This window comes from Pararobbsia silviterrae (assembly GCF_003628125.1).
GTDB classification, from domain to species: Bacteria; Pseudomonadota; Gammaproteobacteria; order Burkholderiales; family Burkholderiaceae; genus Pararobbsia; species Pararobbsia silviterrae.
Map to the genome: position 1 here is coordinate 166,599 of NZ_RBZU01000003.1, position 57,671 is coordinate 224,269.

Here is a 57,671-nt window from a genome sequence, read left to right on the forward strand (position 1 = left end):
CAACGCGGCCGCGCGTCTCGCGCCATGCCTCGCGGCGCTGTCGTTCGCCGACGATATCGTCGTCATCGACGGCGGCAGTCACGACGCCACGCAACAGATCGCACGCGAACACGGCGCCCGCGTGATCGTCGAGCCGGTCTGGCCCGGGTTCGGCGCGCAGAAGAACCGCGCGATCGATGCGCTCGGCACGGACTGGGTCCTGTCGATCGACACCGACGAAATCGTCACGCCAGCGCTCGCGCAGGCGATCGCCGCGGCCATCCGCCAGCCGTCGGCCGACGTCTACGCACTCGATCGCTTGTCGAGCTTTTGCGGCCGCTGGATCCATCACAGCGGCTGGTATCCCGATTGGGTGCCGCGTCTGTTCCGGCGCGGCGCGGCGCGTTTTTCCGACGACCTCGTGCACGAACGGCTCGTGTTCGATGCGCGATGCGAGCGTCTGGCCGGCAAGCTCATGCACTACTCGTACGAGGACTTCGACACGGTCCTGCGCAAGCTCGATGCCTATTCGAGCGCGGGCGCCCGGCAGCGCTTCGCGGCAGGCAAGCGCGGCGGGTTCGGCAAGGCGCTCGGGCGCGGGTTCTGGGCGTTCGTGCGCACGTGGATCCTGCGGCGCGGCTTTCTCGACGGCCGCGCGGGCTTCATGATCGCGGTCTTCAACGCGGAAACCGTCTACTACCGGTTTCTGAAACTCGGCGCCCATCACGACGACCGCGTAGCGTAAACGGATGGCGGGCCCCGCAAGCACACGGCGCCCGGCGTCGATCGACGTGCCCATCGGCGCCCCTACGTGTCCATGCGCGCCCGTACGCACCCGTACAATGCGGCCTGCCCCCGGCGCGTTTGCGGTAGCATCGAACGGTTTTGAACGAGCGCCCCACACGCCACTCCCCGCCACCGCCGCAGCGACGCGGCGACCCGCGCGCGCAACGAGTATTCGAAAGTCATGAAAGAAGTCTCACGTCCCCTCGCATCGAGCCCCGCGCGCAAGCCCCGGGTCTTGGTCATTCGCGCCGGCATGCTCGGGGACACGATCTGGGGCACGACGCCGATCGAGAGCATCCGCTCCGTCTACGGCCCCGATACGGAAGTCGATCTGATCGTCAAGCAAGGCATGGGCGGCCTGTTCCGCCATGATCCGCGCATCGGACGCGTCTTCGAGATCAAGCGTCGCAAGCTGCCGCTGCTGCTGAGCCCGACCAAGCTCAAGGTCTGGTGGCGTTCGCTGCGCCAGCCCTACGACCTCATGCTGGATCTCGAAACGAGCACGCATTTCCGCAGCCTGTTCGGCGCCGCCCGCGCGCGCAAGAAGGTCCGCGGCTATTCGATCCGCGATCAGGTCGGCGCCCAGACCGAGCATGCGGTCGTCTCGCTGCGCAAGATCATCGCGCTCGCGTTGCCGCGCGCGATTGCCGAGCGCGCCGCACCGTCGCTCGTGGCGCCCGAGCATCTCGACGTGCGCGCGACGTTCTCGCTCGAAGGCCCCTATATCTGCGTCCATTGCAGCAATAGCTGGCTCGCCGCCGGGCGAACCGCGCTGCGCTCATGGCCCGTCGAGAACTGGCGCGATTTGCTGAGCCAATGGCACACGCTGTTTCCGCGGCATACGCCCGTGCTGATCGGCACGTCGGCCGAAGCCGGCATGATCGGGCAGATCGCGCAGGATCAGCCTCACTGCATCAATCTGGCCGGCAAGACGAATCTGCCCCAGCTCATGGCCGTGATCGCGCAAAGCGACGCGATGATCAGCACGGACACGGGGCCGAGCCATATGGCGGCGGCGCTCGGCGTGCCCGTCGTATCGTTGTTCGGCCCGACCCAGCCGCTGCAGACGGGGCCGTTCTCGGACGGCCGCAACGCGGTCAAGGTGCTCTCGGTGGGGTTGTCGTGCAGTCCGTGCGTCAAGACCCCGGCGTTCGATACCTGCGAGCGCAACCGCTGCATGGAATCGATCACGCCGCCGATGGTCGCGACGGCCGTGCATCAGGTGCTGTTCCCGGTCCCGGTCGCCGCCGCGCGCTGATCGCGCACGAGGGTTACGCGGGGGGTGCAGAGATTGCGCGCGCCGACCTAGCGCGCGCGCCGCATATTGAACTGCGGGAGCGCATCGACCTTCGCGATGTCCTCCGCGCTCCACTTGTCTTCCTTCGTGATCAGATTCGCGGCGTCGGCGAACGTCGGCGGCGTCTTCTTCGCCTTCATCGTGAGCCGGATGTAGTGATGCACGTACGTGTCGAGACAGATATGCAGCGGCTTGATGTCGCCGACTGAGTCCGCGCGCGTGCGCGTGCGCAGATAGAGGTCGAAATCGGCCGCCTGCATGCGCTCGTCCCAGAGGCCGATGATCGGCAGCGCATCGCGATGCAGCATCACGGTATTGCCGACGAAGCCTTCCTTGACCTGGCCCGCGAATCGTTCATTGCGGTCGCGGCAGAAGCCGACCCAGTCCGGATACATGAACCGGTGCATCGCGCGCAGGATCGGCTTGCTCGTGCCGAACAGGCTCAGCGAGTACTTGATCCGGTGCCAGCGCCGCTTCAGATAGCGCGTTGCCGCTTCGGACTCGACCTGCTCGACGCCGCAGACCGTCGCCGCGAGCAGGCCGTTCTTCTGCATCGACGCGACCATCGTCCGGTCCCAGTCGGGCGAGACGATGATGTCGTTGTTGAGGAACGCGAGCCAATCGTACTGCGCGACCGCGATGCCCTGGTTCTGGCTCTTCGGGTACGAGTAGTTGACGCCGTTGCGGATGACCTTCGCGCCCGCCGCCTCGAACATCTCCGCGCTCCCGTCGGTCGACCCGTTGTCGATGATGATGAGCTCGTACTTGTGATGCGTGTACCGCTGCACGGATTCGAGAAACAGCTCGTTGACCGCGCGCTGGTTATAAATCGCTGTAATGATGCTGATCATGACTGTCGTAGGCCGCGAGTGGCGTCGGAACGAGGTTCGAACCAGCGGCCCGCGAACATGGCGGCCGCCAGCAGGATGAAGCCCGTCCCCGTGATGTTGTCGGTGAAATACGAATTGAGCAGCGCCGTCAGCGCGAACGTCACGACCAGCAGCGTCGCGGCCCAGCGCTCGGGCGACGCGAGCCGGCTCGCCTGAACGAGGCCGCAGATCAGCATCGCGAGCGTCGCGAGTACGCCGACGACGCCGGTCTCGACCGCGATCCAGAGATAGTCGCAATGCGGATTGCGTCCGCCTTGCGCGCCCTGGTCCTCGAAGATGACCGCCTGATAGCTGCCCGTACCGTGACCGAGCACGGGCTTCTGCTCGACGACGGCCATCGCGTTGCGCCAGAAGAACAGACGCAGGCCGAGCGAATTCTCGTAGTTGCCCGAACGCAGCACGCCCTTTTGCGCTTGCTGCAAATCATACTGCGCGCGCGTGACTTCCGACTTGAGCATGTTCGAGCTCGAGAAGAACACCGCGCCGAGCACGACGAGCACGAGCATGCCGACGATGCCCTTGCGGACGTCCCAGAGCAGCAGCAGGCAGCACAGCGCCGCGAGCAGCGCGCCTTGCGCCGTACGGCCCGCGACGAACAAGAAGACGTCGACCACGCAGGCGGCGAGCACGAGCGCGGTCAGCTTGCGATAGCGCGGCGCGATGGCGCCCTTGAGCCAGAACGCGGCGATCGACAGGATCAGGATGCTCGCGAACGAGTCGTGATACGTATGCGTGCGAAACACCTGGTAATCGCCGGGCATGCCGTACAGCACGGGATGGTGAAGCAGCGCGGTGATGATCGACACGACCACGCTCAGCAGCGTGCCCACGCCGAACCCGAGCAACACGCCTTGCCGCACGGGCAACAGCATGCATCCCGCGAAAATCACGGGCACGAGCAGATACGGACGCAGCTTGACGAGCATGCCGATCGCCGCGTGCGTCGACGGCGCCCAGAGCACGCCGAGCACGAACACCGCGTAAAACACGAGACATCCGATCGAAAACGGCTGCCGCAGCGCGGTGCCGATCTGGCGTCGCGCGGCGGGGATCAACAGGATCGCCACGACGAGCAGCGCCGAGCTGATGTTCTGCAACGCCGTCGATACGGGGATCGAGAAGCCCGCCAAAACGGCGATCGTCGCCAGAACCCGGATGGACGCGTCAGTCGATCGAGCCGAAGTCATGTGAATCGGAATCAAAGAGTGGATGAACAAGCCCCTGCCGGGCGGACGCAGATCATAGCATCACCGTTGCGCGGCCCCGCCGGGGCGCTTGTTACCGCCGCTAATACGCGATTTCGGCGCGGCTGTCGGCCAATTCGCTATGCAGCGCGCTCAACAGCTCGTCGGTCGGCTTGACGCGCCACGCCTCGCCCAACTGGACTTCGCAGAGCGCGTCGTCGGCGCGGTAGGCGATCTGGACCGTCAGTCCGTTGGGCGTCGGCACGGGCGCGCGTTGGCGTCCGCCGTTCGGCCCGCGCGAAGGCGGCGGAGGCGGCGGCGGAACGTCGTTCGGATCGGCCCAGTGCGCCTCGAGCACGCGCTTGAGCGCGGCGGGGTCCATCTGGCCGTTCATCTCGACCTTGACCGAGCGCGCGAACCGGCTGCGCGCGCGTCCGAGATCCATGACCGACTCGGCCGTGAACCGGATTCCGCCCGTAAACGCGTCATTGCGCGCCTGCCCTTGCACGACGAGCAACTCGTCTTCCTTGAACAACGCCTTGTTCGCTTCGAAGACTTCGTTGAACACGGTGATCTCGCACTGCCCCGTGCCGTCGTCGAGCAGCACGACGACCATCTTGCCGCGCTGGGTCATCTGCGTGCGCAAGCTCGTCGTGACGCCCGCCACAAGCTTGTCGCGCCCTTCGGTCAGGTCGGACAGCTTCGTGCGGACGAACTGGCGCATCTCCGCGCGATACGCGTCGAACAGATGGCCCGACACGAAAAAGCCGAGCGCCGTCTTCTCTTCCTGCAACCGGCGCTTCTCGGGCCAGGCGGGTTCATCGACGAGCGTGTGAGCCGCCATGCCGCCGTCGCCCGCGTCGTCCATCTCGAACAGGCCGCCCTGCATCTTGTTCGCATCGGTCTGTTCGGCGGCTTCCATCGCGAGCGCGACCGACGCGAGCAATTGCGCGCGGTTCGCGTTGATCGTGTCGAACGCGCCCGCGCGGATCATCGCCTCGATCGTGCGGCGATTGACGACGCGACGGTCGATGCGTGAGCAGAAGTCATAGAGGTCCTTGAACGGTCCGTCTTCGCGCGCGCGCAGGATCTCCTCGATCGCGCTCTGGCCGCTGCCCTTGATCGCGCCCAGGCCGTAGCGGATCGTCTTCGCGCGGCTGCCGTCGGCTTCGCCGACGGGCTCGAACCGGTACGCCGACTGATTGACGTCGGGCGGCAACACCTGCATACCGTTCGCGATGCAATCCTCGTAGAGGATCTTGACCTTGTCGGTGTCGTCCATCGCGAGGCTCATATTGGCCGCCATGAATTCGGCCGGATGATGCGCCTTGAGCCACGCCGTGTAGTACGCGAGCAGCGCATACGCGGCCGCGTGCGACTTGTTGAAGCCGTAGCCCGCGAACTTCTCCATGAGGTCGAACGTCTCGTCGGCCTTCTCGGCCGACAGGCCGTTCTTGGCCGCGCCCTCGCGGAACATGTCGCGATGCTTGGCCATTTCCTCGGCCTTCTTCTTGCCCATCGCGCGACGCAGCAAGTCGGCGCCGCCCAGCGAATAGCCGCCGATGATCTGCGCCATCTGCATGACCTGCTCCTGGTAGACCATGATTCCATAGGTCTCCTTGAGCACGGGTTCGACGCGCGGATCCGGATATTCGACGGCTTCGCGGCCGTGCTTGCGCGCGCAGAAGCTCGGAATCAGGTCCATCGGACCCGGCCGGTACAGCGCGACGAGCGCGATGATGTCCTCGAAGCGGTCGGGCTGCGCGTCCTTGAGCATGCCCTGCATGCCGCGGCTTTCGAGCTGGAACACGGCGACCGTATTCGCTTTCTTGAGAATCGAGAACGACGCGGGATCGTCGAGCGGCACCTGCGACAGATTCCAGTCCTGCTTCGACGCGTCGAGCCGGCGGATATAACGCTCGGCCCAGTCGAGAATCGTCAGCGTCGTCAGGCCCAGAAAGTCGAACTTGACGAGGCCGACCGCTTCGACGTCGTCCTTGTCGTACTGGCTCACGGTGCCGCCGTCGTCGCCCTGCGTGTAGAGCGGACAGAAGTCGGTCAGCTTGCCGGGCGCGATCAGCACGCCGCCCGCGTGCATGCCGACGTTACGCGTGAGCCCTTCGACGCGTTGCGCGAGCTCGAGCAACTGGCGGACTTCATCCTCGTTGTCGCGGCGCTCGGCGAGCGCGGGCTCTTCCTTGAGCGCGTCGTCGATCGTGACGAGCTTGCCCGGCTTGAACGGAATCAGCTTTGCGACGCCGTCCGTGAAGTTGTAGCCGAGATCGAGCACGCGGCCGATATCGCGAACCGCAGCCTTCGCGGCCATCGTACCGAACGTCGCGATCTGCGAGACCGCGTCGGCGCCGTATTTCTGCTTGACGTACTGGATCACGCGATCGCGGCCGTGCTGGCAGAAGTCGATGTCGAAGTCGGGCATCGACACGCGTTCGGGGTTCAGGAACCGTTCGAACAGCAGGTTGTACTTGAGCGGATCGAGGTCGGTGATGCCGAGCGCGTACGCGACGAGCGAACCGGCCCCCGAGCCCCGGCCCGGGCCGACGGGCACGCCGTTGTTCTTCGCCCAGTTGATGAAGTCGGCAACGATCAGGAAGTAGCCCGGGAAGCCCATCTTGATGATCGTGGCCGCTTCGAATTCGAGCCGCGCGTAGTACTGCTCGCGCTTCGTCTCGCGTTGCTCGACGTTCGGGAACAGCTGTTCGAGGCGCTTTTCGAGCCCGTCCTTCGACAATTGGACGAGATAGTCGTCGAGCGACAGGCCGTCGGGCGTCGGGAACAGCGGCAGCTTGGGCTTGCCGAGTTCGAGCGTGACGTTGCACCGCTTCGCGATCTCGATCGTGTTCGCGACGGCCGACGGCAGATCCGCGAACAGCGCGGTCATCTCGTCCTGGGTGCGGAAATACTGATCGGTCGTGAAGCGCTTCTGACGGCGCGGATTCGCGAGGATGTCGCCCTCGGAAATACAGACGCGCGCTTCGTGCGCCGTGAAATCGTCGGCGCTCATGAACTGCGTCGGGTGGGTCGCGACGACGGGCAGCTTCAGGTCGGCCGCGAGCCGCACGGCGTCGGCCAGATACGCGTCGCCGCCGGGCAGACCCGCGCGTTGAAGCTCGATATAGAAGCCGCCCTCGAACAAGCGCGCCCAGCGCTGCGCATGACGGCGCGCGGCGTCCGCGTTGCCCGCGGCGAGCGCGAGGCCGATATCGCCCTGCTGCGCGCCCGACAGCGCGAGCAAGCCTTGCGCGAAGCCGTCTTCGAGCCAGCTGACGTCGATCTCGGCACGGCCCCGATGCTGATTCGTGAGCCACGCGCGCGACAGCAGCTCGCACAGATTCAGATAACCGGTCGTGTCCTTGCAGAGCAGCAGCAGGCGACCCGGCTTGTCGCGGTCGTCGGGATTCGTGATCCAGACGTCGCAGCCGACAATCGGCTTGACGCCCTTGCCGCGCGCTTCCTTGTAGAAGCGGACCAGGCCGAACGCATTGGCGAGGTCGGTCAGCGCGAGCGCGCCCTGACCGTCCTTCGCGGCAGCCGCGACCGCGTCGTCGATGCGCACGACACCGTCGGCGATCGAGAACTCGGAGTGCAGGCGAAGATGGACGAAACGTGGGAGAGACATGCGGCGATTGTACCGTTTCGAAAGCGCGGACCGGAACGGCGAACGATGCGCCGCGACGGTCGGATACGCGATCGGCGATAATACGCGTTTCGCGGGGTCCGCGCCGCTGCCGATACGATCGACGCGCCACACGGGTCATCCCGCCCCATTTACCGTTTCTGTCCCTGCATCATGAGCATCGTCAACCTCGCCGCCTACAAATTCGTCTCGATCGCCTCGACCGCCGACTGGCGCGCCCCGCTGCGCGAACGGTGCGAAGCGTTGGGGCTGCGCGGCACGATCCTGCTCGCGCCCGAAGGCATCAATCTGTTTCTCGCGGGCCCGGCCGAGGCGACCGACGCGTTTCTCGCCTACCTGCGTGGCGACGCGCTGTTCGAGGGCAAGTTCGCCGATCTCGAGGTCAAGGTCAGCCACTCCGACAAACAGCCGTTCCGTCGCATGCTCGTCAAGCTCAAGAACGAAATCATCACGATGCACTCGCCGTCGATCCGGCCCGAAGCCGGCCGCGCGCCCGCGGTCGACGCGCGCACGCTCAAGCGCTGGCTCGACGACGGCGTCGACGATGCGGGCCGGCCGGTCGTCATGCTCGATACGCGCAACGCGTTCGAAGTCGACGTCGGCACGTTCGATCGCGCGCTCGACTACCGGATCGGCAAATTCAGCGAGTTTCCGCAAGTCGTCGCCGACAACCGCGCGGACTTCGAGGGCAAGACCGTCGTGTCGTTCTGCACGGGCGGCATCCGCTGCGAGAAGGCCGCGATCCATATGGAAAACGTCGGCATCGATCACGTCTACCAGCTCGAAGGCGGCATTCTCAAGTACTTCGAGGAAGTCGGCGGCGCGCATTACACGGGCGACTGTTTCGTCTTCGACTACCGGACCGCGCTGACGCCGACGCTCGAACCCGCGGCCACGGTCCAGTGCTTCGCGTGCCGCGCGGTCGTCGACGTCGCGGCGCAGCAGACGTCCGAATACAAGGCCGGCGAATATTGCCCCGCGTGCTACTCGGCGCAGCGCGAAGCGATCGATACGCGCAACGCGCGCTCCAGCCGATCGGGCGCGATCCGCGCGGCGGGCGAGACGGCGCACTCGTGACCGCGCCGGCCGGCACGGCGCCGCCAACTCGTCCACGCTCGCCCCCCCGGCCACGCCAGCATCGATGGCTGAACCCACCCGCCACGGCACCCGCCGGCATGACATCGGCTACCGCACCCTACTGCGGCCGTTTCGCGCCCTCGCCGACGGGCCCTCTGCACGCGGGCTCGCTCGCAAGCGCCTTGGCGAGTTATCTCGATGCGCGCGCCCATGACGGCCGCTGGCTGATCCGGATCGAAGACATCGACGGCCCGCGGACCGTGCCCGGCGCCGCGCAGAGCCAGCTCCGCACGCTCGAACGCGTCGGCATGCACGCGGACGCACCGCCCGTCTGGCAGACCCGACGAACCGACGCCTATGCGGCCGCGCTCGACGCGCTGACCGCGAACGGACACGTCTACCCATGCGGCTGCACACGCAAGGAAATCGCCGATTCGCTCACCCATCTCCGTGAACGCCATCGGACGCTGACGTATCCGGGCACCTGCCGCGACGGCCTGCACGGCAAACCCGCGCGCGCCTGGCGCTTGCGGGTGCCCGACGGCGAGGCCGCGCGCATGCGCTTCGAAGACCGCTGGCAAGGTCCGCAGCACCAGGATCTCGCGACCGAGGTCGGCGATTTCGTGCTCAAGCGCGCCGATGGACAATGGGCGTACCAGCTCGCTGTCGTCGTCGACGATGCGGCGTCGGCTGTCACCGATATCGTGCGCGGCGCCGATCTGCTCGATTCGACCGCGCGCCAGATCTATCTCCAGCAGTGCCTCGGACTGCCGGTCCCGCGGTATCTGCACGTCCCGGTCGTGATCGACGCGCACGGCGAGAAGCTCAGCAAGCAGACGCTCGCGCAGGCCGTCGACGACGAACGCCCGCTCGAAGCGCTCGCGCGCGCGGCGCGGCATCTCGGCCTGCAAGAGGCCGCGACGGCGCACTCATTGACACGGTTTTATGAAGTCGCGATCGCGCAATGGAAAGCGCGTTGGGTCGAGCGCGCGCAAGGCGGCGCATCGACATAGCGCGGTGATGGGTAACGAGCGGACGAAGGGGCGATGCGCGCGGCAATCGGCGGCATCTGAACGAAGTCCGATCCCGCTCGACCGCGCGCCGGGCTGCGATCAGTTACCGCTCGTCTTGCGCGGCAGTCCGCCGAGCAACGCGGCGACCTGCCGCTTGGGGCCCTTGCGCTCGGGTTCGGGCGCGGCCGCCTCGGGCGCCGTCGTGCTCGCCGATGGCTCATAGGGCTTGTAGAAGATATCGTCGTGCACGATCGGCGCGGGCTGGAAGCGCGTGCGATCGGGACCGCGCCGGCGGCCATTGTCATCGTCGAAGCGCGTGCGCTCGCGACGCGCGCCGTGTTGTTCGCCCTCCTCACGGCGGCGCGGCGGGCGGTCGCGCTCTTCGCGCGGCGGCGCCGATTCGACGACGAGCGTGCCGCGTTCGAGCGGCCGCTTGATCAGCTTTTCGATGTCCGCGAGTTGCTTGCGCTCGTTCGGGCTGCACAGCGACAACGCATCGCCCGACGCGCCCGCGCGGCCCGTACGGCCGATCCGGTGCACATAGTCTTCGGCGTTGAACGGCAGATCGAAGTTGATGACCGCCGGGAGTTCGGCGATATCGAGGCCGCGCGCGGCGACATCGGTCGCAACGAGCGCTTCGATCTCGTTGCGCTTGAATGCGTCGAGCGCCTGCATGCGCTCGGACTGCGTGCGGTCGCCGTGAATCGCGGCCGCGACGATGCCCGCCTTCTCGATCTGACGCGCCAGACGGCTCGCGCCGATCTTGCTGTTGCAGAACACGATGACCTGCTTGAGGCCGCGCTCGCGGATCAATTGAACGACCGCACCCGTCTTGTCGCCTTCGTTGACCTCGTAGACGACTTGCGTCACGTTGGTCGCCGTCGAATTCCGAACCGCCGTTTCGATGGTTTGCGGATCGCGCAGATAACTGCCCGCGAGCCGCTTGATCTCGTTCGAGAACGTCGCCGAGAACAGCAGCGTCTGGCGCGAGTCGGGCAGCAGGTTCAGGATGCGCTGAAGGTCCGGCAGGAAGCCCATGTCGAGCATGCGGTCGGCTTCGTCGAGCACGAGCATCTGGACCTGGCCGAGGTTTGCCGTCTTCTGCTGGACGTGATCGAGCAGGCGGCCCGGCGTCGCGATCAGGATTTCAACGCCGCGGCGCAATGCTTCGGACTGCGGATTCATGTCGACGCCGCCGAACACGACCGCGCTGCGCAGCGCCGTGTACTTGCCGTACGCGAACACGTTCGCGGCGACCTGGTCGGCGAGTTCGCGCGTCGGCGTGAGGATCAGCGCGCGGATCGGATGGCGCGCGGGCGACGTGCTCGTGCTCGCGAGCGGCAGCAGACGCTGAAGAATCGGCAGCGAGAAGCTCGCCGTCTTGCCCGTGCCCGTCTGGGCCGCGCCCATCACGTCGCGCCCCGACAGGACGACGGGAATCGCCTGAGCCTGGATCGGCGTCGGCGTCGTATAGCCTTGCTCGGCGATCGCCTTGCGGATTTCAGGCGCGAGGCCGAACGCGTCGAACGACACGGCGGGGGCCGCGGCGGCGGCCGGTGCCGGCTGGCCGGACACATCGGAGGTGTCGGCCTGAGGGGCGGAATGATCGGACATAGGTATCTTCGAAGGCCGGGCGCGCTGAGGCACGCATATCGCTGGGGCACGCATAACGCACCGCGCACAACTTGGCAACCCGTGATTGTAACACTCGCGTGCGATTCGTCCCGATTGCGGGCCGGATCGCTCTGCGCGCGCCTGACCGCGCCGCTTTCGATCTCAGGTATAGAAGGTTTTCGTGACGCAAAAAAGTAGGCGGCCCGTCACGGCCGAGCACGCCGCCATGCGCCGCCGTGCGTCAAGCGCCTCGACATGTGACAGCGGTCCGCCGGCCGCTCGGATCGCCGGCCGCTCGAATCGCGCGCGCTTTGCCCACGCCGACGTGCGCACGCGACATGCCCGCTCCTAACGCGTGATCGCCTTGCAATCCTTCGCCACGGCGGGACCGTTTTCGCCCTGCGTGAGATCGTAGAGATTGCCGTCGTTGCCCTTGGTCCACCAGATGTACTTGTCGGCCGCATAGCGCGCGCCCGAGCCCGAGAGGACGTTGACGAACACGAGGTGCCGCCCGTCGAGACGGATGATCGCGAAACTCTGCTGATTGTCGGTGTTCAAGTACGCGACGCCGAGTTCGCGGCCGCCTTCGCATTGATACGTGACGACGCTGCGCGAGACGACCTTGAGCTGCGGAAACGTCAGCGACACCCGCTTGCCGCCGGGCGGCGGCGCGACCGGCACGTCAGCCACGGGCACCGGCACGACCGCGGACGGCTCGGCAGATGCATCCGTCGCGGCGAGCCGCATCGGCGCGACGACGCGCGTCGGCGCATCGTTTGAATCGATCCGCGCGGCGGTTGGGGTCGTGTCGGGCACGGCCGTCTCGAGCGTCGGCGCGGCGAGAACGGGCGCGAGCGCTGTCGCGAACGCCGGGCTCACGACACCGACCGATGCCGCGCTCGCCACGATTCGCAACCCGCGCGCATACGTCTTCAAAACAGCTCGAAACGGCATAGCCTTGCTCCTTGAACGATGAGGCGGACGCGAACGTCGGTGCTGGCGGGTCCGCGTCGAGCCGGCAAGCACGGCAACCCCGTCATGGCGATCTGCCTCGTCAGGCCTCATCTGGCCTCGTCAGGTTGATCCTGGCCGGCGGCGGCCCAAGCGGACCGAGCCCAGCCGAGCCCAACCGGTCCGAGCCCAGTCGAGCCATCAGGCCTCGCCCGGCACCGGACGCACACGCGAGGCCGCCGTGCGCGCATTCTCGCGCGCGGCGTCGATCGTTGTCGCGGCGGCGACGGCGACGCCCATGCGTCGCTTGACGAAACTCTCGGGCTTGCCGAACAGCCGCAGATCCGAACGCGGCACCGCGAGCGCCTCGGCCACGCCTTCGAACGCGATGCCCCGCGCTTCGAGCCCGCCGTAGATGACCGCCGATGCGCCCGTGTCGCGCAGCGTGGTGTCGACGGGCAGGCCGAGGATCGCGCGCGCATGCAGTTCGAACTCGGACTGGCCTTGCGTGATCAGCGTCACGAGACCCGTATCGTGCGGACGCGGGCTCACTTCCGAGAACCAGACCGCGTCGCCCTTGACGAACAGCTCGACGCCGAAAATGCCGCGTCCGCCGAGCGCCGCCGTGACCTTGCCCGCGACATCGCGCGCGCGTTCGAGCGCCAGCGCGCTCATCGGCTGAGGCTGCCACGACTCGACGTAGTCGCCCGCCTTCTGAAGATGGCCGATCGGTTCGCAATAGCGTGTCTCGATCTCGCCGCTCGCGCCGCGAGCGCGGACCGTCAGCAGCGTGATCTCGTAGTCGAAGTCGATAAAGCCCTCGACGATCACGCGACCGCCCTTCACGCGGCCGCCCGACATCGCGTAGTCCCATGCGGGACCGACGTCGGCCTCGCCGCGCAGCACCGACTGCCCCTTGCCCGACGACGACATGACGGGCTTCACGACGCACGGGAATCCGATGCCGCCCGCGATCGCCGCGCGCAGCGATTCGAGCGAATCGGCAAACGCGTACGGCGACGTCGGCAAACCGAGTTCTTCGGCCGCGAGCCGGCGGATGCCTTCGCGATTCATCGTGAGCTGCGTCGCGCGCGCGGTCGGGATCACTTCGGCGATGCCCTCGCGCTCGATCTCGGCAAGCGTATCGGTCGCGATCGCCTCGATCTCGGGCACGACCAGATGCGGCCGTTCGCGTTCGATGATCTCGCGCAGCGCCTTGGGGTCCGTCATATCGATCACGAACGCGCGATGCGCGACTTGATGCCCGGGCGCGTCGGCATAGCGATCGACGGCGATCGTCTCGACGCCCAGGCGCTGCAGCGCGATCAGCACTTCCTTGCCGAGTTCGCCGGCGCCGAGCAGCATCACGCGTGTGGCCGATGCGCTACCCGGCGTTCCGATTCTTGCCCCGATGGTCATTGCACGCTCCGCGAAAAAAGTGCGCCGATGCTATCACGCGCGCCGCCGACCGCGCGGACCTAGAGGCAGTGCCCAACATCGCCGCCTAAGGCGGTTTCGGTTCATGCGGGACAGGGCATAGGGCGCCGCGGTCGGTCGGATCGGTTGAAAGGCGGGGTCCGGGCGCAGGAAATGCTGTATCGGGCGGGTGACGTCGAGCTTGTGGACGGCGCGGGCGATGCAGGCGGGGTTGAGCCCGGACTTTATCTCGGTCTCGGACTTGCACTTGGCTTTGGTCTCGGACTTGGACTTGGACTTGGACTTGGAGTCGGAGTCGGAGTCGGAGTCGGGCTTGGGCTTGGGCTTGGGCTTGAGCTTGAGCTTGAGCTTGAGCTTGAGCTTGGGCTTGGGCTTGGGCTTGGGCTTGGGACACTCAACCATGCAATCGGGTCGCGTTGTCGTCGGCGCGGTGGTCATCAACGGCAACCACAGCAAATCGAACGGTCCCGCCCCCTGCCGTTCGGCCGACTTTCACGCGACACGCCGACTCGCTACACTCATCGCCAACGCTGATCGCCCATTCGCCCGTCCGGGCCTGCCCGATGCACGACGACGCCCCGCCTTACAAACCACCCGTGCGCGTGATCTATCCGACGCTGATGCTCGTGATGTTTCTCGCGGCGCTCGATCAGACGATCGTCTCGACCGCGTTGCCGACGATCGTCGGCGAGCTCGGCGGACTGTCGCAGCTTTCATGGGTCGTGACCGCCTACCTGCTGACCTCGACGATCGTCGTGCCGCTCTACGGCAAGTTCGGCGACCTGTTCGGCCGGCGCATCGTGCTCCAGGTCGCGATCGTGCTGTTTCTGGCCGGCTCCGCGCTGTGCGGCATGGTGCAGGACATGACGTGGCTCATCATCATGCGCGCGCTGCAGGGGCTCGGCGGCGGCGGGCTCATGGTCTCGTCGATCGCCGCGATCGGCGACGTCGTGCCGCCGGCCGAGCGTGGGCGTTATCAAGGGTTGTTCGGCGCGGTGTTCGGGCTCTCGACAGTTATCGGACCGCTGCTCGGCGGCTATATCGTCGAGCATTTTTCGTGGCGCTGGATCTTCTATCTGAACCTGCCGCTCGGCGTGCTCGCGATGCTCGTGCTCGGCATCGTGTTCAAGCCGCACACGCGGCATATCGATCACAAGATCGACTACCCGGGCGCGATCTTCATGGCTGCCGGGCTTACGTGCGTGATCCTGTTCACGAGCGAAGGCGGCACGACGTTGCCGTGGCGCTCGATCGAACTCTGGATGCTGCTGATCCTCGGTGTCGTGCTGCTGTTCGGTTTCGTCTTCGAGGAACGTACCGCCGCCGAGCCGATCATGCCGCTGGAGCTGTTCGCGTCGCGTGTGTTCTCGATCGCGTGCGCGGTCGGATTCATCGTCGGGATCGCGATGTTCGGCTCGATCACGTTCCTGCCGCTCTATCTGCAGGTCGCCAAGGGCGCATCGCCGACGGGCGCGGGACTCCAGTTGCTGCCGATGATGGGCGGCATCATCTTCGCGTCGATCGTGTCGGGACGCATCATCAGCAAGATCGGCCGATACCGGATGTTCCCGATCGTCGGCACGGCGGTCATGTCCGTCGCGCTCGGGCTGATGTCGACGATCCGGCTCGATACGCCGCTTCGTGTGCTCGACGGGTACATGCTGATCCTCGGACTCGGGCTCGGGATGGTCATGCAGGTGCTGATCCTCGCGGTGCAGAACGCGGTCGATTTCCGGCATATGGGCGTGGCGACGTCGGGCGCGACCTTGTTCCGCTCGATCGGCGGCTCGATCGGCGTGGCGTTGTTCGGCGCGATCTTCTCGAACGGTCTTGCGAGCCGGCTCGAAGCGCTGCTGCCGGCCGACACGGTATTGCCGCGCAATCTCGGACCGGCGACTGTCGCGCAGTTGCCCGATGCGATTCGGCACGACTATCTGAGCGCCTTCTCGTCTTCGTTGCATATCGTGTTTCTCGTGGCCGCCTGCGTCGCGATCGTCGGCTTCGTGCTCGCGCTGTTCATGATCGACGTGCCGATGCGCACGCACGATGCGCGCGACGCGCCGCCGCCCGCGATCGAATAAGACGCCGCGACGAGGGCTGAGCGCGCCGCGCATGCAGCGTCGGCAAGCCGCGACGATCGGCCATGGGTGGGTCGTGAATCGTTGGTCGTGAGTGGTCGGTCGTTGGTGATCGATCGCTCGGCGCTCGGCGCTCGGCGCTCGGCGCTCGGCGCTCGGCGCTCGGCGCTCGGCGCTCGGCGCTCGGCGCTCGGCGGGCAGCGGGCAGCGGGCAGCGGGCAGCGGGCAGCGGGCAGCGGGCCTATCGTGCGGCGTTTTCTATAATCCGGGCGAACGTCTCTCTTGCGAAGTCATATGGCCTCTCATCCATCCCGCATTCCTGACTCGACGACGCTGCCCGAACTCACGGTGCGCGGCATGGTGCTCGGCGCGCTGATCACGATCGTGTTCACTGCGTCGAACGTCTATCTGGGCCTCAAGGTCGGCCTGACCTTTTCGTCGTCGATCCCCGCCGCCGTGATCTCGATGGCCGTGCTGCGCGCGATGAACGCCGGCAATATTCTCGAAAACAATATGGTCCAGACGCAGGCCTCGGCGGCCGGCACGCTGTCGTCGATCATCTTCGTGATGCCGGGCCTGCTCATGATCGGCCACTGGCACGGCTTTCCATTCTGGCTCACGCTCGGCATCTGCGGCGCGGGCGGCATGCTCGGCGTGATGTTCACGATCCCGCTGCGCCGCGCGATGGTCGTCGACAGCACACTCCCCTATCCCGAGGGCGTCGCCGCCGCCGAAATCCTGCGGATCGGCAGCGCGCCGTCCGAAGCGCTTGAGGCGGTCGAGCCCGCGGATCCGCGCGCGTCGAATGGACCACGCGAGACAGCTTCTGCAACCACGTACAGAGCGACAACAGGCATGGATGCGGATGCCGGTGCCGGTCCAAATCCAAATCCAAATCCAAATCCAAATCCAAATCCAAATCCAAGCCCAAGCCCAAGCCCGAGTCATGATGCGCGAGACGATGCGGGTGCGCGCGAGATCGCGTTCGGCGGCATCGTCTCGGCCGTGTTCGCCTTTGCCACGAGCGGACTCAAGATCTTCGGCGAAAGCATCACGGCCTGGCTCCCCGTCGGATCGGCCGTATTCCGGCTCACGACCGGCTTCTCACTCGCGTTGATCGGCGCGGGCTACCTGATCGGCATCGTCTCGGGACTCGCGATCCTGCTCGGCATCGTGCTGAGCTGGGGCGTCGCGGTGCCCATTCTGACGAGCGTCACGTCGAACGCCGATGCGCAACCGGTCGCGGCATTCGCGACCGGACTATGGGCCCACAAGGTTCGCTTCATCGGCGCGGGCACGATCGGCGTCGCTGCCGTCTGGACCTTGATCACGCTCGCGAAACCCATGGTCGAAGGCGTCCGGACATCGTTCGCCGCGATCGGCCACGCGCGCAGCCAGGGCACGCGGACCGGCGCGACGCCCCGCACCGAAACCGATCTCGCGCCGCGCGCCATCATCGGGATCACGCTTGCGCTCGTCGCGGTCTGGCTCGTCACGTTCGCCGCGTTTCTCGCGCCCGCGCCGCTGCCAATGGGATCGATCGCGCTGCTCGTGCTTTGCGGCGTGCTCTTCGCGGTCATCTTCGGCTTTCTTGTCGCCGCCGCCTGCGGATATATGGCCGGCCTCGTCGGATCGTCGACGAGCCCGATCTCGGGGATCGGCATCGTCGCCGTGATTCTGGTCTCGCTGCTGATCCTCGCGATGAGCCAGGCGACAGGGCTGCTGGTCACCGCCGAAGGCCGCGACCTCGCGATCGCGCTCGCCTTGTTCACGACGTCCGCCGTGATCGCCGTCGCGACGATCTCGAACGACAACCTTCAGGATCTCAAGACAGGCTGGCTTGTCGGTGCGACGCCGTGGCGCCAGCAGGTCGCCTTGCTGATCGGCTGCGTGGTCGGCGCGGCCGTCATTCCGCCCGTGTTGAATCTGCTTTACAACGCATATGGATTTCCGGGCGCGCTGCCTCACGCGGGCATGGATCCCGCCCAGGCCCTCTCCGCACCGCAGGCGACCTTGATGACCGCGATCGCGACCGGCATCTTCACGCATGCGCTCGATTGGTCGATGCTCGGCATCGGCGTCGCGCTCGGCATCGCGCTGATCGCCGTCGATACCGTGCTTGCGCGCCGCGGCGGGGTCGCGCGGCTTCCGGTCATCGCGGTCGGGATCGGGATCTACCTGCCGCCGACGATCGGCTCGACGCTCGTGATCGGCGCAGCGCTCGGCTGGATCGTCGACCGGACGCTGCGTGCGCGCGCACGCGCACGTCACGTCGACGAGACCGCGTTCGCCGAGCGTGCGAACCGGCGCGGCGTCCTCCTCGCGTCGGGGCTCATCGTCGGCGAAAGTCTGGTCGGCGTCGTGCTCGCGGCCGTCGTGGGCTTCACGGGACGCGACGCGCCGCTCGCGATCGTCAACGGCGCATTTGCTTCGACGTCGGAATGGCTCGCGCTCGTCGTGTTTGTCGCGGTCTGCGTGATCGTCGCGCGACGCGTGCTGGCGGCCGCGCGATAGGCGCCGTCAGCAGAAGTCGTTGACGGTCGGCAGTTCGCCGCGCGGCGCGATATCGACGTCGAGCAGCGTAATCGCCGCATACGACGACCACATGCCCTGCCAGCCCGAGCGCAGCGGCGCATTGGTGCGAACCGTCGACTGGTCGATCGGTCCGAGCACCTTGGCGCCGTAGCCGTTGTCGAGATAGCCGCCCGTGCGTTCGTAAATGCCCCGGCGCGTGCGTTCGGGCTTGACCGGCAATTCGCCGGTCTGAACGTAGCGATTGACGTTGACCGCGAACCGGTTGAAGTCGATCGCGCCGTCGATCCAGCTTTCGAGATCGGAGGTATCGACAAGCGAATCCGTGACGTCCGAATACCGGACGCGCCCCAGATGCTCGTCGACGAAATAGCGCTGGTTCGGTTCGATCGGCACGGGTTGCGGCGGCACGTGGTTCGGAAAACCGAGCACCTCGATCGCCGCGACGTTCATCTCGCCGATCGCCTCGAGCAGGGGCACCTGCTGGGTCATGTAGTCGCTGAGCAGTTCGGCCTGCTGTTCGGTCAGATCGTCGCCCGAGACGACGAGCTTGCCGGGGCTCACGCGTTGCGCGTAGACGATCGCCGTACGCAGCGTCCTGAGCTTCAGGCGGCGGACCGGCACGTTGATCCGGTATTGCGCGAGGCCGCGCGACAGCACGTCGGTCGCCGTCGAGGCGACCTGGACATTCTGGCGAAACCGGTTCTGACCGCTGAACGCAGCACGCACCGACGCGTATTGGCGCGGGTTGAACGGTAGCGGGTCGCCGGGCTTGAACGCGTGAACCGGGCGACGCAGGAACGACGACCGCTTGTCGCGATTGGGTTCCTGGATCAGGACGGCGAGCTGCCCGCCATCCTTGCGCTCGACGGGTTTAGGCGGGGCCGCGCCGGGCAGTTGGCGTGTCTGCGGCCCTTGTGTTTCGCCGATGCCGCCGGCCAACACATCAAGCTGTCCGGAGCTGATCCCAGGACTGGTTACGGACAACGCCATTGAACATTCTCACGCTGGATTGAATTGCGCCGGATGCACCCCGGCCCGTTCCGGACACTCGGCCTCGCCAGGACGTCGTGTCGCTCGGACACACCAGCCCGCCCGGCGCCTCGGGACGCCCGAATTCCACTTTCCGGCAGGATCAGTGTCGCAGGTCGCGGGCGAACCGATCCGCGAAGCAACGAGGCAATTTGGGGCTTATTCGAGGTTTGTAAAAAGCGTCCGGATCGCGGCGTGGGTGGACGTCGGGCGACGGGCATTTTTGGGGAGGCATCGTCCAGCCGTTTCGAGCCTTGGGCCTTGGGCCTTGGGCCTTGGGCCTTGAGCTTCGGGCTTCGGGCTTCGGGCTCGGGTGTTCGGGTGTTCGGGAAACTTGTGGCAACGCGCACGCAGCGGGCAGCGGGCAGCGGGCAGCGGGCAGCGGGCAGCGGGCAGCGGGCAGCGGGCAGCGGGCAGCGGGCAGCATCATGCGGCCTCACCGAACAATAAAAAAGGCTTAGCCGAAGCTAAGCCTTGGGAACGACTGGTGGGCCTCCTTGGAGTCGAACCAAGCACCAACGGATTATGAGTCCGCTGCTCTAACCAAGCATGAGCTAGAGGCCCTGAAAACGGGAGAAACGCGGCGGACGACCTCGTTCGAGTTCGTCCGGCGCAATCGGTGCAGACGGAAAACCGTTCAGCGAGATGCGCCGCCGATCGACACAACGGATCGGCACGACCGCGTCGGCAACAGGACCCGCAGGATAGCGGCCTACTCTACCTATGACAAGCGCCCCCGCAGGGGCGCTTGGGCGAATCGAAAATCAAACCCGAGCGCATCGGACACGTCTGCGATCCATCGAACCCGACACGACGCCGGAGGCGTCCGATACATCAACCGCAGATGTCCGGCAGCCTTTCGCCGGACACCCGGATCAATTCCCTTCGAGGAACGACTTGAGCTTGTCCGAACGGCTCGGGTGACGCAGCTTGCGCAGCGCCTTCGCTTCGATCTGACGGATCCGTTCGCGCGTGACGTCGAACTGCTTGCCGACTTCCTCGAGCGTATGGTCCGTGCTCATCTCGACACCGAAACGCATGCGCAACACCTTCGCTTCGCGCGGCGTCAGCGAGTCGAGCACGTCCTTGACGACGTCGCGCATGCTCGCATGCAGCGCCGCGTCGGCCGGCGCGACCGTATTCGTATCCTCGATGAAATCGCCCAGATGCGAATCGTCGTCGTCGCCAATCGGCGTTTCCATCGAGATCGGTTCCTTCGCGATCTTCATGATCTTGCGGATCTTGTCTTCCGGCATGTCCATCTTTTCTGCCAGCGTCGCCGGATCCGGCTCGAGACCGGTTTCCTGCAGGATCTGACGCGAGATCCGGTTCATCTTGTTGATCGTTTCGATCATGTGGACCGGAATACGGATCGTGCGGGCCTGATCCGCAATCGAGCGCGTGATCGCCTGACGAATCCACCACGTCGCATACGTCGAGAACTTGTAGCCACGACGATATTCGAACTTGTCGACGGCCTTCATGAGACCGATATTGCCTTCCTGGATCAGATCGAGGAATTGCAGGCCGCGGTTCGTGTACTTCTTCGCGATCGAAATCACGAGACGCAGATTGGCCTCGGTCATCTCACGCTTGGCCTGACGTGCCTTGAGCTCGCCCGCCGCCATCTGGCGATTCGTTTCCTTGAGATCCTGCAGCGGCAGCACGACGCGCGCCTGCAGATCGATCAGACGTTGCTGTTGCTCGCGAATCGCCGGGATATTGCGTTCGAGAACGGCGCTGTAACCATGGCCCTCGCCGACGATCACCGTCGCCCAGTCGAGATTCGTCTCGTTGCTCGGGAAGCGCGAGATGAACTCGGCACGCGACATGCCGCACTTGTCGACGACCGTGTGCAGAATCTGACGCTCGACCGAACGCACTTCCTCGACCTGCGCACGCAGCGTGTCGCACAGACGCTCGACGTTGCGCGCGGTGAAGCGGATCGACATGAGTTCGGTCTGAATCGTTTCCTGCGCCTTCAGATAGGCCTTCGACTTATAGCCTTCCTTCTCGTAGGCACGGCGCATCTTGTCGAACCATTCGCCGATCAGCGCGAACTTCGCGAGCGAGTCGACGCGCAGCTTTTCGAGCTGAGCGGCATTCGCACGCTCGGCCACGGCGCCGTCGTCTTCCTCTTCTTCCTCGTCGCCCTCTTCCTCGGCTTCTTCATCCTCGGATTCGATCGCTTCGGCCTCGGCGGCATTGAAGCCGTCCGTGTCTTCGGCGTTGTCGTCGACGAGACCGTCGACGAGCTCGTCGATGCGCATCTCATCGTTCGCGACGCGCTCGGCCATCGCGAGAATTTCCGCGATCGTCGTCGGGCAGGCGGAGATCGCCATGACCATGTGCTTGAGACCGTCTTCGATGCGCTTCGCGATTTCGATTTCGCCTTCGCGCGTCAGCAGCTCGACGGTCCCCATCTCACGCATATACATACGGACCGGGTCGGTCGTGCGGCCGAATTCCGAATCGACGGTCGACAGCGCGACTTCGGCTTCTTCCTCGACTTCGTCGTCGCTCGACGCCGCGGGCGCGTTGTCGTTGAGCAGCAGCGTTTCCGCATCGGGCGCCTGCTCGTAGACGGCCACGCCCATATCGTTGAACGTGCCGACGATGCTCTCGATCGCCTCGACTTCGTTGAGATCGTCAGGCAGGTGGTCGTTGATTTCCGCGTAGGTCAGGAAGCCGCGATCCTTGCCGAGCTTGATCAGCGCGCGCAGCTTCGAGCGGCGCTCTTCGAGCTCCTCGGCGGTGCCGGGCTGATGCGACGCGAACGCGTCCTTCAGCAACGCCTTTTCCTTCGCGCGGCGATCGCGCGCCTTGAGCTTCTCGACCTTCGGCGCGGGTTGCGTATCCTCGGCCTGGGCCGCGGCGTTATCGACTGATGCTTCGTTCGACGTTTTCTTCATTGGACTGCCCGTAGCGGCGTGTATCTCGGCGTGCGGCTGTTCTTCAACATCCGTGCCACCTGTTGAAACCTTGCTCTCGCGCGCCGAAACGGCGGCACCCTTGTCGGATGCATGCGCGGTTGCCCTCGACGCCGGCTCTGCCGCGGGCGCCCGTGTGACCGCCCTCGAGGCGGCACCCGCCGCCTTCGCGGACGGCTTCGTACTTGTCGCAGTACGCGCGGCAGCGCTTTTGCCGGTCTGGCTCGAGGCAGCGCTACCCGCCTCTTTCTTCGTGCTCGCGGACGGTTCCGCGACGGGCGTCGCAGCCTTGCTCGACGTGTTCCTCGTGGCGGCGGCCGATCGCGTGCGCGCCTGGCCCGAGCGCTCGCGCGCCGGCGCCAGGCTCGACGGCGATGCCGCGGCCGGGTCGCCCGATGCGACGTGCTCGTCCTGCGCCTTCACCTTCGTCTTGCCGCTCGTAGTTTTCACCATTACGATCTCGCCCCATCAACAGAACTTCACTGGTTCCGCCCGCCCTGGCCCGGTTCCGCGTACCGCGCGGCGCCGGATCGGGTCTCGCCGTCAGATTAAAGCCCGCTGCAAACCCTCGATTATACCAGTCACTCGCGCGCCGCCACCGGCGCGAGCCGTCTCCTGAGGTCAGCAGTTTGCCTCAGCAGATCGGCGTATTCGGTTGTCTCTTCGGAAGTCAGCTTGGACTGGCGCGACAGTCGGTCGCACCGCTCTCGTAATGCATCGTAATGAAGCTTCGCAAGCGCAGCCTGCAATTCCTCGCCGGCCACGCGCGTCTGATCCTGATAACGTTCGACCGAGCCATCCGTGTCGGGTGCGAGCACGAGATCGCGCACGTTTTCATCATAGGTCAGAATTTCGCGAAAAATCTCTTCATATACCGGCGCATTAGCCGTATTTCGAAGCACTTCCGAAAGCAATCTGAAATCCGCATGAGCGCCGAGCGCGCGGATATGCGTCAACACCTCATCGAATAATTCACGGCGCGCCGCATACCGAAGCGCCGCCCCTTCCTCATCACCGAGCACCGCCGCGCATCCCGGATACATGACAAGATTGCGCAACGCACGTTCCTCATTGCCTGTCACACGGCGGCGCGCCGCCTTCTCCGGCGCATCGCGCACGGCCCGCTGCACGGCGCCGTCGATCCCGCATAACGCCGCCACCTCGCCGAACGGCACACCCAACCGATCCGCCAGCATATGGACCACCTGCGTGCGGAACGCGTTCGGCGGCAGGGCCGCGAGCAGCGGCTTCGCCTCGAACAGCGCCTTCGCGCGGCCCTCGGGCTGGTCGAGCGGCTTGTCGGCCACAATCTCGTTGAGCAGGAACTGCGACAACGGCAGCGCCTCCTCGACCTGATGCCCGAAGGCATCCGTTCCGAACGCTCTCACGTAGCTATCCGGATCGTGCTCGGGCGGCAGAAACAGAAACCGGATCGTCCGGTTGTCCGCCGCGTGCGGCAGGCACGCATCGAGCGCGCGCCGTGCCGCGCGACGTCCCGCCTTGTCGCCGTCGAAGCTGAACACGACCGTATCGGTCTGACGCATGAGCTTCTGCACATGGATCGGCGTACACGCGGTGCCGAGCGTCGCCACCGCGTTCGGAAATCCGAGCTGCGCGAGCGCCACCACATCCATATAGCCTTCGACAACGAGCACGAAGCCTTTCTCGCGAATCGCGAGACGCGCCTCGAACAAGCCGTAGAGTTCGCTGCCCTTGTTAAATAAGGGCGTTTCCGGCGAGTTCAAATACTTGGGCTCGCCGCCGTCGAGCACACGCCCGCCGAATCCGATGACCTGACCCCGCACATTGCGGATCGGAAACATGATCCGATCGCGGAACCGGTCGTACCGCCGCGCCGCGCCGCTTTGCGCATCGGTCTTCTCGCTCACGAGTACGAGACCCGCTTCGACGAGCGCGTCCGCCTGGTAGTCGTCGAACGCGGCTTCGAGGTTCTGCCAGCCGTCGGGCGCATAACCCAGCGCGAAATCCCGGGCGACCTCGCCCGAGAGCCCGCGCTTCTTCAAATACGCGATCGCGTTCGGCGACGTCTTGAGCGTCTGTTTGTAGTAGTCGCTCGCCGCCTTCATCCGATCGACAAGACCGATCGCCTGCTTCCATTGCCCCGCGTCGCGCGCATCGCCGCCCGCGCGGGGTTCCTGCGGCACGGTCAGGCCCACGGACTGCGCGAGCTCTTCGACGGCTTCCGGGAACGTCAGCCCCGCATGCTCCATCAGGAAATTGATGGCGGTCCCGTGCGCGCCGCAGCCGAAGCAGTGATAGAACTGCTTGGTCGGGCTCACGGAAAAGGAGGGGCTCTTTTCGTTATGGAACGGACAGAGTCCCATAAAATTCGCGCCACCCTTTTTGAGCTGGACATAGCGCCCCACCACTTCGACGACGTCGATGCGGCTCAGCAAATCCTGCAGGAAGGAGTGGGGAATCAAAGCGCCTAATTACCGCAAGTCGTATCGGCCCGCGCCCGGCGATGCTGCCCGAACGCGCCCGGTCCTCTCATCCACCGGCAGCGCGCATGCCGAACGCTGCCTGCCCCGTATGTTCGCCACCGGCCCGATGTCCGGCGCGACACTGTCTTGTTTCCGTCCGCCGGCCGTCGGTCGTCGGCCGTCGTGCGCTACTTCGCGGTCAGCGCGGCCTTCACCTGCGCCGACACGGCCGTCATGTCCGCGCGGCCGGCAAGCTTGCCTTTGAGCACGCCCATGACCTTGCCCATGTCCTGCGGACCCGCCGCGCCCACCTGCGCGAGCACCGACGCGACTTCAGCCTCGATCTCGGCCGGCGTCAGTTGCTGCGGCATATAGGCCTGCAGCACGAGCAATTCGGCCTGTTCCTTGTCGACGAGATCCTGGCGCCCCGCATTCGCAAACTGCTCGATCGAGTCCTTGCGCTGCTTGACGAGCTTGTCGATCACGCTCGTGATCGCCGCATCGTCGAGTTCGATGCGATCGTCGACCTCGCGTTGTTTGATCGCGGCAAGCAACAGACGGACGGTGCCCAGGCGCTCGGTTTCGCGCGCGCGCATGGCAGCCTTCATGTCTTCGGTGATCCGTTCTTTCAAGCTGCTCATCGGCGGCAAGTCCTCAACACAAGATACTAGGAAATTAATTCACACTTCGCTCGCGCGTGCGCGGCGCGCCGTCATGCGAAACACAAAAACCCGCCTCGGAAGGTCCGAAAGCGGGTTTCGCGGTACGCGCCCGACCCGGCGGGCGCGGCCGATCAATAGAGTTTCTTCGGAAGCATCTGGCCGCGCAGCGTCTTGAAGTGACGCTTGACCGCTGCTGCCTTCTTGCGCTTGCGCTCGGATGTCGGCTTTTCGTAAAACTCCCGCGCACGCAGATCGGTCAGCAGACCGTTCTTTTCAATCGTACGTTTGAAACGACGCATCGCGACTTCGAACGGCTCGTTCTCTTTGAGGCGAATGATGGTCATGATTCGGTCGGGGCAAGTAGACAATCCGAGGGCCCACGAGTGTAGCACAGGACTTTTCGATTTCCCACCGCGGCAAACGGTCATTTTTGCCGAACCGCCCGCTCATTGCCGCTCGGCGAGCGCCTGAGCCGCGGCGACGGCCGATGCCCAAGCCCATTGGAAGTTGTAGCCGCCGAGCCAGCCCGTGACGTCGACGGCCTCGCCGATGAAATGCAGGCCCGGCACGCGCTTGGCCTCGAGGCTCGCCGACGAAAGTTCGGATGTCGAGACGCCGCCGCCCGTGACCTCCGCCTTGCGCCACCCCTCGGTCCCGGCGGGCGTGATCGTCCAGCGATTGAGCCCTTCGCCAAGCGCGCGGATCTGCCGATCGGGCAAATCCGCGAGACGCGTCTGAGGCGTCACGCCATGCACCTGCGCCCACGTCTCGGCGAGCCGCCCCGGCAGCTTTTCCGAAAGTTGGGTCACGAGTTGCTTTTTCGAGCCCGGTTTCGCAGCAAGCAGCCACTCGACCGCATCGAACGCCGGCAACAGATCGATGTTCAACGGCTGTCCGAGCGACCAGAAGCTCGAGATCTGCAGAATCGCCGGTCCGGAGAGCCCGCGATGCGTGAGCAGCAGATCCTCGAGAAACTCGCCGCGCGACTTGCCCGCCCCCGTCGAGACGCTCGCCTCGAGCGCAAGTCCGGACAGCGCGGCAAACGGGTCCCAGCCCGACGTCGTAAACGTCAGCGGGACAAGCGCGGGCCGCGGCTCGACGATCTCGAGACCGAACTGGCGCGCGAGCGCATAGGCGAAATCGGTCGCGCCGATCTTCGGAATCGACAGACCGCCCGTCGCGACAACGAGCGCGCGCGCCTCGATCTCGCCGGCGCTCGTCGAGATCGAGAAGGACGCCCCGCGGCGCACCTCGTGCACCTGCACGGGCCGGCGCCATTGGACACGCCCTGCCTCGCACTCGGCGACGAGCATGTCGATGATCTGCTCGCTCGACGCGTCGCAGAACAACTGGCCCTTGTGCTTTTCGTGAAACGCGATCCGATGCCGTTTGACGAGCGCGACGAAGTCCTGCGGCGTGTAACGCGCGAGCGCCGACCTGCAAAAGCGCGGATTGTCGGACAGATAGTTCGCGGGACCCGCATCGCGGTTCGTGAAATTGCAGCGTCCGCCGCCCGAGATCCGGATCTTTTCGGCGAGACGCGTTGCGTGGTCGATCAGCACCACGCGCAAGCCCCGCTGTCCGGCGACCGCCGCGCACATCATGCCGGCGGCCCCGGCGCCGATCACGGCTACGTCAAAATTTTCCATGGGCGCGATTGTACGTGGCCGCGCGGCCGGCTCGCCGTTTGCCGTTTGCCGCTCTCAGTGCTCAGGTCGCTGATCGACCGTGCACGCTCGTGCTCGTGCTCGCGGATGTGGATGTGGATGTGGATGTGGATGTGGATGTGGATGTGGATGTGGATGTGGATGTGGATGTGGATGTGGATGTGGATGTGGATGTGGATGTGGGCGGAATCGTCGTATCCGATCGCGACATCGCGGCGGATGCTGCCTCGGGTCAATCACGCCGACTTCGATATGCGCACGCCCCCACACACCGGTCCGCTGGCCCGTCTCTGGACGCCCCGAGCACGTCCGATCGCCCTGATGCGTGTCGACGACGCGTCCGCACCGAGCCTGTCTCGGCTCGTCGCACTCTCGCATCTCGATCCGCTCGCGCTCCAGACATGGCGCGATCGGCACGACACCGAATCGCTCGCCGCACGCGCGATGCGCATCGCCGATCTCGATCATTTCGAGTCGTGGAGCGCGTCGTGCGCACTGCAAACCTACTTCGACGCGCTGCCCGCCGACCTCGATGCCCCGTCGACCTCGCCTTTCATCGACCTCGCCCGGGCACGCGTCGCCACGCTCGCGGAAAAGGTCGGTCTCGACGTACCGCACGCGCTCGCGCTGCTGCGCGGCAATCCCGCCGGACGCCCGCGCGCGTCGCGCCTGAACGACGCACAGCAGCTCGCGTTTCTCGATCTCGTGGCCACGCCTGAACGCGAGCGCACGCTCGTACAACTCGTCGATGCGGGCGTCATGCATGCGGCGGGCCTCTCGACCGGTCCGTATCGGACGGTCGTCCACGAACGGTTCCACAACTATCACATCGAAATGCGCCGGCGCCTGAGACCGCGCGCCGACGATGCGACGCTGATTCGCGACAGCCGCCGCGCTTTGACGAGCGATGATTTCGTGCGTCGCTGGTTCAAGTACGGCTACTGCAACACGCACACCCTCGGCGCGTGGACGCCCGACATCAACTGGACGTTTTCGCGCATCCAGGGCCCCGTGCATCGCCCCGTCTTCGACGCCCTCGACCTCAGCCATTCGAATATGGACGACGCGCATGTCTTCAATCCGTCCTTCGCGCAGGCCCGCCTTACGGGCGTCACGATGGCGCGAAGCGTGATCCAGCGCGACGTCGCGCTCGACCAGGCGCCTTGGCAGACATGGATCGACGCGCTGAGATCGGCAGGCGTCGAAGGCCTGGATGTCGCGCGGTGCGTCGCGCATACCGGCCGCGTGCGTTACCTCGACGGCGGCGAGGGACGCTACGAGCGCGTTCAACTGCCGGATCGCCCCGCCCGCGGCTGGCGCGCCCACGTCCGGATATCGCGATGGCTTTCGAGCCTTCGATCGCCAAGCTGAACCTTCGTGCATGCGCGCCGCCGCGTCGTCGCAACGGCACGTGCGCACCGCGGCGCCGCTCGCATCGACGGCGAACCCTCGCGGCTCGAGCCGCGCGCCGCCCGACTATAATGACGCCTTTGCAACACGCACTTCCGCGCGCCGCGCGCCCATCCCCTCCATGCTTGTCCTCGGCCTCGAAAGCTCCTGCGATGAAACCGGCCTCGCGCTCTACGACACCGAGCGCGGCTTGCTCGCCCACGCGCTGCACTCGCAGATCGCGATGCATCGCGAATACGGCGGCGTCGTCCCCGAGCTCGCGTCGCGCGACCACATCCGCCGCGCGCTGCCGCTGCTCGAACAGGTGCTCGATCAATCGAACCGCGCCCTCGCGGACGTCGATGCGATCGCGTTCACGCAAGGCCCGGGACTCGCGGGCGCGCTGCTCGTCGGCGCGAGCATCGCGAACGGGCTTGCGCTTGCACTGCGCAAACCCGTGATCGGCATTCATCATCTCGAAGGCCATCTGCTGTCGCCGCTGCTCGTCGACGCGCCGCCCGCGTTTCCGTTCGTCGCCTTGCTCGTCTCGGGCGGTCACACGCAGTTGATGCGCGTGACCGACGTCGGCCAATACGAAACGCTCGGCGAAACGCTCGACGACGCCGCGGGCGAAGCATTCGACAAGACGGCCAAATTGCTGGGACTCGGCTATCCGGGCGGCCCCGAAGTGTCGCGGCTCGCCGAATTCGGCACGCCTGGCGCGGTCGTGCTCCCTCGGCCGATGCTGCATTCAGGCGATCTCGACTTCAGCTTCAGCGGACTCAAGACCGCCGTGCTGACGGCCGTGCGCAAGCTCGGCGCGAACGTCTGCGAACAGGACAAGGCCGATATCGCGCGCGGATTCGTCGACGCGGCCGTCGACGTGCTCGCGGCCAAGGCGATTGCGGCGCTCAAGCAGACGCGGCTCAAGCGGCTCGTCGTCGCGGGCGGCGTCGGCGCGAACCGTCAGCTACGCGAGGCCCTGAATGCCGCCGCGAAGCGGCGCGGCTTCGCCGTGCATTATCCCGACCTCGCGCTCTGCACGGACAACGGCGCGATGATCGCGCTCGCGGGCGCGTTGCGCCTCGCGCGCTGGCCCGAGCAAGCGCAGCACGCCTATGCGTTCACCGTCAAACCACGCTGGGATCTGAGCACGCTCGCGACGCAGTAGCCGACGCGCGGCAACAAGCTCGACGCCTCACGATGCGCGTCGACGCGCATCGCCCCAAAAAGACAACACCCCGAAGATCGGACCTGCGTCCAATGTTCGGGGTGCGATATAAATCGACAAATACGCGATCGAAAACCGCGCGATCGAGAACGGCGAGTCCGCCGTCCCGATCCCTCGTTCAAGCGACGAGCTTCGCGACGCTGCTCTTGTCGCCCGTCTCGCTGGCAAAGAAACGCTGACGGATCGACGCGGCAATGCCGTTCGCGTCGAGACCGCAGGCCGACAACAGCTTCGCGGGATCGCCGTGATCGATGAACGTGTCGGGCAAGCCCAACTGAAGCACCGGGCGATTCAAGCCACTCTCGAGCAGGCTTTCGACGCACGCGCTGCCCGCTCCGCCCATCACGCAGCCTTCCTCGACGGTCACGAGCACATCGTGCGTCGCCGCGAGTTCGCGGATCAGCGCATGATCGATCGGCTTGACGAAGCGCATGTTCGCGACGGTCGCATCCAGGGCGTGACCGGCCTCGATACTCGGCGCGACCATCGTGCCGAACGCGAGAATCGCGATCCGGTGACCGGCCGGCTTGGCCGACTCGCGCACGACGACACCCTTGCCGACGGGCAGCGCCGCAAGATGCTTGACCGTCTCGACGCCCGTCCCCGCGCCGCGCGGATAACGCACCGCCGTCGGCCCCTCGATCGACAAGCCCGTATGCAGCATCTGGCGGCATTCGTTTTCATCGGCCGGCGCCATGACGGTCATGTTCGGGACGCAGCGCAGATAGGCGATGTCGTAGACGCCCGCGTGCGTCGCGCCATCCGCGCCGACGAGGCCCGCGCGGTCGATCGCGAACAGCACCGGCAGATTCTGCAGCGCGACGTCGTGAATCAGCTGGTCATACCCGCGCTGGAGGAACGTCGAATAGATCGCGACGACGGGCTTGAGCCCCTCGGTCGCGAGGCCGCCCGCGAACGTTACGGCATGCTGTTCGGCGATGCCGACGTCGAAATAGCGCTCGGGATAGCGCTGCTCGAATTCGACCATTCCCGAGCCTTCGCGCATCGCGGGCGTGATGCCCACCACGCGCGGATCAAGCTCGGCCGCATCGCAGAGCCATTCGCCGAAGACCTGCGTGTACGTCTTGCGGCCCGGCTTCGACGGCTTGATCCCTTCGACGGGATTGAACTTGCTCGCGCCGTGGTAAAGCACGGGGTCGGCTTCCGCAAGCTTGTAGCCCTGCCCCTTCTTCGTGACCACGTGCAGGAACTGGGGCCCCTTGAGTTCCTTGATGTTCTGCAGCGTCGGGATCAACGATTCGAGATCGTGGCCGTCGATCGGCCCGATGTAGTTGAAGCCGAATTCCTCGAACATCGTCGCCGGCACGACCATGCCCTTCGCGTGCTCCTCGATACGGCGCGCGAGTTCGAGCACGGGCGGCGCGACGCTCAACACGCGCTCGACGCCCTTCTTCGCGGCCGCGTAGAAGCGGCCCGACATGAGTCGCGCGAGGTAGCGGTTCAGCGCGCCGACCGGCGGCGAGATCGACATATCGTTGTCGTTGAGCACGACGAGCAGCGGCAGATCGTCGGCGACACCGCCGTTGTTCAGCGCCTCGAACGCCATGCCCGCGGTCATCGCGCCGTCGCCGATCACGGCGATCGAAAAGCGCGATTCGCCCTTGATCTTCGACGCATGCGCCATGCCGAGCGCGGCCGAGATCGACGTGCTCGAGTGCGCCGTGCCGAACGTGTCGAACTGCGACTCGTCGCGACGCGGAAAGCCCGAAATGCCGCCGGCCTGACGCAGCGTATGCATGCGCTCGCGACGGCCCGTCAGGATCTTGTGCGGGTAGGTCTGATGACCGACGTCCCAGACGATCCGATCGTTGGGCGTGTCGAACACATAGTGGAGGGCGATCGTGAGCTCGACCGTGCCGAGATTCGACGACAGGTGCCCGCCGGTTTGTGCCACGCTTTCGAGCAGGAAAGCGCGCAGTTCTTCGGCGAGCGGCGTCAGGTCACGGCGGTCCAGCTTTCGCAGTGCGACGGGGTCGTCGATGGTTTTGAGCAAGTCGTACATCGTTGTTCGCTTCCAGGAATCTTCGGCGGTCCAAGACCGTCTGGCTTTTAGTTCGCGCGTTCGACCACGAGGTCGGCAAGCTGCGCGAGCCGTTCGGCGCGTTCGCCGAACGGAGCCAGCGCCGCGTGCGCGTCGGCCTGCAACTGACGCGCGAGCGCGCGCGCCTCGTCGAGTCCGAGCAGCGATACGTAGGTCGGTTTGTTGTCCTTCTCGTCCTTGCCGGCCGTCTTGCCGAGCGTCGCCGAATCGGCCGTCACGTCGAGAATGTCGTCGACGACCTGAAACGCGAGACCGACCGCCGCGCTATATCGCTCGATACCGGCCGCGAGCGTCCGTGCATCGACCTGATCGGCCACGGCCGCGCCGCCCGCGTCTCCGTCTGTTTTGCCGATCGACGCCGCCGCCGCGCCTGCATCGAGGCTTTCGGGCGCATCGTCGCCGCACAGAGCGCCCATGCGGACCGCGGCGCGCAGCAGCGCGCCCGTCTTCATCCGATGCATCTTTTCGAGCGACACGCGGTCGAGCGCGACGCCGACGCTCGCGAGATCGATCGCCTGCCCGCCGGCCATGCCGAGCGAGCCGCTCGCAAGCGCGAGCTCGCGCAGCAGCGCGGCCTTGCGCGCCGCGGCGACGGGCGCTTCGCTGAGCGCGATAAAGGCCTGCGATTGCAACGCGTCGCCGACGAGCAACGCCGTGGCTTCGTCATATTGGACGTGGACGGTCGGCTTGCCGCGGCGCATCGAGTCATCGTCCATCGCGGGCATGTCGTCGTGCACGAGCGAATAGACGTGGATCATCTCGATCGCCGCCGCCGCGGCGTCGAGCGCCTGCGGCGACGCGCCCGTCAGCAGCCCGGCCGCGTGCACGAGCAGCGGCCGCACGCGTTTGCCGCCGCCGAGCGTCGTGTACCGCATCGCGTCATGCAGACGCCGGGGCTCGATCTCGGCCGACGGCAAGCGCGCGTCGAGCGCGGCCTCGGTCCGCGCGAGCACCGCGCGAGTCCATTCGTTGAAATTCATGCATCGTCCTCATCGGTCGCCAAGGGTTTGAGGACTTCGCCATCGAGAACCCGCACCTGCTGCTCGACCTTCTCCAGTTGTTGCTGGCAGAACGAGACCAGTTGCGAGCCGCGGCGGTAGGCGCTCAATGAATCCTCGAGCGACAGCGCACCGCCTTCCATTTGCGCGACGAGCGTCTCGAGTTCGGCCACAGCCGCCTCGTAGCTCACCGGCTGTTCGCCGGTCGTGGGGGTCGCGGCCGAAGCGCCGATGCCCGTGCCGGCGGGCGCTTCGGATCGATTCGGGGTAGCGGTGTTCGCCATGTTAGTTAGTGAGATTACGGCCAAGTCCGTCATTCTACGGTAAAACAGCGCGGTTCCGCCCCACGGACCCTGCCCGGTCGACCGACGTGCGGGCATTTTCCCGACGAAATCAGGGACTTAACTCAAACTGAATACCTAAACAATCCCCCCAAACGAGCCCGCGCAGGTATAATCGCCGGTTTCCCCAAATCGAGTATTCGATGGTTGGGTTGTTCACTGCTTTCGCGCATTTGGGAGTGGGAATGTCCAATCTGAGCACTGCTGTTCAGCTTAAGTCCATTCAGAGCCAGTTGCCGGTCACGGCATATTTCGATCCCGCCCTGCTTGACCAGGAGATCGAAACGTTGTTCAAGCGCGGACCGCGCTATATCGGTCACGAATTGATGGTGCCGGAAGCCGGCGACTACTACGCACTGCCCAGCGAGGCCGAAGGGCGCGTACTCGTTCGCAATGCGGACTCCATCGAACTGCTGTCCAATGTGTGCCGCCATCGTCAGGCGATCATGCTCAACGGGCGCGGCCATACGCAGAACATCGTGTGTCCGCTGCACCGCTGGACGTACGACCTCGAAGGTCAGTTGCTCGGCGCGCCGCACTTTCCCGACAATCCGTGCCTCGATCTCGGACGCACGCGTCTGCAGAACTGGCAAGGCTTGCTGTTCGAGCAATCGGGCCGCAACGTCGCGCGCGATCTCGCGAATCTCGGGACGCGCCATCACTTCGACTTTTCGGACTTCCGGTTCGATCACGCCGAAGTGCATGACTGCGACTACAACTGGAAGACGTTCATCGAGGTCTACCTCGAGGACTATCACGTCGTGCCCTTCCATCCGGGCCTCGGCAGCTTCGTCTCGTGCGACGATCTGCGCTGGGAGTTCGGCGACTGGTACAGCGTGCAGACCGTGGGCGTGCACCAGGATCTCGCGAAGCCCGGCAGCCCGACCTACCGGAAATGGCACGACGCCGTGCTCAAGTTCCGCGAGGGCACGCCGCCCGAGTTCGGGGCGATCTGGATGGTGTATTACCCGGGCCTCATGATCGAGTGGTATCCGCATGTGCTCGTCGTGTCGTGGCTGATCCCGCGCGGACCGCAGAAGACGACGAATATCGTCGAGTTCTACTACCCCGAGGAAATCGCGCTGTTCGAGCGCGAGTTCGTCGAGGCCGAACGCGCCGCGTATATGGAAACCGCGCGCGAGGACGACGAGATCGCCGAGCGCATGGATGCGGGCCGTCACGCGCTGATGATGCGCGGCGAGTCGCAGGTCGGTCCGTACCAGAGCCCGATGGAAGACGGCATGCAGCACTTCCACGAGTTCTACCGCCGCGAGATGGAGGCGGCCGGCGCCGCAATCTGAGGCGTGATCGGGCGCCCCGCGCGCCGTCATCGAACGTGCGAAAGGACTGTCCTCGGACAGTCCTTTTTTCATCTCGCGCCGGTTCGTCCGACCGACGCGCACGCACGCGGCGCGCGCCGTCGATCCCAAGCTGTGACATCATCACCGAACCGGCCGCCGCATCGCAGGCGCAGAAACGTCGGCGCCTCGTCGCCCCACCGCGCCCCACCGCCCCGATACGCGCCAACCCCACACAAGGTCGCCATAGAGGTCGCCATGTCGCACTCGCATTTCACCACCCTGATTTCCGCGTCCAATCTCGCCGAGCGGCTCGCCGCCGCGCCCGACTCGGTCTATCTCGCCGACTGCCGGTTCGATCTCGCGGACACGGCCGCCGGCGAACGCGCCTTTGCGGCGGGCCATCTGCCCGGCGCCCGCTATTTCCATCTCGACACCGATCTATCGGGCCCGAAGAGCGGCAAGAACGGACGTCACCCGCTGCCCGACCGCCACGCGCTCGCGCGGCACTTCGGCGATCGCGGCATGACCAACGACGTCCAGATCGTCGCCTACGACGCGCACGGCGGCATGTACGCGGCCCGCCTCTGGTGGCTGCTGCGCTGGCTCGGCCACGACTCGGCCGCGGTGCTCGACGGCGGCCTCGACGCGTGGACGCGGGCCGGTCTCGCGCTGTCGACCGACGTGCCCGCCGAGACCGCGCGTGCGTTCTCGCATCGCGCGCCGCTGGCCGTCACGATCGACGTCACGGGCATCGAGCGCAATCTGAGCACGCACGAACACCTCGTCGTCGATGCGCGCGCGGCCGATCGGTATCGCGGCGAAAACGAGACGATCGACCGCGTCGGTGGACATATCCCGGGCGCGCGGAACCGGCCGTTCAAGGACAATCTGCAAAGCGACGGCCGCTTCAAGCCCGCTCACACGCTGCGAGACGAATTCCACGACGTCCTCGGCACGGGTTCGCCCGAGCGCGCGGTCATGCAATGCGGATCGGGTGTCACGGCGTGTCATAACCTGCTCGCGATGGAAGTCGCGGGGCTGCACGGCGCCGCGCTCTATGGCGGTTCGTGGAGCGAGTGGTCGGCCGAGACGACGCGCCCCGTCGCGACGGGGCCGAATCCCTGAGCGGCGCCGCGGCATCGCATCCGGTACGCAGGTTCAGACCACGCGGTGCACACGCGCATCGGACGATGCGCATGCCACGTCTTCGGATCGCGACGCACGCGTGCGACCGCACGGGGTGACCGTACGGGGCGACCGCAAGGGACCACCGCGGGGAACTACCGCGGGGACTCAGTGCAGTTTCACGCGCGGCATCGTCGAACGACGCAGCCAATGCGCGATCGCGTCGAGCATCATGCGCGGATAGCCGTGCAAGGCGGCGATATGCAGGCGGTATAACGACATGTACATGAAGCGCGCGAACAAGCCTTCGACGAACATGCTGCCGCCGATCAGCCCGCCCATCAGACTGCCGACCGCGCTGAAGCGTCCGAGCGAGACGAGCGAGCCCAGATCGCGGTACTCGAAGGCGCCGAGCGGCTTGCCGTCCATCTGACGCAACAGCGCCTCGAACAGAAAACTCGCCTGCTGATGCGCGGCTTGCGCGCGCGGCGGCACGCGCCGCTCGGACGTGCCCCACGCGCAGCTCGCGCAGTCGCCCAACGCGAACACCGCGTCGTCGGTCTCGGTCTGCAGCGTCGGACGCACGAGCACCTGCCCGAGCCGGTTCGTCGCGAGCCCATCGAGTTGCGCGAGCATCGGCGATGCCTTGATGCCGGCCGCCCACACGACGAGATCGGCCGGCACATGGAGGCCGCCGGCAAGCTGCAGTCCGTCGGCGACAACGGCTTCGACGCGCGCGTCGAGCATCACGCTCACACCGAGCCCGGTCAGCAGCTTGCGCGTTTCCTCGGACAAGCGCTCCGACAACGCCGGCAACAGACGCGGCCCCGCCTCGACCAGGGTGATCGACAAATCGTGCCGCGGATCGATATCGTGGAGCCCGTACGCGGCGAGCACCTGCGCGGTATTGCGCAATTCGGCCGACAGCTCGACCCCGGTCGCGCCGCCGCCGACGATCGCGACGCGCACTTCGGCGCTACGCGGCGAGGCATCCGAGGCGCGCGCCGCGCCGGCGGCTGCCGAGGCGCCCGCGCGTGCGTCCGGTTCGGCGCGAACGTCCGCGCGCGTCGGCGCCGAATCGGCGCCGGTATCGTCTTCCCAGCCGGCGTCGCCGTCGCCCGACGGCACGCGCTCCTGACTCGCATGCCAATGCCGCGCGCGCAGGCACAACGCGACGAGTCGACGCCGGAAGCGCTCGGCTTGCGCAACGGTATCCAGCGCGATGGCATATTGATCGGCGCCGGGCACGCCGAAGAAATGGGTCGTACTGCCGACGGCGAGCACGAGCGTGTCGTACGGAATCTCCCGCACGGGGAGCAATAGCGTGCCGTCCTCGTCGCGCAACTCGCCGATACGAACAACCCGACGCGCGCGATCGAGGCCCGTGAGTTCGCCCTGCTGGAATTCGAAGCCATGCCAGCGCGCTTGCGCCGCGTATTCGAGCTGATGCGTGAACGGATCCATGCTGCCCGCCGCGACTTCGTGCAGCAACGGCTTCCAGACATGCGTCGGATACCGGTCGACCAGCACGACTTCCGCCTGCGGCACGCGCCTGCGCGACCCGAGACGGTCACCGAGCCGCGTGACCAGTTCCAGACCGCCCGCTCCGCCGCCCACCACCACGATTCGCTGCATGGCTATCCCTCCGTATGACCGAGACGAGATCCGCTCCATCGCGCCGGCGCTGCAGCGGCAGCCCTGCGTGCCCGCAACGCGTACGTCCGAGGCGCGCCGGACATCGTATCGCGCGCCTTGCGAGGCTGCGCGACGTCAGTGCGCTTCTTCCCAGTTCATGCCCGAGCCGAGCTCGGCCACGAGCGGCACCTTGAGTTCGGCCACGCCGCACATGAGTTCGGGCAGTTTGACGCGCACCTCCTCGAACTCGGCGTCGGGCACTTCGAGCACGAGTTCGTCATGGACCTGCATGATCATCAGACTGCGCCGCTGCGCGGTCGTCAGCCAGTCCTGCACGGCAATCATCGAGAGCTTGATCAGATCGGCGGCCGTGCCCTGCATCGGCGCATTGATCGCCGCGCGTTCGGCGGCCTGCCGGCGCGGACCGTTGCCGCCGTTGATCTCGGGCAGCCAGAGCCGGCGGCCGAACACGGTCTCGACATAGCCGTACTCGCGCGCGTTCTGACGCGTTTCTTCCATATACGCGGCGACGCCCGGATAACGCGCGAAATAGCGATCGATATAGAGCTTCGCCGCGTCGCGCGCGATGCCGAGATTCGACGCGAGTCCGAACGCGCTCATGCCGTAGATCAAGCCGAAATTGATCGTCTTCGCGACGCGCCGCTGGTCAGCGCTGACCTCGAGCGGCGTCACGCCGAAGATCTCGGCCGCCGTCGCGCGATGGATATCCTCGCCAGCCGCGAACGCGCGCAGCAGATTCGCGTCGCCCGAGATATGCGCCATGATCCGCAGCTCGATCTGCGAATAGTCGGCCGATACGATACGGCTTCCGGGCGGCGCGACGAAGGCCTCGCGAATCCGGCGTCCTTCCTGCGTGCGCACGGGAATGTTCTGCAGATTCGGATCGTTCGACGCGAGCCGGCCCGTGACCGCGACAGCCTGCGCATAGTTCGTATGCACACGGCCCGTCGCGGCATTGATCATGCGCGGCAGCTTGTCCGTGTACGTCGACTTGAGTTTCGACAGGCCGCGGTAATCGAGCAGCAGCTTGGGCAGCGGATAGTCTTCGGCGAGCTTCTGAAGCACCTCTTCATCGGTCGACGGCGAACCGCTCGGCGTCTTCTTGACGACGGGCAGCTTGAGCTTCTCGAAGAAAATCTCGCCGATCTGCTTCGGCGAGTTCAGGTTGAATTCGCCTTCCGCGAGTTCGAACGCCTGCTTCTCGAGATCGATGAGCTTCGCGCCGATCTCGCTGCTCTGCGCTTCGAGCCGCTGCGCGTCGATCAGCACGCCGTTGCGCTCGATCTGCCAGAGCACGCGCGACACCGGCACCTCGATCGTCGAATAGACGCGCTCGAGTCCGGCGTCCTTCCTGACGAGCGGAAACAGGCACTCGTGCAGACGCAGCGTGATATCGGCGTCCTCGGCCGCATACTCGGTCGCGCGTTCGACACTCACTTCATCGAAGCCGATCTGCGACGCGCCCTTGCCGCAGACGTCCTCGTACTTGATCGTCTTGAGGCCGAGATGGCGCAACGCGAGACCATCCATATCGTGCGAGCGATGCGACTCGACGACATACGATTCGAGCATCGTGTCGTGCACGATGCCCGCGAGCCGGATGCCGTGGTTCGCGAGCACATGCGCGTCGTACTTGAGGTTCTGGCCGACTTTCTTCCGCTCGGGATGTTCGAGCCACGGCTTGAGCCGCGCGAGCACGTCGTCGATCGGCAGTTGGTCGGGCGCGTCGGGGCCCCGATGCGAGAGCGGCAGATACGCGGCCTCGCCCGCCTTGACCGAGAACGACATGCCGACGAGCCGCGCCTGCATCGGTTCGAGCGACGTCGTCTCCGTATCGAACGCGGTCAGGTCGGCCGCTTCGATTTTCGCGAGCCATGCGTCGAATGCGTCCCAGGTCTGGATCGCTTCGTACGTCTTGACGATCTCGGACGCGGGCTGCAGATCGAGTTCGGGCGCGAGCGCTTCGGCCGGCGCGTCGCCGAGTCCGAGACTGCCCTGCGCGCCGTCGGCGCCGTCCTGCTTGCCGTGCGCGGCGGCTTCGGCTTCGCGCAGCCAGGTCTTGAAGCCATGACGCCGGTAGACGTCGCGCATCGCGTCGGTCGATTCGGACCGCGTCTCGAGCGAGGCCTCGATCGTCTCGACATGCGGCACGAGATTGCAATCGGTATCGACGGTCACGAGGCGGCGCGCGGTCGGCAGGAAGTCAAGCGCGCGACGCAGGTTGTCGCCGACCGCGCCCTTGATCTCGCCCGCGTGCTCGATCACGCCGTCGAGCGAATCGTAAGCCGTCAACCATTTGACCGCCGTCTTCGGGCCGCACTTGTCGACGCCGGGCACGTTGTCGACGGTATCGCCGATCAACGACAGATAGTCGATGATGCGATTCGGCGGCACGCCGAACTTCGCGAGCACGCCGGCGGGATCGAGCGTCTCGTTGCTCATCGTGTTGACGAGCTTCACGTGCTCGGTCACGAGCTGCGCGAGATCCTTGTCGCCCGTCGAGACAACGACGTTCATGCCGTTCGCTTCGGCGCGCCGCGCGAGCGTGCCGATGACGTCGTCGGCCTCGACGCCCTCGACCATCACGAGCGGCCAGCCGAGCGCGCGCACGGCGACGTGGATCGGATCGATCTGACGCGCGAGGTCCTCGGGCATCGACGGCCGGTTCGCCTTGTACTGATCGTAGATGTCGTCGCGAAACGTCTTTCCTTTAGCGTCGAATATGCACGCGCTATACTCTGCCGCATACTCTTTGCGCAGACGCCGCAGCATATTGATCATGCCGTACAGTGCACCCGTGGGTTCGCCTTCCGGGCCGCGCAAGTCCGGCATCGCGTGGTAGGCCCGATATAGATAGCTCGAGCCGTCGACCAATAACAGGGTCTTTCCGTCCAGGTTGGGTTGCACAGACATATGAACAAGAGAAAAGTGATTCCGAGTCTGCGGTCGATCGCAGATCAAGAGAAAGCGACAGCCAAGAAAGCCCGCGCGTCGTGGCAGATGTTCACGATTATGGCAGAGTTCATCGAGGCGACGGAGTACCTGTCCGAGATCCGTCCGGCTGTCAGCATCTACGGTTCGGCACGCATCAAACCGAACACCGAGTACTACAAGCTCACGACGACGATTGCCCGAAAATTGTCCGACGCGGGCTTCGCGGTGATCTCGGGCGGCGGCCCGGGCATCATGGAAGCCGCCAATAAAGGCGCGCACGCGGGCAAGGCGCCGTCGGTCGGTCTCAATATCGAATTGCCGCACGAGCAGCACGGCAATCCGTGGCAGGACATCTCACTGCGATTCCGGCATTTCTTCACGCGCAAGGTCACGTTCGTCAAGAATTCCGACGCGGTCATCGTGATGCCCGGCGGCTTCGGCACGCTCGACGAGCTCGCCGAAGTGCTTACGTTGATCCAGACGAAGAAGTCGCGTCACGTGCCGATCGTGCTCGTCGGTTCGAAGTTCTGGGAAGGCCTGCTCGACTGGTTCAAGGGCAGCCTGATCCCGATGGGCCTGATCGGCGAGAACGACATCGATCTCATGAAGGTGACCGACGATCCCGACGAGGTGCTCGAACACGTGCTCGCATTCTACGAAGAACGCGGCGCGCCGACCGAGGTGCCCGCGAAGAGCGACGACGATCGGATGTTCTATCTGTAGTCCGTCGGACGTCGAGGCCTTTGAAACTTCGGAGGCTTTCGACACGCGCGCGCGTTGCGCGGTGTCGGTCGCGTCATGCGATCGACACGTGCTTGAGCGGCGTACGCCGCGTGCCATGCACGCGGCGCGTCGAAACGGGTGCTTGACCCGTCCCGAACGCCGATCGGCCCGCGGCCTACTGGAACGCGACTTCGGCGAAGCTCCGCAGCTTGCGGCTGTGCAGCTTCGCGAGCCCGTTCTCGCGCAGCAGTTCCATCGCACGCACGCCGATCTGCAGATGCTGACCGACCTGGGCGCTATAGAACTGATCGGCCATACCCGGCAGCTTGAGTTCGCCGTGCAGCGGCTTGTCCGATACGCAGAGCAAGGTGCCGTAGGGCACGCGGAAGCGGAAGCCGTTCGCGGCGATCGTCGCGCTTTCCATATCGAGCGCGATCGCGCGGCTTTGTGAAAGCCGCATGACCGGCTCGCGATGATCGCGCAATTCCCAGTTCCGGTTGTCGACGCTCGCGACCGTGCCCGTGCGCATCACGCGCTTGAGTTCGGGCCCTTCGAGACGCGTGACGTCGGCGACCGCGCGTTCGAGCGCGACCTGGATCTCGGCGAGGTTCGGCACGGGCACCCAGAGCGGCAGATCTTCATCGAGCACGTGGTCCTCGCGCACATAGCCGTGCGCGAGCACGTAGTCTCCCAGACGCTGCGTGTTGCGCAGGCCCGCGCAGTGACCGAGCATGACCCACGCATGCGGGCGCAGCACCGCGACGTGATCGGTGATCGTCTTCGCGTTCGACGGCCCGACGCCGATATTGACCATCGTGATGCCGCTGCCGTCGGTCCGCTTGAGGTGGTATGCCGGCATCTGCGGCAGGCGCGCGGGCGGCGAACCGTGTCCGGCGTCGCCGCTGAGGTTCGCGTTGTAGGTCGTCACGTCGCCGGGTTCGACGAACGCCGAATACTGGCTCCGGTATTCGCGCTCGACGGGATCGTCGGTCTTCTCCATGAGCTTGAGACCGAGCTTCACGAACTCGTCGATATAGAACTGATAGTTCGTATAAAGCACGTAGTTCTGGAAATGCGTCGGCGAAGTCGCCGTGTAGTGACGCAGCCGGTGCAGCGAAAAATCGACGCGCGCGGCCGTGAACAGCGCGAGCGGCCGCGGCGCGCCTTCGGGCGGCTCGTAGGTGCCGTTGACGATACGATCGTCGAGCGCCGCGAGATCGGGCACGTCGAAGATGTCGCGGATCATGCGCAGACGCTCGGGACTCAGATCGCCTTCGAGATGGATCCCTTCCGAGAACGCGAAATGCACGGGAATCGGCTGGTCGGACTGCCCGACCTCGATCGCGACCCGATGGTTCTTGGCGAGCAGACGCAGTTGCTGGCGATAGTAGTCGCCGAACAGGTCGGGACGCGTCAACGTCGTCTCGAACACCCCGGGGCCCGACACGAAGCCGTACGAATGGCGCGAATCGATGTTCGCGTTGAGATCGGTACGCACGCGCACGAACGGATAGTACGCATGGATACGTCCATCGAACTGCTCGCCGCGCCGATAACGCGCGAATGCGTCGCGCAATGCCGCGGTGTTCGTTTCATAGATCGTCGTCGCGCGCGCCACGGCTTCGGCGGGATCGGCGATCAGTTCGGTTTCGAACGGCTTATGGCTCATCGTCAATCACTCTGGGTTGTCTTCGGGCATTATCGCCTCGATTTCGGTATTCCTGGCCGGGCCGCCCCTTCGGTTTGCTAGAATCGCCGCATCAGAACGGAGAATCACAATGAAGCCGCTCCTCGTCGCAGCCGGCGCGCTCTGCGCATCGCTCGCCTTTGCCGCGACTCCCGTATCCGCGGCATCGCCCGGTCAGGACAACTCGCTTGCCGTCCCTCCCCAAGTCGACGCGCCGCCGTCGGGCGACGCCGCGAGCGCGCAGCCCGAAGTGCGGCCGCCGAACACGGCGCCGAGCGCCGAGCATCTGTCGCCGAACGAGCAGGCGGGTCTGCCGGATCTCGACAAGATCAATCGCACGCCCACGGCCAATGGCAGCGCGAGCTCGAAGGTCGAGTTCACGGACCAGCGGCAGCCGAGCTTCCATACGAAGGAACGCGACGGCACCGAGATCACCGAGTATCGCGACCGCGGCAAGCCGACCGAGATCGACGTGCACTCGGGTTTCGGCACGAGCTATCAGATGACCCCGCCGCCGGACAACACGCCGAACATCCCGAACTCCGGCAACGGACCCAGCACGGGCCGACTCCCGTCAATCCATATCTCCTATTGAGTGCATGGCTGTCTTCACCGCTGTCAACGACGCAGACCTCGCGGGGTTCCTGACGCACTATTCCTTGGGCGCCGTGCTCGATTTCCGGGGCATCGCCTCGGGCATCGAGAACAGCAACTTCTTTCTGACGACCGAGCGCGGCGACTATGTGCTCACGATCTTCGAGAAGCTGACGGCACGCGAACTGCCGTTCTATCTCGATCTGATGCAGCACCTCGCGGGCCATCGCGTCCCCGTGCCCGACCCCGTCGTGCGTGACGACGCACGTCTGTTCGGCGAACTGCACGGCAAACCCGCGACGATCGTGACCAAGCTCACTGGCCGGCCCGAGCTCGCGCCGAACGCGCACCACTGCGCCGAAGTCGGCCAGATGCTCGCGCGCATGCATCTCGCGGGCCGCGACTTCGCGGCGAGCCAGCCGAATCTGCGCAGCCTGCCGTGGTGGGAACACGTGGTCCCCGAGATCGCGCCGTTCGTCGAAGGCGACACGCATCGCATGCTGCTCGAAGAACTCGCGCATCAGCGCGCCTTCTTCGCATCGGCTGACTACGCGTCGCTGCCCGGCGGGCCCTGCCACTGCGATCTGTTCCGCGACAACGTGCTGTTCGCGCACGGCAGCGACGAAGGCGGTGACCGGCTTGGCGGATTCTTCGATTTCTATTTCGCGGGCACCGACAAATGGCTGTTCGACCTCGCGGTGACGGTCAACGACTGGTGTGTCGACCTCGCAACCGGCGAACTCGACGAGACGCGCGCGAACGCGCTCGTGCGCGCCTATCAGACGGTACGTCCGCTCGGCGACGCCGAGACGCGGCACTGGCGCGACATGCTGCGCGCCGCCGCGTACCGGTTCTGGGTCTCGCGGCTGTACGATTTCCATAAACCCCGGGCGGCCGAGATGCTCAAGGCGCACGATCCGGGCCATTTCGAACGCATTCTTGCCGACCGGATCGGATCCGCTTCGGTCGGTTCGCTGTCGTGAACCCGTTCCGCAACGCGTATCCGTGTGACTCATGCGCCTGATTGAAGTCCCCGCCAAAGCGGGTTACGTATGGTTCCGCCAGGGCATCTGGGTGTTCAGGCGCAATCCGCTCGCGTTCATGATGCTGCTCATCGCATATCTGTTCGCGTGGCTCGTGGTATCGCTCGTGCCCGTCGTCGGCACGCTGCTGCCGATGCTGTTCGCGCCCGGCATCTCGGTCGGGTTCATGGTCGCGAGCCGTAACGCGATCGGCGGCAAGCCGGTCTATCCGACCGTGCTCGCAAGCGGATTTCGAGAACATGGCCGGCGCATCGCGCTCGATCTGCTGACGCTCGGCGTCGTGAACCTCGTGCTCGTCGTCGGCGCGTTCGCGCTGACCGCGATCGCCGACGGCGGTCTGATCTTCCGAAGCGCCGTGCTCAATATCGATCCCGAGCCGACCGAGATGCTCGCGCATGCGAACGAGATGGCGATCGCGGCCGCGGTCTTCGCGATCGCCTATATGCCGGTGTCGGTGCTCATGTGGTTTTCGCCCGTGCTCGTCGCCTGGCACGACGTGCCGCCCGCGAAAGCGCTGTTCTTCAGCTGGATGGCGCTCTGGCGCAATCGCTGGGCCTTCACGGTCTATGCGCTGTGCTGGGCGCTCGTGCAGGGCGTGCTCGGCATCATCGGGCTGCAGGTCGCTCAGCTCGCGGGCACGCCGCTGCTCATGCTGATGGTGCTCGCGCCGCTCAGCATCGCGACGATCGCGATGATCTATTGCTCGTTCTTCGCGACCTATCGCGGCTGCTTCGACACGGCGAACGACACCGGCGCGCCGACGGCCGCGCCCGAACTGCCGGGCGACTGAGCGCCCCGATCGAGCGCTCTGACTGAGCGCCCTGACCGAGCGCCCTGACCGAGCGCCCAGACTGGCCGTCCTGACAGGCCGTCCTGACTGGCCGTCCTGACAGGCCGTCCTGACACGCCGTCCTTACAGGCCGTCCGTCAATCCTCGATCGGCTGCAGCTTTGCGACCGCGAGCGCGAGCCATTTCTGCCCATTGCGGCGGAAATTGACCTGGGCGCGCGCATCGTCGCCCGCGCCTTCGAGCGCCGTGATCGTGCCTTCGCCGAATTTCGTGTGGAACACCGGCTGACCGACGCGAAAGCCGGTCTCGGCCGCGCGCTGCTTGTTCGCATACGCGGGCAGCGGCGTATTGCCCGTGTACGCGTCGTCCGCGCCGCGACGGCCCGAGCCTGACGATCCGACGTAGCGATCGCCGCCGCCATTGCCGTTGCCGCCGCCACTGCCGCGACCATAGCCGCGCGCCTCGTCGCCGCCCGGACGCCCGAACCAATCGCGCCCCCACCCCGCATTGTCCGAACGCCCGCCCCAACGCGCGCCCGCATCGGCCTTCGGCGTCAGCCATTTGAGCGAGGTCTCGGGTAATTCCTCAAGAAATCGCGAGCGCACGTTGTACCGCGTCTGGCCGTGCAGCATGCGGCTTTGCGTGAACGAGATATAGAGCCGCTCCTTCGCGCGCGTGATCGCGACGTACATGAGCCGCCGCTCCTCTTCGAGCCCGTCGGGATCGACGGCCGAGTTTTCATGCGGAAACAGCCCTTCCTCGAGCCCCGTGATAAAGACCACCGTGAACTCGAGGCCCTTGGCCGCATGGACCGTCATGAGCTGGATCGCGTCCTGCCCGGCCTGCGCCTGGTTGTCGCCGGCTTCGAGCGACGCGTGCGAGAGAAAGCCCGAGAGCGGCGTCATCACGTCGGCGACCGGCGTGTCGGCATCGAGAATCTGAAGTCCGCCGACGTCGATCTGCGGCGCGTCGGTCGCGTTCGGCGCCATCGCGATGACACGCGCGGGCGCATTGAGTCCGTACCCCTGCTCGCCGACGAACGCCGCGGCCGCGTTGATCAGTTCGCGCAAGTTCTCGATCCGGTCTTCGCCTTCGCGTTCGGTCTCGTAGTGCGCGATCAGCCCGCTTTCGCGAATCACATATTCGACCGTCTCGGGCAAACTCAGCGGCAGCGTTTCCGCGCGCATGCGCTCGATCAGCTTGACGAAGGCGCCGAGGCTCGACCCCGCCTTGCCCGTCGTATAGGGCACGGCCGCGGCCATCGAGCACTGATAGAGGCGCGCGGCGTCGGCGAGCTGTTCGAGCGAGCGCGCCCCGATGCCGCGCGCCGGAAAATTGACGACGCGCACGAAGGCCGTGTCGTCATTCGGATTGTCGATCAGCCGCAGATAGGCCAGCGCGTGCTTGACTTCCTGCCGCTCGAAGAACCGCAACCCGCCATAGACGCGATACGGCAAGCCGACGTTGACGAGCGTGTGCTCGATCACGCGCGACTGCGCATTGCTCCGATACAAAATCGCGACCTCGCTGCGCGAGAGCCCCTGATTCAGCAGCGCGCGGATTTCCTCGACGATAAAGCTCGCTTCCTGCGTATCGGTCGCCGCCTCGTAGACGCGCACGGGCTCGCCGTGGCCCGCGTCGGTCCGCAAGTTCTTGCCGAGCCGCCGCGAATTGTTCGAGATCAGCTCGTTGGCCGCGTCGAGGATAAACCCGTGCGAACGATAGTTCTGCTCGAGCTTGATGAGATGCCGCACGCGGAATTCACGCTCGAAGTCGGCCATATTGCCGACGTTCGCGCCGCGGAACGCATAGATGCTCTGGTCGTCGTCGCCGACCGCGAAGACCGCGTTGTGTTCGCCCGCCAGCAGCTTGAGCCACGCATACTGGAGACGATTCGTGTCCTGGAACTCGTCGACGAGCACGTGCCGGAACCGGTTCTGATAATGCGCGCGCAGCGGCGCGGACATCGTGAGCAGCTCGTAGCAGCGCAGCAGCAGCTCGGCAAAATCGACGACACCCTCGCGCTGGCACTGCGCGTCGTACGCTTCGTAGAGCTCGACGAGCTTGCGGTTGAAACTGTCGGTCGCCTCGACCTGCGCGGGACGCAGGCCCTGCTCCTTGGCGTTGTTGATGAAGTAGACGACGTTCTTCGGCGGATATTTCTCGTCGTCGACGTTCAAGCCCTTCATGAGCCGCTTGACGGCCGAGAGCTGATCGGCCGTGTCGAGGATCTGGAACGTCTGCGGCAGACCCGCGTCGCGATAATGCGCGCGCAGCATCCGGTTGCAGAGCCCGTGGAAGGTGCCGATCCACATGCCGCGCGTGTTGATCGGCAGCATCGCCTCGAGGCGCGCGACCATTTCGCGCGCGGCCTTGTTCGTGAACGTGACCGCGAGCACGCCGTTCGGGCTGATCTGCCCGGTCTGGATCAACCAGGCGATGCGCGTGGTCAGCACGCGCGTCTTGCCGCTGCCGGCCCCTGCGAGGATCAGCGCGGATTCGTCGGGCAGCGTGACGGCCGCGAGCTGTTCGGGATTCAGATTGGCAAGCAGATCGGACATGAAGGCGTTTCGCAGAACGGTCGGGGGAGCAGCCGCACATTATAAGTCGCGCGCGGCGGGGTGCCCGCGACATGGCGCCGCGTGTCCGAACGACGCCGGCGACGCGCGTGTCCCGCCCGCGCGGACATCCCGCACCCCGTGGCGCACGGGGGCGCACGGGCCGCGCGGCGGCGTGCGCGCTGGCCCTTTTCGTCGCGGCCGGTTAGCTCAATCGGGCCAAATCCGCTCCGATCGCGGCCAAGCGGCCTAGCGCACCGTTCGATGACCGCCGAAGCCCTTATAATTCAAGCTTTCACGCCAACTTACGCAGAATTCAATGAGCGACAGCATCAGCGAGACCCCGGCCGAACAGGTCGCGGGTGCCGAGACCACCCTCGCGAAGAGCTTCGAGCCCCATACGATCGAAGCGAACTGGGGACCCGAATGGGAGAAGCGCGGTTATGCGAAACCGAGCTTCGCCGAGGGCGCGAAAGACTTCTCGATCCAGCTGCCGCCGCCGAACGTCACGGGCACCCTGCATATGGGCCATGCGTTCAATCAGACGATCATGGACAGCCTCACGCGCTACCACCGGATGCTCGGCGAGAACACGCTCTGGGTGCCGGGGACCGACCATGCGGGGATCGCGACGCAGATCGTCGTCGAACGCCAGCTCGACGCCCAGAAGATCTCGCGCCACGACCTCGGCCGCGATGCATTCGTCGAGCGCGTCTGGCAATGGAAGCAGGAATCGGGTTCGACGATCACGGGTCAGGTCCGCCGGCTCGGCGCGTCGATCGACTGGTCGCGCGAATATTTCACGATGGACGACACGATGTCGGCCGCCGTGCGCGAAGTCTTCGTACGCCTGTATGAGCAAGGGCTCATCTATCGCGGCAAGCGCCTCGTCAACTGGGATCCGAAACTCGGTACGGCCGTGTCCGACCTCGAAGTCTCGAGCGAGACCGAAGACGGCTTCCTCTGGCATATCCGCTATCCGCTCGCCGACGGCTCGGGTCATCTGACGGTCGCGACGACGCGGCCCGAGACGATGCTCGGCGACGTCGCCGTCATCGTCCACCCCGAGGACGAGCGCTACACGGCGCTCGTCGGCAAGACGGTCAAGCTCCCGCTGAGCGACCGCGAGATCCCGATCATCGCCGACGACTACGTCGATCGCGAATTCGGCACGGGCGTCGTCAAGGTCACGCCCGCGCACGATTTCAACGACTATCAGATCGGCCTGCGCCATGCGCTGCCGATGATCGAGATCCTGACGCTCGACGCGAAGATCAACGACAACGGGCCCGCCCCCTATCGCGGCCTCGACCGCTACGACGCGCGCAAGCAGATCGTTGCGGACCTCGACGCGCTCGGCCTGCTCGCGGAGACGAAGAAACACACGCTCCAGGTGCCGCGCGGCGACCGGACCGGCGTCGTGCTCGAACCGATGCTGACCGATCAGTGGTTCGTCGCAATGAGCAAGCCGGCGCCCGAAGGCACGCTGCACGCGGGCAAATCGATCACCGAAGTGTCGCTCGACGTCGTGCGCAACGGCCAGATCCAGTTCGTGCCCGAGAACTGGACGACGACCTACTACCAGTGGCTCGAAAACATCCAGGACTGGTGTATCTCGCGTCAGCTCTGGTGGGGCCATCAGATTCCCGCGTGGTACGGCGAAGCGGGCGAGGTCTTCGTCGCGCGCAGCGAAGACGAAGCGCGCGAGAAAGCGCGCGCGGCCGGCTACACGGGCGCGCTTACGCGCGACGGCGACGTGCTCGACACGTGGTTCTCGTCGGCGCTCGTGCCGTTCTCGTCGCTCGGCTGGCCGAACGACACGGCCGAACTCCAGCGTTTCCTGCCCTCGTCGGTGCTCGTGACGGGCTTCGACATCATCTTCTTCTGGGTCGCGCGCATGGTCATGATGACCACGCACTTCACGGGCAAGGTGCCGTTCGACACCGTCTACATCCACGGCCTCGTGCGCGACGCCGAGGGGCAGAAGATGTCGAAATCCAAGGGCAACACGCTCGACCCGATCGATCTCGTCGACGGCATCGACCTCGAGTCGCTCGTCAAGAAACGCACGTTCGGGCTCATGAACCCGAAGCAGGCCGCGCAGATCGAGAAGAAGACGCGCAAGGACTATCCGGACGGGATTCCGTCGTTCGGCACCGACGCGCTGCGCTTCACGATGGCGTCGCTCGCGACGCTCGGCCGCAACATCAACTTCGATCTCGCGCGCTGCGAGGGCTACCGCAACTTCTGCAACAAGCTCTGGAACGCCACGCGTTTCGTGCTCATGAACTGCGAAGGCCATGACTGCGGCGTCGGCGAATGCGTCGGCGACTGCGGCCCCGACGGCGCGCTCGACTTCTCGCAAGCCGACCGTTGGATCGTCTCGCTGCTCCAGCGCGTCGAGGCCGATGTCGCGAAGGGCTTCGCGGACTACCGGCTCGACAACGTCGCCAGCGCGATTTACAAGTTCGTCTGGGACGAATACTGCGACTGGTACGTCGAACTCGCGAAGGTGCAGATCCAGAACGGCACGCCCGCGCAGCAACGCGCGACGCGCCGCACGCTGTTGCGCGTGCTCGAAACGACGCTGCGCCTCGCGCATCCGGTGATCCCGTTCATCACCGAAGCGCTCTGGCAAAAGGTTGCACCGCTCGCGGGCCGCTATCCGCAAACGAGCGAAGCCGGTGCGGAACCCGCGTCGATCATGGTGCAGTCTTATCCGCTGAGCCAGCCCAAGAAGATCGACGAAGCCGCCGAGGCGTGGGTCGCCGAGCTCAAGGCCGTGGTCGACGCCTGCCGGAACCTGCGCGGCGAAATGAATCTGTCGCCGGCCGTGCGCGTGCCGCTGCTCGCGAGCGGCGACGCGGCGCGGCTCGCGTCGTTCGCGCCCTACGTGCGCGCGCTAGGCCGGCTGTCCGAAGTCACCGTGATGCCCGACGAAGCCTCGCTCGACGCGGCCGCGGCAGGCACGCCGGTTGCTATCGTCGGTTCGGGAAAGCTCGCGCTCAAGGTCGAAATCGACGTCAAGGCCGAGCGCGAGCGGCTGACGAAGGAAGTGACCCGCCTGAGCGGCGAAGTCACCAAGGCGCAAGCCAAATTGGGTAACGAAAGTTTTGTTGCACGCGCACCGGAAGCAGTTGTCGAGCAGGAGCGCAAGCGTCTTTCGGAATTCGAAACGACGCTCGCCAAGCTGCATGCGCAGCTCGCGCGCCTGCCCGCATAACCCACGAATTCGTACACTACGGCGAGGTATTGAGAGATGCGAGAGATGCGAGAAACACGCAAAGTCAGGAAGGCCGTGTTCCCCGTCGCGGGCCTGGGTACACGCTTCCTGCCGGCCACCAAGGCCAGCCCCAAGGAAATGCTGCCGGTCGTCGACAAGCCGCTGATCCAGTATGCGGTCGAGGAAGCGATCGCGGCCGGCATCGACGAGATGATCTTCGTGACCGGGCGCAGCAAGCGCGCGATCGAAGACCACTTCGACAAGTCGTACGAAATCGAAGCCGAACTCGAAGCGCGCGGCAAGCAGAAGCTGCTCGACCTCGTGCGCGGCATCAAGCCCTCGCATGTCGATTGCTTCTACGTGCGGCAACCCGAAGCGCTCGGCCTCGGTCACGCCGTGCTGTGCGCGGAGAAGCTCGTCGGCGACGAACCGTTCGCGGTCGTGCTCGCCGACGACTTGCTCTATGGCGAGCCGCCCGTGCTCGCGCAGATGGTCGACACGTACGACCACTATCACAACTCGGTCATCGGCGTCGAAGAGATCCCGATCGAGGACTCGCGCTCGTACGGGATCGTCGAGGGCAAGGAGTGGGACAAGAACATCGTCAAGCTGTCGGGCATCGTCGAAAAGCCCGCGCCTGAAGTCGCGCCGTCGAATCTCGGCGTGGTCGGCCGCTATATCCTGCGGCCGCGGATCTTCGACCACATCCGCACGCTCAAGCCCGGCGCGGGCGGCGAACTTCAGCTGACCGACGCGATCCAGTCGCTGATGCAGGAAGAACAGGTCCTCGCGTACCGCTACCACGGCACGCGTTTCGACTGCGGCAGCAAGCTCGGTTATCTGAAGGCGACCGTCGAGTTCGCACTGCGCCATCCCGAAGTCAAGGATGAGTTCGAAGAGTATCTGCGCACGCGCTCGCCGATCATGGAAAGCTGATCAGCCGCCGGGGGTGTCACGATTCGGTCCGCAGGTCCGAATCGCGGCACGCCTACCGGTTCGGATGCTGAAGAAACCGCCCGATGCACAGTCGGGCGGTTTTTTGCTTTTACGGCCGATGAATCCGCATGTCGCGCGACGGCCTAACGGCGTCGCATCAGGAAGACGAAGGTCTTGTCTTCGGTCCGCGTCTCGACGATCGCATTGCCGGTCTGCTTCGCGAACGCGGCGAAATCGCGCTGCGAACCGGGATCGGTCGCGAGCACCTTGAGGATTTGTCCCGACGTCATATCGGCGAGGGCTTTCTTGGCCCTCAGGATCGGCAGCGGACAATTGAGGCCGCGTGCGTCGACTTCTTTATCGAATTCCATCAATCTGGTTTCACCTTGCATAATCTCGTGCGCCTGCGCGCGCTAACTCCGTCGCGCGATGTCCTGTCCCGCGCGCTCAGGCCGTCGCCGTGCAGAGCTCACGCAGCGCCGACGCGAACGACTCGACCGTTTCGGGCGTCGTGTCCCATGCGCACATGAGCCGGCAGCCGCCCGCGCCGATAAAGTCATAAAACTTCCACCCCTTGCCGCGCAGCGCGTTCGCCGCCGCGATCGGCAGATTCGCGAACACCGCGTTGGCCTGCGGCTCGAACATCAGCGAGACGCCCGGGATGTCGACGATACGGTCGCGCAACAGCCTGGCCATCGCGTTCGCATGACGCGCGTTGCGCAGCCAGACGTCGTTCTCGAGCAAGCCGAGCCACGGCGACGAGATAAAACGCATCTTCGACGCGAGCTGGCCCGCCTGCTTGACGCGATACGCGAAATCCTCGGCCATCTTCCGGTCGAAAAACACGACCGCCTCGCCGACCGGCAGCCCGTTCTTCGTGCCGCCGAAGCAGAGCACGTCGACGCCCGCGCGCCACGTGATCTCGGACGGATGCACGCCGAGCGTCGCGACCGCATTCGCGAACCGCGCGCCGTCCATATGGACGGCCAAATGCCGGCGCTTCGCGATCGCCGCGATCGCGCGGACCTCTTCGACGCTATAGATCGTGCCGACCTCCGTCGCCTGCGTCAGCGAGACCGCCCGCGGCTTCGGGAAGTGGATATCCGAGCGGCGCGTGACGATCTGCTCGATCGCATCGGGCGTGAGCTTGCCGTTCTCGCCGCGCGCGACGAGGAGCTTCGAGCCGTTCGAAAAGAACTCGGGGCCGCCGCACTCATCGGTCTCGATATGCGCGAGCTCATGGCAGATCACCGATTGATACGGCTGACACAGCGACGCGAGCGCGAGCGAATTCGCGGCCGTGCCATTGAAGACGAAGAACACTTCGCAGTCCGTCTCGAACAGATTGCGGATCCTGTCGCAGACCTTCTGAGTCCACGTGTCGTCGCCGTACGCGGCTTCGTGGCCGCTGCTGTTGCACTCGATCAGATAGTTGAGCGCTTCCGGGCAGATCCCGGCGTAGTTGTCCGACGCAAAATGCTGCATGACACTCCCGCCGCTAGGTCGAAGACCGATATTGTAGTGCCTCGTATCGGCGCGCAGTTTTCGGGATCGAAACCGGCAAGCCTCGCCGCGTGCATATGCGCATAGTCACCGTTTCGCTCGATCGCTCCCGCGCGGCCATCCGGCCGCCGGGTCACGGGTCGGGGTCCGTTTCGTTCTTGCGCCGCCGCGCCTATGCCGACCGTGAATACCTACCGTGGATGAGCTCGACGACGCACTGTTCGATCTCAGCACCCTCGCGATCTTTCGCGCCGTCGTCCACGAACGCGGCGTCACGCGTGCCGCGACGCGTCTGCGGCGCGCGCCGTCAAACGTCACGACGCGGATCAAGCAACTCGAACGCGCGCTCGGCGTCACGCTGTTCGCGCGCGATGGCCGGTCCGTCGCGCTGACGCCGGCCGGCAAGGATCTGCTCCCCTATGCCGAACGCCTGCTCGCGCTCGCGCGCGAAGCGCGCGAGGCGCTCAGCGCCGCGCGGCCGCACGGACTGCTGCGGCTCGGCGCCATCGAATCGTTCGCGGCGGGCATCCTGCCCGACTTGCTGACCCGGTATCGCGCGCTGTGTCCTGACGTGTCGATCGATCTCGCGATTGAACCCGCGGATACGCTGCTCGCCCGTTTGCGGCGCTTCGAGATCGACGCGGCGCTCGTCGCGCGGCCCGACGATCCCGCCGATATCGGCCCGTACGCGTCCGATGTCGTCGGCATCGACGACATCGTCCTCGTGACGGCCGTGGGTCGCGCGCCGGTCACGCATCCGCGCGAACTCGGCGCCGCGCGGATGGTGTGTCTCGGCCAAGGGGATGCGTGCGGATTGCGCCACCGGGCGCAGGCGTGGCTCGCAAGCGGCGGCGTGCGGCCGAGGCACGTCATTGAAGTCGGAAGCAATCACGCGCTGTTCGCGTGGGTCGCGACGGGGGCGGCCTATGGGTTCGTCCCGCGTTCGACATTGAGCCGGGCGGCCCATTCCAACGCGGTCATGTGGCACCCGATCGGTCCGATCGGGGCCGTCGATACGCTGCTCGTCTGGCGCGAGGGGCACTGTCCGCGCGCGCTCGACGTCTTGCGTTCGATGCTCGTCGCGGGCGACGCTTAGAGTCGGCTTTCGACCCAGCCCTTGACGCCGCCGAGCGCCGCGGGCAATGCCGCTGCATCGGTGCCGCCGGCTTGCGCCATGTCGGGACGGCCGCCGCCCTTGCCGCCGACCTGCTGCGCGACGAAGTTCACGAGATCGCCGGCCTTGACCTTCTTGCTCGCATCGGGCGTGACGCCCGCGATCAGGCTGACCTTGCCGTTCTCGACCGCCGCGAGCACGATCGCCGCATGCTTGAGCTTGTCCTTGAGCTTGTCGACCGTCTCGCGCAACGTCTTGACGTCGGCGCCCTCGAGCTGGGCCGCAAGCACCTGGACGCCGCCGACGTCGATCGCCTGATTCACGAGTTCGTCGCCCTGGCTCGACGCCATCTTCGACTTGAGCTGCGCGAGTTCCTTTTCGAGCGAACGAACCTGATCCTGAACCTGGACGATGCGCGTCGTGAGTTCGCTCGGTTGCGCCTTGAGCGCAGCCGCCGCCTCGGCGAGCCGCGCGGTCACGTCCTGCACGTAGCGGACCGCGTTGTCGCCCGTGATCGCCTCGACGCGCCGGATACCCGCCGCGACACCGCCCTCGACGACGATCTTGAACAAGCCGATATCGCCTGTGCGGCTCACGTGCGTGCCGCCGCAAAGTTCGCGCGAGAAACCGATATCGAGCACGCGGACCTCGTCGCCGTACTTCTCGCCGAACAGCGCCATCGCCCCGCCCTTGACGGCGTCGTCGAACGGCATGACTTGCGCGTGCGTCGGCGCGTTACGCAGCACCTCGGCGTTGACGATCGCTTCGACGCGGCGAATCTCGTCGTCGGTCATCGGCGAGTGGTGCGCAAAGTCGAAGCGCGTCTTGTCGGGATCGACGAGCGAGCCCTTTTGCTGGACATGGGCGCCGAGCACTTCGCGCAACGCCTTGTGCATCAGGTGCGTCGCCGAGTGATTGCGGATCGTGCGCGCGCGGCGCTCGACATCGACCTCGGCCTTGAGCACGTCGCCCACGCGCAGCGTGCCCTGCTGGACTTCGCCGTGATGGCCGACGACATCGGCCTGGACCTTGAGCGTATCGACGACCGCGAACCGCGCGTGATCGTTCGCGAGCACGCCCTGGTCGCCGACCTGACCGCCCGACTCCGCATAGAACGGCGTGTGATCGAGCACGACGACCGCCTGCTGACCCGGCGTCGCGGCCTCGACCGCGGTACCGTCCACGTAGAGCGCGACGATCTTCGCGTCATCGACGATGAGCCGCTCGTAGCCGTGGAAGCGCGTCTTGTCGCCCGTGTATTCGAGCGCGGCCGACATCTTGAACTTGCCCGACGCGCGCGCCTGTTCGCGCTGACGCGTCATCGCCTCGTCGAATGCCGCTTCGTCGACCGTGATCTCGCGTTCGCGGCAGACGTCCGCCGTCAAATCGAGCGGGAAGCCATAGGTATCGTGCAGCTTGAACGCGACTTCGCCCGCGAGCACGCGCGGCGTGGCGCCGGCCGCCTCGATGTCGTGGATCGCCGCTTCGAGAATCTCCATGCCGTACGCGATCGTCTCGAAGAAGCGCTCTTCTTCCTGACGCAGCACGTCGGTCGTGCGTTGCTGCGCGTCCGCGAGCTCCGGGTACGCGGTGCCCATTTCGCCGACGAGATCGGCGACGAGCTTGTGGAAAAACGGCGTCGTGCGGCCGAGCTTGTAACCGTGGCGGATCGCGCGGCGGATGATCCGGCGCAGCACGTAGCCGCGGCCTTCGTTGCCGGGGATCACGCCGTCGACGATCAGGAACGCGCACGCGCGGATGTGGTCGGCAATGACCTTCAGCGAGTTGTTCGCGAGATCCGCGATGCCCGTTTCGCGCGCCGCGGCCTTGATCAGCTGCTGGAACAGGTCGATCTCATAGTTGCTGTGCACGTGCTGGAGCACGGCCGCGAGGCGCTCGAGTCCCATGCCCGTATCGACACAGGGCTTGGGCAGGCGCGTCATATTGCCTTGCGCGTCGCGGTTGAACTGCATGAACACGAGATTCCAGATCTCGATATAGCGGTCGCCGTCTTCCTCGGGCGATCCAGGCGGGCCGCCCCAGATCTCGGGACCGTGGTCGTAGAAGATTTCCGTGCACGGACCGCAGGGTCCCGTGTCGCCCATCTGCCAGAAGTTGTCGGACGCGTACTTCGCGCCCTTGTTGTCGCCGATCCGGATGATCCGCTCGGTCGGCACGCCGACTTCCTTCGCCCAGATGTCGTAGGCCTCGTCGTCCTCGTGATAGACGGTGACCCAGAGCTTGTCCTTCGGCAGCGCGTAGACGGTCGTCAGCAGTTCCCACGCATAGCGGATCGCGTCGTGCTTGAAATAGTCGCCGAACGAGAAGTTGCCGAGCATCTCGAAGAACGTATGGTGGCGCGCCGTGTAGCCGACGTTTTCGAGATCGTTGTGCTTGCCGCCCGCGCGCACGCTGCGCTGAGCGGTCGTCGCGCGCGCGTAGGGGCGCTTGTCGGTGCCGATGAACACGTCCTTGAACTGGACCATGCCCGAATTGGTGAACATCAGCGTCGGATCGTTGCCCGGCACCAGGCTCGACGAACGGACAATCGTATGGCCCTTCGACTCGAAGAACTTCAGGAATTTCTCGCGGATATCTGCGGCTTTCATGGCTTGCTGATGCGGACCTGTGGAGCGTATTCGGACGTTGTGGTTGGCGCGCGCGCGGCGTCGAGGCCGCGGGCCGATCGAAAGAGGCCGCGGCGAACGCCCGGCGCGGATTTTCGCAATCGCTTGATTATACGGGAAACGCCAGGGGAAACGCCGCGAGCGACACGGCGGGACGCGCCGCGCGCGGAGGCCGCTCGGGCTTGGCCCGGCCGGATTCGGCGCGCACGGCGCCCGCCGCAGGGGATGATGCGCGCGGACGCGCGCTCAGGCATCCCCTCAGGTATCCCTCAGGCATCGGCGCAGGTATTCCCCAAAAGCCTCCCGTCAAGCATCGGGCTCGACAACGTTGCAGGGCGCGCCGCGCTGCCACGCGAGCGCGTTCGACAGCGTCGTCGCCGCGATCTGCGCGAGCGCCTCGCGCGTGAAAAACGCCTGGTGCGCGGTGATCAGCACGTTCGGAAACGTCAACAGGCGCGCGAGCACGTCGTCGAGCAGCAACTCGTCCGAATGGTCCTCGAAGTACAGCGGCCCCTCCTCCTCGTATACGTCGAGGCCGAGGTGGCCGAGCTGGCCGGACTTCAGCGCGTCGATGACCGCGAGACTGTCGACGAGCCCGCCGCGGCTCG

42 protein-coding genes, 1 tRNA gene and 1 pseudogene (2 of these 44 cut by a window edge) are annotated in these 57,671 nt (G+C 65.8%); 17 read left to right on the forward strand and 27 right to left on the reverse strand.

The features are described 5' to 3' along the window. Positions 1-724: the 3' portion of a glycosyltransferase family 2 protein gene (locus D7S86_RS08930; RefSeq protein ID WP_121085537.1), read on the forward strand. 59 nt of this gene lie to the left of the window's left edge; the window shows 724 of its 783 coding nt (coding positions 60-783); its start codon lies beyond the left edge, outside the window; it ends in the stop codon at positions 722-724. 222 nt (positions 725-946) lie between these two features. Beyond that, positions 947-2,023, forward strand: a complete 1,077-nt coding sequence (locus D7S86_RS08935) for a glycosyltransferase family 9 protein (RefSeq protein WP_121085539.1) — start codon at positions 947-949, stop codon at positions 2,021-2,023. Between the two features lie 47 nt (positions 2,024-2,070). Here D7S86_RS08935 and D7S86_RS08940 read toward each other — a convergent pair whose 3' ends face one another. The 3 genes from D7S86_RS08940 to dnaE form a co-directional block, all read right to left on the reverse strand. Further along, a complete protein-coding gene (locus D7S86_RS08940; RefSeq protein ID WP_121085541.1) occupies positions 2,071-2,913 on the reverse strand; it encodes a glycosyltransferase family 2 protein in 843 nt (280 codons plus the stop codon). Continuing rightward, positions 2,910-4,139 carry an O-antigen ligase family protein gene (locus D7S86_RS08945; protein ID WP_121085543.1) on the reverse strand — a complete coding sequence of 410 codons (1,230 nt, stop codon included), beginning with the start codon at positions 4,137-4,139 and terminating at the stop codon, positions 2,910-2,912. The genes D7S86_RS08940 and D7S86_RS08945 overlap by 4 nt, the downstream gene beginning before the upstream one ends. 100 nt (positions 4,140-4,239) lie before the next feature. Further along, the gene (gene dnaE, locus D7S86_RS08950; protein ID WP_121086074.1) at positions 4,240-7,773 is read right to left on the reverse strand and encodes a DNA polymerase III subunit alpha; all 3,534 of its coding nucleotides are present in this window, start codon (positions 7,771-7,773) and stop codon (positions 4,240-4,242) included. 171 nt (positions 7,774-7,944) lie between these two features. Between dnaE and D7S86_RS08955 the strand changes: the two genes are divergently transcribed. Both D7S86_RS08955 and gluQRS read left to right on the forward strand, forming a co-directional pair. Then, the gene (locus tag D7S86_RS08955) at positions 7,945-8,868 is read left to right on the forward strand and encodes a sulfurtransferase (protein ID WP_121085545.1); all 924 of its coding nucleotides are present in this window, start codon (positions 7,945-7,947) and stop codon (positions 8,866-8,868) included. A 98-nt stretch (positions 8,869-8,966) separates the two neighbouring features. Beyond that, positions 8,967-9,881: a tRNA glutamyl-Q(34) synthetase GluQRS gene (gene gluQRS / locus D7S86_RS08960; RefSeq protein ID WP_121085547.1), complete on the forward strand. Its 915-nt coding sequence runs from the start codon at positions 8,967-8,969 to the stop codon at positions 9,879-9,881. 99 nt (positions 9,882-9,980) lie between these two features. Here gluQRS and D7S86_RS08965 read toward each other — a convergent pair whose 3' ends face one another. The 4 genes from D7S86_RS08965 to D7S86_RS29470 all read right to left on the reverse strand — a co-directional run bounded on the left by D7S86_RS08965 (position 9,981) and on the right by D7S86_RS29470 (position 14,321). Next, the gene (locus tag D7S86_RS08965) at positions 9,981-11,495 is read right to left on the reverse strand and encodes a DEAD/DEAH box helicase (protein ID WP_121085549.1); all 1,515 of its coding nucleotides are present in this window, start codon (positions 11,493-11,495) and stop codon (positions 9,981-9,983) included. A gap of 348 nt (positions 11,496-11,843) precedes the next feature. Further along, positions 11,844-12,449 (reverse strand): MliC family protein, encoded by a 606-nt coding sequence (locus D7S86_RS08970; RefSeq protein WP_240648054.1) that lies wholly within the window; start codon positions 12,447-12,449, stop codon positions 11,844-11,846. A 198-nt stretch (positions 12,450-12,647) separates the two neighbouring features. Further along, positions 12,648-13,865, reverse strand: coding sequence for a formate-dependent phosphoribosylglycinamide formyltransferase (gene purT, locus D7S86_RS08975; RefSeq protein ID WP_121085551.1), 1,218 nt, complete (start codon positions 13,863-13,865; stop codon positions 12,648-12,650). Positions 13,866-13,898: 33 nt separating this feature from the next. Next, on the reverse strand, positions 13,899-14,321 hold the full coding sequence (locus D7S86_RS29470) for a hypothetical protein (protein ID WP_158601906.1): 423 nt from the start codon (positions 14,319-14,321) through the stop codon (positions 13,899-13,901). Positions 14,322-14,446: 125 nt separating this feature from the next. Between D7S86_RS29470 and D7S86_RS08980 the strand changes: the two genes are divergently transcribed. Then, on the forward strand, positions 14,447-15,964 hold the full coding sequence (locus D7S86_RS08980; RefSeq protein WP_121085553.1) for an MDR family MFS transporter: 1,518 nt from the start codon (positions 14,447-14,449) through the stop codon (positions 15,962-15,964). 291 nt (positions 15,965-16,255) lie between these two features. Continuing rightward, on the forward strand, positions 16,256-18,475 hold the full coding sequence (locus D7S86_RS08985) for an OPT family oligopeptide transporter (protein ID WP_240648055.1): 2,220 nt from the start codon (positions 16,256-16,258) through the stop codon (positions 18,473-18,475). Between the two features lie 6 nt (positions 18,476-18,481). On the opposite strand, the gene D7S86_RS08990 is transcribed toward D7S86_RS08985, so the two are convergent. The 8 genes from D7S86_RS08990 to D7S86_RS29930 all read right to left on the reverse strand — a co-directional run bounded on the left by D7S86_RS08990 (position 18,482) and on the right by D7S86_RS29930 (position 27,464). Then, on the reverse strand, positions 18,482-19,486 hold the full coding sequence (locus tag D7S86_RS08990; protein ID WP_147432276.1) for a hypothetical protein: 1,005 nt from the start codon (positions 19,484-19,486) through the stop codon (positions 18,482-18,484). A gap of 524 nt (positions 19,487-20,010) precedes the next feature. Further along, positions 20,011-20,089, reverse strand: a tRNA-Ile gene (locus D7S86_RS09000). A gap of 311 nt (positions 20,090-20,400) precedes the next feature. Beyond that, positions 20,401-22,908, reverse strand: coding sequence for an RNA polymerase sigma factor RpoD (gene rpoD / locus D7S86_RS09005; protein ID WP_205962778.1), 2,508 nt, complete (start codon positions 22,906-22,908; stop codon positions 20,401-20,403). 128 nt (positions 22,909-23,036) lie between these two features. Then, a complete protein-coding gene (dnaG, locus tag D7S86_RS09010) occupies positions 23,037-24,899 on the reverse strand; it encodes a DNA primase (RefSeq protein ID WP_121085559.1) in 1,863 nt (620 codons plus the stop codon). Between the two features lie 188 nt (positions 24,900-25,087). Beyond that, positions 25,088-25,540 carry a GatB/YqeY domain-containing protein gene (locus D7S86_RS09015; protein ID WP_121085561.1) on the reverse strand — a complete coding sequence of 151 codons (453 nt, stop codon included), beginning with the start codon at positions 25,538-25,540 and terminating at the stop codon, positions 25,088-25,090. A 152-nt stretch (positions 25,541-25,692) separates the two neighbouring features. Further along, positions 25,693-25,905 (reverse strand): 30S ribosomal protein S21, encoded by a 213-nt coding sequence (gene rpsU, locus D7S86_RS09020; protein ID WP_121085563.1) that lies wholly within the window; start codon positions 25,903-25,905, stop codon positions 25,693-25,695. 102 nt (positions 25,906-26,007) lie between these two features. Further along, positions 26,008-27,210, reverse strand: a complete 1,203-nt coding sequence (locus tag D7S86_RS09025; RefSeq protein ID WP_121085565.1) for a BaiN/RdsA family NAD(P)/FAD-dependent oxidoreductase — start codon at positions 27,208-27,210, stop codon at positions 26,008-26,010. Further along, on the reverse strand, positions 27,192-27,464 hold the full coding sequence (locus tag D7S86_RS29930; RefSeq protein ID WP_158601907.1) for a hypothetical protein: 273 nt from the start codon (positions 27,462-27,464) through the stop codon (positions 27,192-27,194). The genes D7S86_RS09025 and D7S86_RS29930 overlap by 19 nt, the downstream gene beginning before the upstream one ends. Before the next feature lie 85 nt (positions 27,465-27,549). On the opposite strand from D7S86_RS29930, the gene D7S86_RS29480 reads away from it, so the two are divergent. Together D7S86_RS29480 and tsaD are read left to right on the forward strand one after the other, a co-directional pair. Further along, a complete protein-coding gene (locus tag D7S86_RS29480; protein WP_158601908.1) occupies positions 27,550-28,599 on the forward strand; it encodes a hypothetical protein in 1,050 nt (349 codons plus the stop codon). Positions 28,600-28,759: 160 nt separating this feature from the next. Next, complete coding sequence (tsaD, locus tag D7S86_RS09035; RefSeq protein ID WP_121086082.1) at positions 28,760-29,788, forward strand: tRNA (adenosine(37)-N6)-threonylcarbamoyltransferase complex transferase subunit TsaD; 1,029 nt, start codon at positions 28,760-28,762, stop codon at positions 29,786-29,788. A gap of 178 nt (positions 29,789-29,966) precedes the next feature. Here the strand turns inward: tsaD and dxs are convergent, their stop codons facing one another. The 3 genes from dxs to D7S86_RS09050 are packed head-to-tail and all read right to left on the reverse strand — an operon-like array spanning position 29,967 to position 33,192. Further along, positions 29,967-31,871 carry a 1-deoxy-D-xylulose-5-phosphate synthase gene (gene dxs / locus D7S86_RS09040; RefSeq protein WP_121085567.1) on the reverse strand — a complete coding sequence of 635 codons (1,905 nt, stop codon included), beginning with the start codon at positions 31,869-31,871 and terminating at the stop codon, positions 29,967-29,969. Positions 31,872-31,918: 47 nt separating this feature from the next. After that, positions 31,919-32,890: a polyprenyl synthetase family protein gene (locus D7S86_RS09045; protein ID WP_121085569.1), complete on the reverse strand. Its 972-nt coding sequence runs from the start codon at positions 32,888-32,890 to the stop codon at positions 31,919-31,921. Next, entirely contained in the window at positions 32,887-33,192 is a 306-nt protein-coding gene (locus D7S86_RS09050) for an exodeoxyribonuclease VII small subunit (protein ID WP_121085571.1), read from the reverse strand. The genes D7S86_RS09045 and D7S86_RS09050 overlap by 4 nt, the downstream gene beginning before the upstream one ends. Positions 33,193-33,434: 242 nt before the next feature. On the opposite strand from D7S86_RS09050, the gene D7S86_RS09055 reads away from it, so the two are divergent. Both D7S86_RS09055 and D7S86_RS09060 read left to right on the forward strand, forming a co-directional pair. After that, entirely contained in the window at positions 33,435-34,550 is a 1,116-nt protein-coding gene (locus D7S86_RS09055; protein ID WP_121085573.1) for an aromatic ring-hydroxylating oxygenase subunit alpha, read from the forward strand. A 255-nt stretch (positions 34,551-34,805) separates the two neighbouring features. Beyond that, positions 34,806-35,675 (forward strand): sulfurtransferase, encoded by an 870-nt coding sequence (locus D7S86_RS09060; RefSeq protein ID WP_121085575.1) that lies wholly within the window; start codon positions 34,806-34,808, stop codon positions 35,673-35,675. A 168-nt stretch (positions 35,676-35,843) separates the two neighbouring features. On the opposite strand, the gene D7S86_RS09065 is transcribed toward D7S86_RS09060, so the two are convergent. Continuing rightward, positions 35,844-37,310 (reverse strand): NAD(P)/FAD-dependent oxidoreductase, encoded by a 1,467-nt coding sequence (locus tag D7S86_RS09065; RefSeq protein ID WP_121085577.1) that lies wholly within the window; start codon positions 37,308-37,310, stop codon positions 35,844-35,846. A 135-nt stretch (positions 37,311-37,445) separates the two neighbouring features. After that, positions 37,446-40,244, reverse strand: a complete 2,799-nt coding sequence (gene polA / locus D7S86_RS09070; protein WP_121085579.1) for a DNA polymerase I — start codon at positions 40,242-40,244, stop codon at positions 37,446-37,448. Between polA and D7S86_RS09075 the strand changes: the two genes are divergently transcribed. Next, the gene (locus D7S86_RS09075) at positions 40,245-40,988 is read left to right on the forward strand and encodes an LOG family protein (protein WP_121085581.1); all 744 of its coding nucleotides are present in this window, start codon (positions 40,245-40,247) and stop codon (positions 40,986-40,988) included. 175 nt (positions 40,989-41,163) lie between these two features. On the opposite strand, the gene D7S86_RS09080 is transcribed toward D7S86_RS09075, so the two are convergent. Continuing rightward, the gene (locus D7S86_RS09080) at positions 41,164-42,657 is read right to left on the reverse strand and encodes an AMP nucleosidase (protein WP_121086084.1); all 1,494 of its coding nucleotides are present in this window, start codon (positions 42,655-42,657) and stop codon (positions 41,164-41,166) included. Between the two features lie 109 nt (positions 42,658-42,766). On the opposite strand from D7S86_RS09080, the gene D7S86_RS09085 reads away from it, so the two are divergent. The 3 genes from D7S86_RS09085 to D7S86_RS09095 are packed head-to-tail and all read left to right on the forward strand — an operon-like array spanning position 42,767 to position 45,102. After that, complete coding sequence (locus D7S86_RS09085) at positions 42,767-43,270, forward strand: hypothetical protein (RefSeq protein WP_240648056.1); 504 nt, start codon at positions 42,767-42,769, stop codon at positions 43,268-43,270. A gap of 4 nt (positions 43,271-43,274) precedes the next feature. Next, entirely contained in the window at positions 43,275-44,252 is a 978-nt protein-coding gene (locus D7S86_RS09090; RefSeq protein WP_121085583.1) for a homoserine kinase, read from the forward strand. Between the two features lie 31 nt (positions 44,253-44,283). Beyond that, positions 44,284-45,102: a BPSS1780 family membrane protein gene (locus D7S86_RS09095; RefSeq protein ID WP_121085585.1), complete on the forward strand. Its 819-nt coding sequence runs from the start codon at positions 44,284-44,286 to the stop codon at positions 45,100-45,102. A 137-nt stretch (positions 45,103-45,239) separates the two neighbouring features. On the opposite strand, the gene D7S86_RS30630 is transcribed toward D7S86_RS09095, so the two are convergent. Both D7S86_RS30630 and D7S86_RS09100 read right to left on the reverse strand, forming a co-directional pair. Continuing rightward, positions 45,240-45,383: a hypothetical protein gene (locus D7S86_RS30630; RefSeq protein ID WP_420813221.1), complete on the reverse strand. Its 144-nt coding sequence runs from the start codon at positions 45,381-45,383 to the stop codon at positions 45,240-45,242. A gap of 191 nt (positions 45,384-45,574) precedes the next feature. Then, positions 45,575-47,663, reverse strand: a pseudogene (locus D7S86_RS09100) (UvrD-helicase domain-containing protein); the annotation flags it as partial. 316 nt (positions 47,664-47,979) lie between these two features. Between D7S86_RS09100 and D7S86_RS09105 the strand changes: the two are divergent. Together D7S86_RS09105 and galU are read left to right on the forward strand one after the other, a co-directional pair. After that, on the forward strand, positions 47,980-50,883 hold the full coding sequence (locus D7S86_RS09105) for a valine--tRNA ligase (protein WP_121085589.1): 2,904 nt from the start codon (positions 47,980-47,982) through the stop codon (positions 50,881-50,883). Positions 50,884-50,928: 45 nt separating this feature from the next. Beyond that, on the forward strand, positions 50,929-51,819 hold the full coding sequence (gene galU / locus D7S86_RS09110) for a UTP--glucose-1-phosphate uridylyltransferase GalU (protein WP_121085591.1): 891 nt from the start codon (positions 50,929-50,931) through the stop codon (positions 51,817-51,819). 143 nt (positions 51,820-51,962) lie between these two features. On the opposite strand, the gene D7S86_RS09115 is transcribed toward galU, so the two are convergent. Together D7S86_RS09115 and D7S86_RS09120 are read right to left on the reverse strand one after the other, a co-directional pair. Then, on the reverse strand, positions 51,963-52,190 hold the full coding sequence (locus D7S86_RS09115) for a sulfurtransferase TusA family protein (RefSeq protein WP_121085593.1): 228 nt from the start codon (positions 52,188-52,190) through the stop codon (positions 51,963-51,965). 76 nt (positions 52,191-52,266) lie between these two features. After that, positions 52,267-53,304 carry a threonine aldolase family protein gene (locus D7S86_RS09120; protein WP_121085595.1) on the reverse strand — a complete coding sequence of 346 codons (1,038 nt, stop codon included), beginning with the start codon at positions 53,302-53,304 and terminating at the stop codon, positions 52,267-52,269. Between the two features lie 214 nt (positions 53,305-53,518). Here D7S86_RS09120 and D7S86_RS09125 point away from each other — a divergent pair, with 214 nt between their 5' ends. After that, positions 53,519-54,418, forward strand: a complete 900-nt coding sequence (locus tag D7S86_RS09125; RefSeq protein ID WP_240648057.1) for a LysR family transcriptional regulator — start codon at positions 53,519-53,521, stop codon at positions 54,416-54,418. Here D7S86_RS09125 and alaS read toward each other — a convergent pair. Then, positions 54,415-57,045 carry an alanine--tRNA ligase gene (gene alaS / locus D7S86_RS09130; RefSeq protein WP_121085597.1) on the reverse strand — a complete coding sequence of 877 codons (2,631 nt, stop codon included), beginning with the start codon at positions 57,043-57,045 and terminating at the stop codon, positions 54,415-54,417. The two genes, D7S86_RS09125 and alaS, sit on opposite strands and share 4 nt — an antisense overlap. A 324-nt stretch (positions 57,046-57,369) precedes the next feature. Then, positions 57,370-57,671 carry the final stretch of a 2-hydroxyacid dehydrogenase gene (locus tag D7S86_RS09135; protein WP_121085599.1) on the reverse strand. Its footprint extends 712 nt past the window's final position, so the window shows 302 of its 1,014 coding nt (coding positions 713-1,014); its start codon lies off the right edge, out of view; the stop codon is at positions 57,370-57,372.

Excerpts from the sequence above, each read along its gene's own strand:
- D7S86_RS08935 (WP_121085539.1), top strand. The coding sequence starts at position 947 with ATGAAAGAAGTCTCACGTCCCCTCGCATCGAGCCCCGCGCGCAAGCCC.
- D7S86_RS08940 (WP_121085541.1), bottom strand. The coding sequence starts at position 2,913 with ATGATCAGCATCATTACAGCGATTTATAACCAGCGCGCGGTCAACGAG.
- D7S86_RS08945 (WP_121085543.1), bottom strand. The coding sequence starts at position 4,139 with ATGACTTCGGCTCGATCGACTGACGCGTCCATCCGGGTTCTGGCGACG.
- dnaE (WP_121086074.1), bottom strand. The coding sequence starts at position 7,773 with ATGTCTCTCCCACGTTTCGTCCATCTTCGCCTGCACTCCGAGTTCTCG.
- D7S86_RS08955 (WP_121085545.1), top strand. The coding sequence starts at position 7,945 with ATGAGCATCGTCAACCTCGCCGCCTACAAATTCGTCTCGATCGCCTCG.
- gluQRS (WP_121085547.1), top strand. The coding sequence starts at position 8,967 with ATGACATCGGCTACCGCACCCTACTGCGGCCGTTTCGCGCCCTCGCCG.
- D7S86_RS08965 (WP_121085549.1), bottom strand. The coding sequence starts at position 11,495 with ATGTCCGATCATTCCGCCCCTCAGGCCGACACCTCCGATGTGTCCGGC.
- D7S86_RS08970 (WP_240648054.1), bottom strand. The coding sequence starts at position 12,449 with ATGCCGTTTCGAGCTGTTTTGAAGACGTATGCGCGCGGGTTGCGAATC.
- purT (WP_121085551.1), bottom strand. The coding sequence starts at position 13,865 with ATGACCATCGGGGCAAGAATCGGAACGCCGGGTAGCGCATCGGCCACA.
- D7S86_RS29470 (WP_158601906.1), bottom strand. The coding sequence starts at position 14,321 with ATGACCACCGCGCCGACGACAACGCGACCCGATTGCATGGTTGAGTGT.
- D7S86_RS08980 (WP_121085553.1), top strand. The coding sequence starts at position 14,447 with ATGCACGACGACGCCCCGCCTTACAAACCACCCGTGCGCGTGATCTAT.
- D7S86_RS08985 (WP_240648055.1), top strand. The coding sequence starts at position 16,256 with ATGGCCTCTCATCCATCCCGCATTCCTGACTCGACGACGCTGCCCGAA.
- D7S86_RS08990 (WP_147432276.1), bottom strand. The coding sequence starts at position 19,486 with ATGGCGTTGTCCGTAACCAGTCCTGGGATCAGCTCCGGACAGCTTGAT.
- rpoD (WP_205962778.1), bottom strand. The coding sequence starts at position 22,908 with ATGGTGAAAACTACGAGCGGCAAGACGAAGGTGAAGGCGCAGGACGAG.
- D7S86_RS09015 (WP_121085561.1), bottom strand. The coding sequence starts at position 25,540 with ATGAGCAGCTTGAAAGAACGGATCACCGAAGACATGAAGGCTGCCATG.
- rpsU (WP_121085563.1), bottom strand. The coding sequence starts at position 25,905 with ATGACCATCATTCGCCTCAAAGAGAACGAGCCGTTCGAAGTCGCGATG.
- D7S86_RS09025 (WP_121085565.1), bottom strand. The coding sequence starts at position 27,210 with ATGGAAAATTTTGACGTAGCCGTGATCGGCGCCGGGGCCGCCGGCATG.
- D7S86_RS29480 (WP_158601908.1), top strand. The coding sequence starts at position 27,550 with ATGCGTGTCGACGACGCGTCCGCACCGAGCCTGTCTCGGCTCGTCGCA.
- tsaD (WP_121086082.1), top strand. The coding sequence starts at position 28,760 with ATGCTTGTCCTCGGCCTCGAAAGCTCCTGCGATGAAACCGGCCTCGCG.
- dxs (WP_121085567.1), bottom strand. The coding sequence starts at position 31,871 with ATGTACGACTTGCTCAAAACCATCGACGACCCCGTCGCACTGCGAAAG.
- D7S86_RS09045 (WP_121085569.1), bottom strand. The coding sequence starts at position 32,890 with ATGAATTTCAACGAATGGACTCGCGCGGTGCTCGCGCGGACCGAGGCC.
- D7S86_RS09050 (WP_121085571.1), bottom strand. The coding sequence starts at position 33,192 with ATGGCGAACACCGCTACCCCGAATCGATCCGAAGCGCCCGCCGGCACG.
- D7S86_RS09055 (WP_121085573.1), top strand. The coding sequence starts at position 33,435 with ATGTCCAATCTGAGCACTGCTGTTCAGCTTAAGTCCATTCAGAGCCAG.
- D7S86_RS09060 (WP_121085575.1), top strand. The coding sequence starts at position 34,806 with ATGTCGCACTCGCATTTCACCACCCTGATTTCCGCGTCCAATCTCGCC.
- D7S86_RS09065 (WP_121085577.1), bottom strand. The coding sequence starts at position 37,310 with ATGCAGCGAATCGTGGTGGTGGGCGGCGGAGCGGGCGGTCTGGAACTG.
- polA (WP_121085579.1), bottom strand. The coding sequence starts at position 40,244 with ATGTCTGTGCAACCCAACCTGGACGGAAAGACCCTGTTATTGGTCGAC.
- D7S86_RS09075 (WP_121085581.1), top strand. The coding sequence starts at position 40,245 with ATGAACAAGAGAAAAGTGATTCCGAGTCTGCGGTCGATCGCAGATCAA.
- D7S86_RS09080 (WP_121086084.1), bottom strand. The coding sequence starts at position 42,657 with ATGAGCCATAAGCCGTTCGAAACCGAACTGATCGCCGATCCCGCCGAA.
- D7S86_RS09085 (WP_240648056.1), top strand. The coding sequence starts at position 42,767 with ATGAAGCCGCTCCTCGTCGCAGCCGGCGCGCTCTGCGCATCGCTCGCC.
- D7S86_RS09090 (WP_121085583.1), top strand. The coding sequence starts at position 43,275 with ATGGCTGTCTTCACCGCTGTCAACGACGCAGACCTCGCGGGGTTCCTG.
- D7S86_RS09095 (WP_121085585.1), top strand. The coding sequence starts at position 44,284 with ATGCGCCTGATTGAAGTCCCCGCCAAAGCGGGTTACGTATGGTTCCGC.
- D7S86_RS09105 (WP_121085589.1), top strand. The coding sequence starts at position 47,980 with ATGAGCGACAGCATCAGCGAGACCCCGGCCGAACAGGTCGCGGGTGCC.
- galU (WP_121085591.1), top strand. The coding sequence starts at position 50,929 with ATGCGAGAAACACGCAAAGTCAGGAAGGCCGTGTTCCCCGTCGCGGGC.
- D7S86_RS09115 (WP_121085593.1), bottom strand. The coding sequence starts at position 52,190 with ATGGAATTCGATAAAGAAGTCGACGCACGCGGCCTCAATTGTCCGCTG.
- D7S86_RS09120 (WP_121085595.1), bottom strand. The coding sequence starts at position 53,304 with ATGCAGCATTTTGCGTCGGACAACTACGCCGGGATCTGCCCGGAAGCG.
- alaS (WP_121085597.1), bottom strand. The coding sequence starts at position 57,045 with ATGAAAGCCGCAGATATCCGCGAGAAATTCCTGAAGTTCTTCGAGTCG.